General features: G+C 65.1%; 47 protein-coding genes (1 of these 47 cut by a window edge). 20 read left to right on the top strand and 27 right to left on the bottom strand.

Annotation, left to right across the window (positions count from 1 at the left end; translation table 11 throughout):
* Positions 1-214: 214 nt before the first annotated feature.
* Genes A3840_RS15805 through A3840_RS15795 form a run of 3 tightly spaced genes read left to right on the top strand, consistent with a single transcriptional unit; the run spans position 215 to position 3,203 of the window.
* A complete protein-coding gene (locus A3840_RS15805; protein WP_067458968.1) occupies positions 215-1,159 on the top strand; it encodes a Bug family tripartite tricarboxylate transporter substrate binding protein in 945 nt (314 codons plus the stop codon).
* The gene (locus A3840_RS15800; protein ID WP_067458965.1) at positions 1,156-1,656 is read left to right on the top strand and encodes a tripartite tricarboxylate transporter TctB family protein; all 501 of its coding nucleotides are present in this window, start codon (positions 1,156-1,158) and stop codon (positions 1,654-1,656) included. Before A3840_RS15805 ends, A3840_RS15800 begins: the two co-directional genes overlap by 4 nt.
* A complete protein-coding gene (locus A3840_RS15795) occupies positions 1,656-3,203 on the top strand; it encodes a tripartite tricarboxylate transporter permease (protein ID WP_067458962.1) in 1,548 nt (515 codons plus the stop codon). Before A3840_RS15800 ends, A3840_RS15795 begins: the two co-directional genes overlap by 1 nt.
* Positions 3,204-3,315: 112 nt before the next feature.
* Here A3840_RS15795 and A3840_RS19760 read toward each other — a convergent pair whose 3' ends face one another.
* The 24 genes from A3840_RS19760 to A3840_RS15680 all read right to left on the bottom strand — a co-directional run bounded on the left by A3840_RS19760 (position 3,316) and on the right by A3840_RS15680 (position 27,856).
* Positions 3,316-3,489 (bottom strand): hypothetical protein, encoded by a 174-nt coding sequence (locus A3840_RS19760; RefSeq protein WP_165603197.1) that lies wholly within the window; start codon positions 3,487-3,489, stop codon positions 3,316-3,318.
* A gap of 160 nt (positions 3,490-3,649) precedes the next feature.
* The gene (locus tag A3840_RS15790; protein WP_067458958.1) at positions 3,650-6,109 is read right to left on the bottom strand and encodes a sensor histidine kinase; all 2,460 of its coding nucleotides are present in this window, start codon (positions 6,107-6,109) and stop codon (positions 3,650-3,652) included.
* Positions 6,110-6,778 (bottom strand): response regulator transcription factor, encoded by a 669-nt coding sequence (locus tag A3840_RS15785; RefSeq protein ID WP_067458957.1) that lies wholly within the window; start codon positions 6,776-6,778, stop codon positions 6,110-6,112.
* 61 nt (positions 6,779-6,839) lie between these two features.
* Complete coding sequence (locus A3840_RS15780; RefSeq protein WP_067458954.1) at positions 6,840-7,646, bottom strand: inositol monophosphatase family protein; 807 nt, start codon at positions 7,644-7,646, stop codon at positions 6,840-6,842.
* Positions 7,643-8,479 (bottom strand): glycerophosphodiester phosphodiesterase, encoded by an 837-nt coding sequence (locus tag A3840_RS15775; RefSeq protein ID WP_067458951.1) that lies wholly within the window; start codon positions 8,477-8,479, stop codon positions 7,643-7,645. Before A3840_RS15775 ends, A3840_RS15780 begins: the two co-directional genes overlap by 4 nt.
* Positions 8,476-9,519, bottom strand: coding sequence for an ABC transporter ATP-binding protein (locus tag A3840_RS15770; protein WP_067458948.1), 1,044 nt, complete (start codon positions 9,517-9,519; stop codon positions 8,476-8,478). The genes A3840_RS15775 and A3840_RS15770 overlap by 4 nt, the downstream gene beginning before the upstream one ends.
* Before the next feature lie 199 nt (positions 9,520-9,718).
* Entirely contained in the window at positions 9,719-10,543 is an 825-nt protein-coding gene (locus A3840_RS15765; RefSeq protein WP_067458944.1) for an ABC transporter permease, read from the bottom strand.
* 1 nt (position 10,544) lies between these two features.
* A complete protein-coding gene (locus A3840_RS15760) occupies positions 10,545-11,429 on the bottom strand; it encodes an ABC transporter permease (RefSeq protein WP_082903953.1) in 885 nt (294 codons plus the stop codon).
* Positions 11,426-12,577 carry an extracellular solute-binding protein gene (locus A3840_RS15755; RefSeq protein WP_067458940.1) on the bottom strand — a complete coding sequence of 384 codons (1,152 nt, stop codon included), beginning with the start codon at positions 12,575-12,577 and terminating at the stop codon, positions 11,426-11,428. The genes A3840_RS15760 and A3840_RS15755 overlap by 4 nt, the downstream gene beginning before the upstream one ends.
* Positions 12,578-12,906: 329 nt before the next feature.
* Positions 12,907-13,923, bottom strand: coding sequence for a LacI family DNA-binding transcriptional regulator (locus A3840_RS15750; RefSeq protein ID WP_067458937.1), 1,017 nt, complete (start codon positions 13,921-13,923; stop codon positions 12,907-12,909).
* Positions 13,924-13,990: 67 nt separating this feature from the next.
* Positions 13,991-14,344 (bottom strand): monovalent cation/H(+) antiporter subunit G, encoded by a 354-nt coding sequence (gene mnhG, locus A3840_RS15745; RefSeq protein ID WP_067458934.1) that lies wholly within the window; start codon positions 14,342-14,344, stop codon positions 13,991-13,993.
* The gene (locus A3840_RS15740) at positions 14,341-14,622 is read right to left on the bottom strand and encodes a K+/H+ antiporter subunit F (RefSeq protein ID WP_067458931.1); all 282 of its coding nucleotides are present in this window, start codon (positions 14,620-14,622) and stop codon (positions 14,341-14,343) included. The genes mnhG and A3840_RS15740 overlap by 4 nt, the downstream gene beginning before the upstream one ends.
* Positions 14,619-15,104 carry a Na+/H+ antiporter subunit E gene (locus A3840_RS15735; RefSeq protein ID WP_067458928.1) on the bottom strand — a complete coding sequence of 162 codons (486 nt, stop codon included), beginning with the start codon at positions 15,102-15,104 and terminating at the stop codon, positions 14,619-14,621. Before A3840_RS15735 ends, A3840_RS15740 begins: the two co-directional genes overlap by 4 nt.
* Positions 15,101-16,699 carry a monovalent cation/H+ antiporter subunit D gene (locus A3840_RS15730; protein ID WP_342669904.1) on the bottom strand — a complete coding sequence of 533 codons (1,599 nt, stop codon included), beginning with the start codon at positions 16,697-16,699 and terminating at the stop codon, positions 15,101-15,103. The genes A3840_RS15735 and A3840_RS15730 overlap by 4 nt, the downstream gene beginning before the upstream one ends.
* Before the next feature lies 1 nt (position 16,700).
* Entirely contained in the window at positions 16,701-17,036 is a 336-nt protein-coding gene (locus A3840_RS15725) for a Na+/H+ antiporter subunit C (protein WP_067458925.1), read from the bottom strand.
* Complete coding sequence (locus A3840_RS15720) at positions 17,027-19,912, bottom strand: monovalent cation/H+ antiporter subunit A (protein WP_082903952.1); 2,886 nt, start codon at positions 19,910-19,912, stop codon at positions 17,027-17,029. The genes A3840_RS15725 and A3840_RS15720 overlap by 10 nt, the downstream gene beginning before the upstream one ends.
* Before the next feature lie 266 nt (positions 19,913-20,178).
* A complete protein-coding gene (locus A3840_RS15715) occupies positions 20,179-21,141 on the bottom strand; it encodes an ABC transporter substrate-binding protein (RefSeq protein WP_067458919.1) in 963 nt (320 codons plus the stop codon).
* An 18-nt stretch (positions 21,142-21,159) separates the two neighbouring features.
* Positions 21,160-22,080, bottom strand: coding sequence for a sucrase ferredoxin (locus A3840_RS15710; protein WP_067458916.1), 921 nt, complete (start codon positions 22,078-22,080; stop codon positions 21,160-21,162).
* Positions 22,080-23,057: an ABC transporter substrate-binding protein gene (locus tag A3840_RS15705; protein ID WP_067458913.1), complete on the bottom strand. Its 978-nt coding sequence runs from the start codon at positions 23,055-23,057 to the stop codon at positions 22,080-22,082. The genes A3840_RS15710 and A3840_RS15705 overlap by 1 nt, the downstream gene beginning before the upstream one ends.
* A gap of 14 nt (positions 23,058-23,071) precedes the next feature.
* The gene (locus A3840_RS15700) at positions 23,072-24,139 is read right to left on the bottom strand and encodes a FecCD family ABC transporter permease (protein WP_082903951.1); all 1,068 of its coding nucleotides are present in this window, start codon (positions 24,137-24,139) and stop codon (positions 23,072-23,074) included.
* On the bottom strand, positions 24,139-25,161 hold the full coding sequence (locus A3840_RS15695; protein WP_109442344.1) for a FecCD family ABC transporter permease: 1,023 nt from the start codon (positions 25,159-25,161) through the stop codon (positions 24,139-24,141). The genes A3840_RS15700 and A3840_RS15695 overlap by 1 nt, the downstream gene beginning before the upstream one ends.
* Positions 25,158-25,961 carry an ABC transporter ATP-binding protein gene (locus tag A3840_RS15690; RefSeq protein ID WP_067458910.1) on the bottom strand — a complete coding sequence of 268 codons (804 nt, stop codon included), beginning with the start codon at positions 25,959-25,961 and terminating at the stop codon, positions 25,158-25,160. The genes A3840_RS15695 and A3840_RS15690 overlap by 4 nt, the downstream gene beginning before the upstream one ends.
* Positions 25,962-25,974: 13 nt before the next feature.
* Positions 25,975-26,895 (bottom strand): ABC transporter substrate-binding protein, encoded by a 921-nt coding sequence (locus tag A3840_RS15685; protein ID WP_067458907.1) that lies wholly within the window; start codon positions 26,893-26,895, stop codon positions 25,975-25,977.
* A 49-nt stretch (positions 26,896-26,944) separates the two neighbouring features.
* Complete coding sequence (locus A3840_RS15680; RefSeq protein ID WP_067458903.1) at positions 26,945-27,856, bottom strand: ABC transporter substrate-binding protein; 912 nt, start codon at positions 27,854-27,856, stop codon at positions 26,945-26,947.
* Positions 27,857-27,953: 97 nt separating this feature from the next.
* Here A3840_RS15680 and A3840_RS15675 point away from each other — a divergent pair, with 97 nt between their 5' ends.
* The 3 genes from A3840_RS15675 to A3840_RS15665 are packed head-to-tail and all read left to right on the top strand — an operon-like array spanning position 27,954 to position 30,800.
* Complete coding sequence (locus A3840_RS15675; RefSeq protein ID WP_067458900.1) at positions 27,954-28,973, top strand: FecCD family ABC transporter permease; 1,020 nt, start codon at positions 27,954-27,956, stop codon at positions 28,971-28,973.
* Positions 28,970-30,010 (top strand): FecCD family ABC transporter permease, encoded by a 1,041-nt coding sequence (locus A3840_RS15670; RefSeq protein ID WP_067458897.1) that lies wholly within the window; start codon positions 28,970-28,972, stop codon positions 30,008-30,010. Before A3840_RS15675 ends, A3840_RS15670 begins: the two co-directional genes overlap by 4 nt.
* The gene (locus A3840_RS15665) at positions 30,003-30,800 is read left to right on the top strand and encodes an ABC transporter ATP-binding protein (RefSeq protein ID WP_067458894.1); all 798 of its coding nucleotides are present in this window, start codon (positions 30,003-30,005) and stop codon (positions 30,798-30,800) included. The genes A3840_RS15670 and A3840_RS15665 overlap by 8 nt, the downstream gene beginning before the upstream one ends.
* A gap of 8 nt (positions 30,801-30,808) precedes the next feature.
* Here the strand turns inward: A3840_RS15665 and A3840_RS15660 are convergent, their stop codons facing one another.
* Entirely contained in the window at positions 30,809-31,468 is a 660-nt protein-coding gene (locus tag A3840_RS15660) for a GntR family transcriptional regulator (protein WP_245676646.1), read from the bottom strand.
* Positions 31,469-31,587: 119 nt separating this feature from the next.
* On the opposite strand from A3840_RS15660, the gene A3840_RS15655 reads away from it, so the two are divergent.
* Genes A3840_RS15655 through A3840_RS15645 form a run of 3 tightly spaced genes read left to right on the top strand, consistent with a single transcriptional unit; the run spans position 31,588 to position 35,666 of the window.
* On the top strand, positions 31,588-32,955 hold the full coding sequence (locus tag A3840_RS15655; protein ID WP_067458888.1) for a malonyl-CoA decarboxylase: 1,368 nt from the start codon (positions 31,588-31,590) through the stop codon (positions 32,953-32,955).
* Complete coding sequence (locus A3840_RS15650; protein ID WP_067458885.1) at positions 32,952-34,466, top strand: malonate--CoA ligase; 1,515 nt, start codon at positions 32,952-32,954, stop codon at positions 34,464-34,466. Before A3840_RS15655 ends, A3840_RS15650 begins: the two co-directional genes overlap by 4 nt.
* A gap of 24 nt (positions 34,467-34,490) precedes the next feature.
* Positions 34,491-35,666 (top strand): MalY/PatB family protein, encoded by a 1,176-nt coding sequence (locus A3840_RS15645; RefSeq protein ID WP_067458882.1) that lies wholly within the window; start codon positions 34,491-34,493, stop codon positions 35,664-35,666.
* Between the two features lie 25 nt (positions 35,667-35,691).
* Here A3840_RS15645 and A3840_RS15640 read toward each other — a convergent pair whose 3' ends face one another.
* Together A3840_RS15640 and A3840_RS15635 are read right to left on the bottom strand one after the other, a co-directional pair.
* Entirely contained in the window at positions 35,692-37,407 is a 1,716-nt protein-coding gene (locus tag A3840_RS15640) for a SulP family inorganic anion transporter (RefSeq protein ID WP_067458880.1), read from the bottom strand.
* Between the two features lie 24 nt (positions 37,408-37,431).
* The gene (locus A3840_RS15635) at positions 37,432-38,328 is read right to left on the bottom strand and encodes an MBL fold metallo-hydrolase (protein ID WP_067458877.1); all 897 of its coding nucleotides are present in this window, start codon (positions 38,326-38,328) and stop codon (positions 37,432-37,434) included.
* A gap of 128 nt (positions 38,329-38,456) precedes the next feature.
* On the opposite strand from A3840_RS15635, the gene A3840_RS15630 reads away from it, so the two are divergent.
* The 11 genes from A3840_RS15630 to A3840_RS15580 form a co-directional block, all read left to right on the top strand.
* Positions 38,457-39,209, top strand: a complete 753-nt coding sequence (locus A3840_RS15630) for an SDR family NAD(P)-dependent oxidoreductase (protein ID WP_067458875.1) — start codon at positions 38,457-38,459, stop codon at positions 39,207-39,209.
* Positions 39,210-39,218: 9 nt separating this feature from the next.
* Positions 39,219-40,436: an acyl-CoA dehydrogenase family protein gene (locus A3840_RS15625; RefSeq protein WP_067458872.1), complete on the top strand. Its 1,218-nt coding sequence runs from the start codon at positions 39,219-39,221 to the stop codon at positions 40,434-40,436.
* A gap of 17 nt (positions 40,437-40,453) precedes the next feature.
* On the top strand, positions 40,454-41,482 hold the full coding sequence (locus A3840_RS15620; protein ID WP_067458869.1) for a phosphotransferase family protein: 1,029 nt from the start codon (positions 40,454-40,456) through the stop codon (positions 41,480-41,482).
* Between the two features lie 27 nt (positions 41,483-41,509).
* The gene (locus tag A3840_RS15615) at positions 41,510-42,619 is read left to right on the top strand and encodes a thiolase family protein (protein WP_067458866.1); all 1,110 of its coding nucleotides are present in this window, start codon (positions 41,510-41,512) and stop codon (positions 42,617-42,619) included.
* On the top strand, positions 42,616-44,916 hold the full coding sequence (locus tag A3840_RS15610) for a 3-hydroxyacyl-CoA dehydrogenase/enoyl-CoA hydratase family protein (RefSeq protein WP_342669903.1): 2,301 nt from the start codon (positions 42,616-42,618) through the stop codon (positions 44,914-44,916). The genes A3840_RS15615 and A3840_RS15610 overlap by 4 nt, the downstream gene beginning before the upstream one ends.
* Before the next feature lie 43 nt (positions 44,917-44,959).
* Entirely contained in the window at positions 44,960-45,664 is a 705-nt protein-coding gene (locus A3840_RS15605) for a TetR/AcrR family transcriptional regulator (RefSeq protein WP_245676645.1), read from the top strand.
* Positions 45,665-45,880: 216 nt separating this feature from the next.
* A complete protein-coding gene (locus A3840_RS15600) occupies positions 45,881-46,597 on the top strand; it encodes a GntR family transcriptional regulator (RefSeq protein WP_245676644.1) in 717 nt (238 codons plus the stop codon).
* Entirely contained in the window at positions 46,597-47,016 is a 420-nt protein-coding gene (locus A3840_RS15595) for a rhodanese-like domain-containing protein (RefSeq protein ID WP_067458856.1), read from the top strand. The genes A3840_RS15600 and A3840_RS15595 overlap by 1 nt, the downstream gene beginning before the upstream one ends.
* Positions 47,017-47,019: 3 nt before the next feature.
* On the top strand, positions 47,020-47,973 hold the full coding sequence (locus tag A3840_RS15590) for an ABC transporter permease (RefSeq protein ID WP_067458853.1): 954 nt from the start codon (positions 47,020-47,022) through the stop codon (positions 47,971-47,973).
* On the top strand, positions 47,970-48,842 hold the full coding sequence (locus tag A3840_RS15585; RefSeq protein ID WP_067458850.1) for an ABC transporter permease: 873 nt from the start codon (positions 47,970-47,972) through the stop codon (positions 48,840-48,842). The genes A3840_RS15590 and A3840_RS15585 overlap by 4 nt, the downstream gene beginning before the upstream one ends.
* Positions 48,843-48,896: 54 nt before the next feature.
* A protein-coding gene (locus A3840_RS15580; protein ID WP_067458848.1) for an ABC transporter substrate-binding protein crosses the window boundary here: on the top strand, positions 48,897-49,395 show its 5' portion. The gene runs 1,106 nt beyond the window's last position; only the first 499 of its 1,605 coding nucleotides appear in the window; its start codon is at positions 48,897-48,899; its stop codon lies beyond the right edge, outside the window.

Below are 49,395 nucleotides of genomic sequence, written 5' to 3'. Positions count from 1 at the left end.
TCGGGGCTTCCATCGACTAAGCAAACCCGGAGGTTTTTATACCGGCCGGCACTTCGGCACGCGCGAGCGCTGCGGAAGGCTCTTTGAACCCGCCCCGGCAAGGGAAAGGCGTCACATCGGCAAACAAGGTCCTCGTGACAGGACGGTGACAGGGAGCATGCCTAATCTGGCCTCCACGAACGCAACGCCGTTCGCCTTGTTTCTGGGAGGAACTATGAACAAGCTGCTTCTCGCCGCGCTGGCTGCCGGCGCTCTTTCCATGCCCGCTCTTGCCGCGGATTACACCATCCTCGCGCCGGCCGGTCCGGGCGGCGGCTGGGACCAGACCGCCCGCACCATGCAGGAAGCCCTCACTGCCGAGGGAATTTCCGGCAATGTGCAGGTGACCAATGTGCCCGGCGCCGGTGGCACGATCGGTCTCGCCCAGTTCGCCACGCAGGAAAACGGCAATCCCAATGCCCTGATCGTCGGCGGCTATGTCATGGTCGGCGCCATCCTGACCAATGCCTCGCCCGTCACCCTGGACAATGTCACTCCCATCGCCCGCCTGACCGGCGAGGCCGTGGGCATCGTGGTCCCCGCCGCCTCCGATATCCAGTCGGTCGATGATCTGGTGGCCAAGCTCAAGGAAAATACCGGCGCGGTCTCCTGGGCCGGCGGTTCGGCCGGTGGCGTCGATCACATCACGGCGGGCCTCGTGGCCAAGGCCATCGGCGTCGATCCCACCCAGGTCAATTACATCGCCTATTCGGGCGGTGGCGAAGCCCTCGCGGCCATTCTCGGCGGCCAGGTGACCGTAGGTATTTCCGGCATCAGCGAATTCGCCTCGCAGATCGAGGCGGGCGAGCTGCGCCTTCTGGCCGTGTCCACCGATAGCCGCGTTCCCGGCTTCGATGCGCCGACCCTGACGGAGGCCGGCGTCGACGTGGCGGTGCAGAACTGGCGCATGGTCGCCGCTGCGCCCGGCATCACCGATGAGCAGAAGGCCGCCATCACCGCCGATATCAAGGCCATGGCCGAGTCTGCGAGCTGGCAGACCGCGCTGGAAACCAAGGGTTGGGTCGACACCTATCTCGACGGCGATGCTTTCGATGCCCAATTGCAGGCCGATATCGACGCCACCGAGACGATCCTGAAAGAAATCGGCCTCGTTCAATGACGACAGGCTCTTCCAGCCCGCAGCGCCGCCCCGACGGGGCGGCGCTTGTTATCGCGGCCATCCTTGCCGGCATCGCCCTGGTCATTTTCTGGCAGACCAGCCAGATGCGCGTACCTCCGGTCCAGCAGCGCATGGGTCCGACCGTCTTCCCCTATGTGGTCGCCTCCGGGCTGCTGCTGCTGGCGGGCGGCACAATCATATCGGCCCTGCGGAACGGCTTTCCCGCGCGCAGCAAGGATGATTACCGGCCCATCTTCTGGGTTGTCGGCGGCCTTGTCGGACAAATCCTGCTCCTCTCCACTGCCGGTTTCTCGATTGCCACCGGCGTGCTCTTCGCCTTTACGGCCAAGGCGTTCGGGCGTGGACCGCTCTGGAAAACCATTCCGATCGGCGTGGTCTTCGCCTTCATCGTCTGGTTCATCTTCGCCAAGGGGCTGCAGCTTTCCCTGCCGACCGGCGTGCTCGAGCGCCTTCTGACCACCGGGAGCGCCTTCTGATGAGCACATTCGAACTTCTCGCCAATGGCCTCGTCGCCGCCCTGCAATGGCAGAACCTGGTCTATGCGCTGATCGGCGTCACCCTGGGCACCGCCGTCGGCGTGCTGCCGGGCATCGGCCCGGCGCTGACCGTGGCCCTGCTCCTGCCTGTCACCTACAAGCTCGACCCCGCCGGCTCGCTGATCATGTTCGCGGGCATCTATTATGGCGGCATGTATGGCGGCTCGACCACGTCGATCCTGCTCAATACGCCGGGCGAGAGCGCCTCCATCGTCACCGCGCTCGAGGGCAACAAGATGGCCCGCAAGGGCAGGGGCGGTCCCGCCCTGGCCACGGCCGCCATCGGGTCCTTCGTGGCCGGGCTCATCGCCACGCTCGGCCTGGCCTTCATCGCGCCCTTCGTGGTCCGCTTCGCCCTCTCCTTCGGGCCCGCGGATTATTTCGCGCTCATGGTCCTGGCCTTCGTCACCGTCTCGGCCGCCTTCGGCGACAGCGCCCTGCGCGGGCTCACTGCGCTCTTTATCGGCCTTGGCCTGGGCCTGATCGGCATCGATCTGCAATCGGGGCAGACGCGCCTGGCCTTCGGCATCATGGACCTGCTCGACGGCATCGAGGTCACCACCCTGGCGGTGGCGCTCTTCGCCATCGGCGAAACGCTCAAGACCGCTTCGGATCGCGACCAGGTCGCCGCCCAGGTCATGGCGGTCAAGGGCTCGGTCTGGATGACCATCGAGGATTGGAAGCGGAGCTGGGCCTCCTGGCTGCGCGGCACCTTTATCGGTTTCCCCATCGGCGCCATGCCGGCGGGCGGCGCCGATGTCGCCAGCTTCCTCTCCTACAGCGCCGAAAAGAGCTTCGCCAAGAAGCCCGAGGAATTCGGCCATGGCGCCATCGAAGGCGTCGCCGGTCCCGAGGCGGCCAACAATGCCTCGGCGGCGGGCACGCTCGTGCCCTTGCTGACGCTGGGCCTGCCGACCACGGCAACGGCGGCGATCATGCTGGCGGGCTTCCAGCAATTCGGCCTGCAGCCCGGCCCCTTGCTCTTTGCCAACAATGCCAACCTGGTCTGGGCGCTGATCGCCAGCCTCCTGGTCGCCAATTTCATGCTGCTGGTGCTCAACCTGCCGCTGATCGGCCTGTGGGTGAAGCTGCTCACCATTCCCAAGCCCTGGCTTTATGGCGGCATTCTGGTCTTCGCCACGCTCGGCACGCTTGGGGCCAACGGCGCCATGTCCATGGGCATCGGCCCGGTGCGCATCTCGTTCGAACTGGTCTTGCTGCTGGCCTTCGGCGTGCTCGGCTATGTCCTGCGCCGCTTCGGCTATCCCATCGCCCCGGTCGTGGTCGGGCTGATCCTGGGACCCATGGCCGAACAGCAGCTCCGTCGTGCCCTCGCCATCAGCCAGGGCGATCCGGCCATCCTGTTCCATTCGCCGATTTCGCTCGTGCTCTATGCCGTGGCCATTGTCGCGGTCGGGCTGCCCTTCATCCTGCGCATGCGCGGGCAGGGCAAGCTACTCGGCCAATTGGCGACCGACGAGGACTGAAAACAAAAGCCCGGATGCCAGGGAGGGACTGGCATCCGGGCTTGTCATACCGGCAGGACGGGCGCCGGGCTCCGGAGGGAGGGGCCGTGGCCAGCGCCGCGAGCGGGGCTCGTCAGATCTTGCCGATGTTGCGGAATGCGACCGGGTCGATACCCAGGGTCTCAAGGTGCTTGGCCTTGGGCGCCCGGCCGGCATCGACAGCCGCCGACACAGCGGCAGCACTGCCGAACACGGTGGCGAAAGTGTCGAGGGTCGCAAAGAACTTGTTCTTGCGCAGGGAGCTCATGGTTCAATCCTTCCTTGGGGACCCGGATCATCCGGGTCGCTTCCATGCTCCCTAGATGGTCTCGACAAGGCCGGTGCGGTAGAGGCGCTTTGTTCAGCCCAGCCATGCGCTGGGCGTAAATCTTCTCCCCCGGGCATAGGCCCATGATATCCTGCGATGGTCAGGGTTTTGGGGAGACGATTTCCTGCCAGGTATCGAGAAACCGTTGCCGCCTCAGCGTGTCGAGGGCAACCAGCAGGCTCGGTCCGAGCGGAATGGGCTGGATCACCCCGCGCCCGCGCGCGGAAATAGCCTCGCTGGTCCAGTCACCATCGCCGTCGGGCACGACCGAGCCCAAAGCCGTGGGGCCGGCAGCCACGGCCTGGCCGGCCGGGGACAGGGCAAAATCCACGAAAGCCCGCGCCAGCTCCGCGTCCGGCGCATTGCGCGGGATCAGCATGGATCGGGTCAGCACCAGCACGTAATCGTCCGGAACGACGATTTCGATATCGGCGCCTTCCGCCTGCCGCGCAAAGGCATAGGACCCCAGCACATTATAGCCCAGCGCCAGGCTGCCATCGGCAACGCCGTTGAGGATGGCGGGGCTGGAGCCGGAAAATTGCGCATTCACCCGGCCGAACGCATTGGTCAAACGCCAGAATGTGGACGAGATCGTCTGGTCCTGCGCGGCGAGCAGATAACCGACGCCGGACAGCGCGATGTCATAGGTGGCGATCTTGCCGCGAAACCGCTCCGTCTGGGTCTCCAGCAATTCGGCCAGCGTCAGATGCGTGCGCGGCACCTCGGCGGGAGTCAATTGGCGCGGATTGTAGATGATCACCGCCGGCTCGAAGGTGAACCCGAACACTTCGTTGCGCCAATGCGCCCAGTCCGGCAGCGCATCGAGAAACGGGCTGTCATGGGAGAGCGCGTGACCGTCATTGGCCAGCTTCAACTGCAGGTCCGATGCCGAGCTGATCAGCAGGTCCGGCGGGGTATCGAGGTCGCCCGCCAGGAATCCCTCGTAGAGAGGCCGGGAATCCCATTCCTCGTAGATGATGCCGATATCGGGCCGCTGCCGCTGGAAGGCCTCGATGAAATAATCGAAAAGCGGCGTGTCGGTTGTCCCGAAAATATTGAGCACCCGGTCCTGCGAGCCGTCCGGCGCCGGATAGGTCGCGGTCGCCGCCTCCGTCGGGCCGGCCGGCATGAGCAGCGCGCCGGCAAGCAGGAGCGGCGCGGCAAGGCCCAGGACGGGATTGCCGCGTCGGGGCAGGGGCAGGGATATGGCGACCACCAATCCGCCGCCCTCCCGGTCCCTCAGGTCCAGCCGCCCCCGATGCGCGGCCACCACGCGCGAAACGATGGAAAGGCCCAGGCCGGAACCGGCCGTGCCATTGCTGTTCCTGCCGCGCTTGAACCGCTCCAGCACCATGGATTTCTCCGTATTCTCGATGCCCGGCCCCCGATCGGCCACTTCGATCAGGACATGTTCCCCCGCCATCTGCCCGCCAATGTCCACCTGGCCCGGCGAATAGACCAGGGCGTTGTCGACGACATTGCGCATCATCTCCCGCAGGGCGACCCGGTCACCCCTCAGCGGCGCGCCGGCCGCTTCCGGACTCAGCGCGATATGCAGGCGCCTTGCCTGCTCCGGATCGAGCCGCTGGCGGACCTCGTCGATCACCGCTTCCAGGGTCGTGGTCTCGTTTTCCTGGTTTTCCAGGCGATGCGAGACAGTCGCTTCCATGAGCAATTGGCTGACCAATTGGCTGGCCTGCACCGCGCCGGTATGGATGCGCCCGACCCGCCGTCGCAGGGCTTCGGGATCCTGTTCGTCCATGGCCACTTCCGCCTGGGCGCGCAGCGAGGCCAGCGGGGTGCGGACTTCATGGGCCGCCTCGGCCACCAGCCCGCTCACCCGCTCCATGGCATTGCGCAGGCGCGCCATGAAGGCGTTGAGCGCCGAAACCAGGTGCTCGACCTCCGCCGGAACCGGCACGGTAATGGCCGAGAGGTCGTCGGGCGAGCGGGCGCGCAATTCATGTTCCAGCTCGGTCAGCGGCGCGAACATCCGCGAAATGCCGAACCAGACCAGACCGATGGCCAGCAGCGTCAGCGCGATGACGGGCAGCACGGCATTGGAGAGGATTTCGGCGGAGAGCGCCTCCCGCTGGTTCTGCGTTTCGGCCACGTGGATGGTGACCCAGCCCGTATCGCTCGGCGTCGAGATCAACCGGCCCACGCTCACCACGCGCACGGTTTCGTCCCGATAGACCATGTCGGTGAAATGCGGTTCGGCCGAGACGGTTTCGGGCATCTGCGCGGCCAGGTCCTTATAGCCGGTGACCGTGCGCGCATCGGGGTCCTCGACGGCGTAGAACACGCGGTCCTGCCCGGAAAACATGGCGAAGGCCGCAAAGGGGATTTCCACCACCACGGCATCGCTCTCGACCTGCACGGCGCCCGCAATGGTCAGCGCCGAGGCGGCCAGCAGCCGATCGAAGGCGCGGTCGGCAGCCCGCTCGGCATAGTCGCGGATGAAGACGATCAGCACCAGGGCGGCCAGCACCAGGAGCGCGATCGCCAGCGCGAAAATGCGGCGGCGGAGCGAAAAGGATTTCCGCCTCGAACCCGCCACCTATTCGGCCACCCGCATCAGATAGCCGACGCCACGCACCGTGCCGATCTCGACATTGGCGCCATCCAGTTTCTTGCGCAGCCGGGAAATGTGGAGTTCCAGGGCATTGATGGAGACGGCCTCGTCGAAATTGAAGAGCTGGTTCATCAGCCGCTCCTTGGCCACGACCTTGCCGACATGGGTGACGAGAATTTCCAGCAGCCGGAATTCGCGCCGGCCGAGCTCCAGCGCCTTGCCGCCCACCGACGCGTTCAGCGCCGCAAGATCGAGTTCGAGATTGCCGACGCTGATCGTGCTGGAGGCCTGGCCGCCTGTCCGGCGCAGCAAGGCGCGCAATCGCGCCTCCAACTCCCTGAGATCGAAGGGTTTTACCAGGTAATCGTCCGCGCCGAGATCGAGCAGGCTGACCTTGTCGTCGATTTCCGAGCGCGCGGTGATGACCATGATGGGCGCGTTGAACTTGCGCTTCCGCAATTCCGCGATCAGGCCAATGCCATCGCGATTGGGCAGCATCAGGTCCAAAGCCACGGCGTCAAACTGATCGCCCTCGGCGGCCGGCACGACCTGCGCGCCGTCCTTGACCCATTCCACCGAATGCCCCGCGCTGCGCAGGCGCTTTTCTATCGCCTCGCCGAGGTCCTCGTTATCTTCGACCAGCAGAATCCGCATGCTTCCATCCCCGCCCGCAATCCTAGAGCCAGGCCGGGGCGGAGGGAAATGATTTCAGCATCTAGGGATTTTTGGGCGGCACATCCTTCAACTTTTCAAGGAGATAGGCATGCGTAGCCGCATTGGCGACGATCATGGCGCCGGTGGCCTCGTAATGATCGGGACCGCGGCCCCACCAATCGGTCACCACGCCACCGGCCTCCGTCACCATGAGCAGGCCGGCCGCCGTGTCGACGAAGCCGGTTTCCTCGAAATAGCCCGTCAGCCTGCCGCAGGCGACATAGGCGCAGGAATTGGCCGCGCTCCCTACGATGCGCACCGCCCCGATCGGGGCGCGGATGGCGTCGAGCCGCGCGTAAGCGCCTGGATACAAAGACAGATTTGGCGTGGGCAGGCCGGTGCCGACGCACATCATCGCAATGTCGGTGCTGCGGCTGACCTGCAGCCGCTCGCCATTGAGATAGGCTCCGCCGCCCAAAACGGCGGTGAACATCTCGTCGCTGACCGGATTATAGACCAGCCCGCACAGCGTTTCGCGGCCGCGCAGCAGGGCGATGGTGATGGTATAGTGCTGGCCGTTCAAGAAGTTAGTGGTGCCGTCGATAGGATCGACGAGGAAACGATAGTCCTGATTTTCGCCGTCCACCGGCGGGAATTCCTCGCCGGTCAGGCTCCAGCCGGGATAGCGGGTGAGCAGATGTTTGCGGATCATCTGCTCGGATTCCCGGTCGGCGTCGGAAACGAAGTCGCCGGGGCCTTTGACCCCGATCTCGAGATCGCGAAAACGCTTGAAGTGAGAAAGGGTCAGTGCGCCTGCATCGCGTGCTGCGGTAACCATGTCGGCGAGGATTTTGTCGAGGTCTGTCATTGGTCGAAGGCCGCTGCCAGCCCCTCCGGATCGTCGGTTGTTATCTGGTCCACCTTCAGCTCGAGCAGCCGGGTGACCTTGGGAATTGTCGTGGGATTAGCGTTGCCTATGGTCCATGCATCGACCTTGCGGCCGCCATCATGGACCGCTCCGATCATGTCGAAACCGGCCTGGTCGGCTGCAAGGATGATGTCGTGATGCAGATAGATGATCCCGGCGGCCGGCGCGGTGTCCAAGGCCCCCTTGATGAAGGACATATGATCGCCCGTGGCCTTCAGGCGGTCGAGGGAGGCGCCATAGCAGGGATCGTAGCCAATCATGAGCCCAGGGGCGGAATTCGCTAACAGACTGATAGCGTCGAAAGCCCCACCGGAGAGGATAAGGCTATTGGTGAGTGACGATACGGCAAAGGCGAAGTTTTCGACCGTCAGCGGATCGAGCGCGGCCAGGTCTTCCTTGAAGTCGAGCTGCAACAGCGCGTCGGGATGTGGCGGGTTTTTGGCCAGGAGATCGCAGAGGTCGTCGAGCAGCAAGACCCGGTCGGGCAGGGGCGTGCCATCATTGCCGCGCAGGTGGAGCCGGCGCAGCGTCTCGGCACTGGCATCCCGCACAAGACCCGAGCCGGTGGTTTCGCGGTCAAGGCTCTTGTCGTGGAGCACGGCGCAGCCATGGTCGGCATGGATGACCAGGTCGACCTCGACGCTGGCCCCGAGCCGCATGGCTTCGAGAATGCGCTTGGCCGTGAAGACCGGATCGGAGGCCTTGCGGCGGCCGCGATGCCATTTGAGCCAGGTGCGGTGGCCGCCGCGGCCGATATGGAGGGGATCGCTCATGCGGCGCTCTGGTGGATCAGCGCATCGTCGCGATAGGCGGCGATGGCCCTGGGTTTCAGGATGACGCCCTGGCCCGGGCGGAACAGGTCTGGATGGGACACCATGGCCTTGACCCGCAACCCGTCCGGCAGGTCGAGATCGACCAGGCCATGGCTGCCGTAATCGGTGACGCGATGCACCTTGCCTTGTCCCGGCTCGGCCGCTTCGAGATCGAGCGCCTCGGGGCGCACCGCCAGAATGGCCGGACCGTCGGCGACCGGCAGGGCCACCGAGAATCCGTCATGGTTGAAGCGGCCGCTCTGCACATGACCCTCGATCAGGTTCATCGTGCCGATGAAGCCGGCCACGAAAGGCGTCTGGGGCTTGCGATAGACCACGTCCGGGCGGTCGATCTGCTCGGTGCGGCCATCGCGCATGACCACGATGCGGTCGGCCATGGACAGCGCCTCGTCCTGGCCGTGGGTGACGAAGAGCGTGGTGATCTTGAGGCGCTGCTGGATGTCGCGGACTTCTTCGCGCAGCCTTTCGCGCAGGTGCTGGTCGAGGCTGGCAAAGGGCTCGTCCAGCAGCAGGATCTTGGGTTCGAGCACCAGCGACCGGGCCAGGGCCACGCGCTGCTGCTGGCCGCCGGAAAGCTGGCCGACATGCCGATTGCCATAACCGGCCAATCCGACCAGTTCGAGCACGGCCTCGACCTTCTCCCGGATTTCAGCGGACGGCAGGCGGCGAAGCTTGAGCCCGAAGGCGAGGTTCTTGAACACATTCATATGCGTCCAGAGCGCGTGGCTCTGGAACACCATGCCCGTGGGACGCTTCTCGGGCGGCAGATGGGTGATGTCCTCGCCATCGATGGTGATGAGGCCGGAGCTGGGACGCTCGAAACCGCCCACCATGCGCAGCAGCGTGGACTTGCCGGAACCGGACGGCCCCAGCAGGCAGACCAGTTCGCCATCGGCCACATCGAGGGAGAAGGTGTCGACGGCCAGCACATTGCCGTTGGAGAAAACCTTGGTGACGTCTTTGATGTTGAGTACGGACATTTTTAGTTCCTGGTGCCTTCCTTCACCTCTCCCTTGGGGGAGAGGTCGGCGCAACGCGCCGGGTGAGGGGGCCTTGTCGATGGTCTGGTGCAGTATGGAACAGGGGGCAGGGGGAAGGCCCCCTCACCCGGCTTGCTGCGCAATCCGACCTCTCCCCCAAAGGGAGAGGTGGTGCAGGAGCCGATGATCTGGTGTCCCATCACGCCCCGAACCCCCGGGCGAAGGCGCCGCCGCCGATGACGCGGCGGGCGAACATGAGGGCGATGAAGGAGGGGACCCAGAGCATGACCGAGAGCACGGCGCCGAACTGGATGACCATCTGGTTGTTGATGAAGGAGATCATCAGCACCGGCATGGTGCGGATACCCGGCGCGCCGATGAGCCAGGCGCCTTCGGTTTCGTAGAAGGTGCCGACGAAGCTGAGCAGCACGGCGGCGGCAATGGTCGGGCCGGCCTGGGGCAGGGTGACCGACCAGAAGACGCGGAAGGGACCGGCCCCGACATCGCGTGCGGCCTCCTCCATGCGGCGATCCACCGACTGAAAGGCGGCCACCGGAATCCAGATCATGAACAGGAGCGTGCCCACGAGCTGGATCAGCACCACGCCCCAGAAGGTGCCGATGAGATTGAGCTGGAGGAAAATGGCGGCAATGGCGATGAGCAGGCCGAATTTGGGGAAGGCATGCCCGGCCAGGAAGGAGAAAAACAGGAAGGTTCGTCCCGGAAAGTCCATGCGGGCGAAGGCATAGGCGGCCGGCAGGCAGATGGCCGCCGAGAGCAGGGTGACCACGGTGGACAATTGCAGGCTGAGCATCAGCGAGCCCCAGACATCCGGCCGGCCCAGGGTCTGCCCCCAGAAGCGCAGGCCGAATTGCTGCGGGATGACATTGGGGTAGCGCCAGACTTCGGTGAAGGCCCAGGTGCCCACCACCAGAAGCGGGAAGACGATCGCGGCGGACAGCAGGGCGGCAAAGACGATGCCGGTCCAGTCCGTGCGGGGGCGGGAGGGAGCGAGTGTGCTCATGTCACTTCCCCTGGTTGCGCGCGACGGAGCGCACATAGAACAGCCCGAAGGCGATGCAGAAACAGAAGGTGATGACCGCCTGCGTGATGGCATTGAGCGGGTCGTTCACCTCGCGGAAGGTGCGGTTCATGAACGGGCCCATCATTTCCGGCGAAGCCGGGCCCAGGAGATAGGGCAGGGTGAAGGACGAAAAGATGCCGAGAACGGCGAAGGAAATGGCCACCAGCACCGAATTGGAGATGCGCGGCAGGATGATGTACCAGAAGACCTGCAGCCGCCTGGCGCCGACATCGCGCGCCGCTTCGATCGCCTGGTTGGAGACGCTGCCGAGACCGGCGAGCAGGATCAGCACGGTGAGCGGGATATTATCCCAGACCAGGCCGATCACCGGCCCCCAGGGGGTCAGGTAGGGCGTGCGGATTTTCGGCAGTCCGACGGAATTGAGCAGGATATCGACCATGCCGTTCGGGCCCAGCACGCGGATGAAGGCATAGGCCAGGATGATCGAGGGCACGAACATCGGGAAGATGGCCAAGGCCTGCACATAGGCGGGCAGGCGGCCATGGGAAAAGCGCAGATAGATGGCGATCGGCAGGCAGATGACCAGCAGCAGGAGGGCGCACATGCCCGTGGTCCACAGCGTAATGGTCAGATTGTTGATGCTGTACTGATCGGAAAAGAAAAAGACATAGCTCGACAGGTTGAACCCGTAATCGCCATCGGCATCGGGCCGCCAGACAGTGCGCGCGAAGGCGTTGAAGATCGGCCAGATGATCAACCAGGCCATCAGCAGGACAGGCACGGCGACGAGCAGGAGGCCAGTGGGCCTCCTGCTGCCGGTCTTTTCGATAAGGGGGCGTGCTTCCCCCTCGGCCAGCTCGGTCACGAGTTGCGGTCGACGTTGGGAGCGACGTTGCGATACCAGCCATCATTGATGGCGGCTTCCCATGCACCACCGGGGAAGGTGGGAATGGATTGCGGCACGATATCGGCGAAGCGTTCGCGCAGTTCGGGATCGATGTGATCCCAGGACACGCCGGGGAAACCGCCGAGTTCGGTCAGGATGGCGCTCTGGATTTCCTCGGAGAGCATGAAATCGGCGAGCTGCAGGGCTGCGTCGCGATTGGTGCCGGTTTCGAGCACGACCGAGCGGGTGAACCCGCCGACCAGCGCCAGATCCTGCAATTGCACGAGGCCGGTCGTGTCGGGCAGAACGCCCTGGTCGATAGCCTGGAGCACCTGGTCCGACCAGACCGGAACCATGGTCACCACGCCCTGTGAGAGCAGCTGGATGGACTGGGTGTTGCCCGAGGAATAGGCGCCATTGTCATAGAGCGAGGGGGCAATATCCTTGAGCAGTTCCCAGGCCTTGCCCAGGGTCTCGTCGCCGAATTCCTGGGTATAGTTGTCGACCGTGAACATGGACGGATCGAGCCCATTGGCCTGGTGGATGGCGCGGCGCACGAAATTGCCGCCCGAGCCGCCCTTGTCGGGACGATTATAGACGAACTGGCCGGGATTGGCCTTGATCCAGGTGACCAGATCGTCCCAGCTCTTGGGCGCATCGGCCGGATCGAGCTTGGTCGTGTCATAGGCGAGCAGCACCTGGCTGCCGCGATAGGGCAGGGAATAATCGGACTGGATGCCGGCCGGATTGAGCTTGGAATAGTTGGAAAGCCCGGCTTCCTTGATGTTGACGAAAATGCCGGCCTCGATGGCGCCGGCCGGCAGCAGCGGATCGGCGGATTCGAAGAAATCGGCCTGCGGATCGGTATTGGTCTGCTTGGCGGCCATGGCGCGTTCGCTGATGGCGATGATGCCAGCGCCGTCGCCCGCATCGACCAGATTGATCGTGACCCCTGGATGGGCGGCTTCGAAGGCCGGCTTCACGATATTGGTCCAGAAGTCGAGGATATTGCTGTCCGAGCTGGTGTACCAGTCGATGACGCCTTCGGCGGCGAAGGACATGCGGGGCAGGATGGCCATGCCGGCGGCAGCACCGGCGGCGGACATCATGAAAGTGCGGCGTTTCATATCTCAATTCTCCCATTACGTGACCGGAGCCACGGCGCTTCACAGCCGATTGCGGAGGCAGCGCGCGGTCTGACCGCCTGGCGAGCCGGATCGGCACCGGTTCGCCCGCCTCATGGGCCTCCTCCCTATGTGCAGCGATAGGCGGAAGGGGTTCCCAATCTCTGTCGGGTATGCCGCTCCGCGATGTGCTTATCGCTTCGCCAAGACAACACCCATTCTCGAATGCACACAAGTGCATTGGTCAAGAAATTCGGATTTGCTGATAGCGGGCGTGAATAACGCTTTTATGACAGTGATGCCGTTGCGCACGTGTGCAAAACGATGTGCAATTAAACCGGGCCGGGGCGGACGGACTTGCGCCAGCGGGGGGTGGGTTCGAAGAGAATGCGCTCCGAACCGGCGGAATCGGGATCGAGCAGCAAATCCATAACCTGTTCGGCCATGTCCTTGAGCGGCTGGGCGAAGGTGGTGAGCCGGTAGGATTGCCACCCGGCCTGCTCTATATCGTCGAAACCGACCACGCAGAGATCCTCGGGGATGCGAAGGCCGAATTCGTGCATGGCCGCATCCATGAAGCCCAGGGCCAAAAGGTCGGTGACGCAGAACACGCCATCGGGACTGCTGGAGCGGCCGAAGGCGCGGCGGCCGGCTTCGAAGCCGGAGGCATAGCCGGTGGGGCCGGTTTCGAACACGGCAACCTCGATGCCGTCGGCCCGCGCCGCATCGACGAATACGCGCTCGCGCTCCACCAGGCTCGCCGTGCCGGCATCGGAGGTGACGAGGCCCAGCCGCTGGCAGCCGGCGCGCCGGAGCAGGAAATAGGCCTCCCGGCCGGCCATGGCATTGTCGACGCCCAGATTATGGCTGCCCACCAGCTTGTCGTCGCGGTTGATCAGCACCACCTGCTGGCCATTGGCGAGGCAGGTCTCGATCAGCGTGGCGGGCGGCGTGCCGGAGAGCACCACGGTGGCGTCGGCGCGATAATTGAGGGTCTGCCGCAGGGCCTGGGAGACGCTTTCCGTATCGGCCCTTGTATTGATGACCATGGTGATCTTGCCCGAGGCCTGGAGCTCGCGCGTGAGCACGTCCACCATGCCAGCGCGGATCGGCGTGGTCATGTCGGCGACGACCAGGCACACGATATTGCTGCGCTCGCGCAGGCCCCGGGCCAGGTGATTGACGTGGTAGCCGAGGGCGCCGGCGGCATCGAGCACCTTGCGCCGGGTCTCTTCGGACACGCTGGCGCCATGGGTGAAGGTGCGCGAGACGGCCGAGCGCGAGACGCCCGCCTTTTCGGCCACCATGCGGGCGCTCACGAAGGATCGGGGTTTGACGTCGGTGGTCATCTGTTTGTCCCGGCTGAGGCGGCTGCCAATCGTGGCATGGCGGCGGGTTCCGGTCCAGACAATCGCGCTATTGCTGGTCGCCGTTGATCCGCTTGGGTACGCCGTCATTGCCTTCGATGCGGTCGCGGAACAGGGTGGCGCGGGCCAGCAGCATGAGCGTCACCGGCGTGGTCACCGTCACAAAGAGGAAGATGATCATCTCATGCACGATCAGCCGGTCGCGCGTGATGGTGAAATAGATGGCCGAGGCGAGCAGGATCAGCCCGCCGCCCATGCTGGTGCCCATGGTGGGAGCATGGATGCGCAGGTAGAAATTCTGCAGCCGCACCATGCCGAAACAGCCCGCCATGGTCAGCAGCGCGCCGCCGACGACCAGAACCGAGACCAGGATGGACAGCCAGAGCGGCAGATCGTCAATCATTCGATCACCTCCCCGCGCATGAGGAACTTGGCCAAGGCCACCGTGCCCACGAAGCCGAGCAGGCCGATCAGCATGGCGAGCTCGAAATAGACCTGGGAATTGGTGCGGATGCCGAGCGTGATGAGCAGCAGCAGCGCGACGACATAGAGTGCGTCCAGCGCCAGGATGCGGTCCTGGGCGCGCGGGCCGATGACCATGCGATAGAGCGTCGCCAGCATGGCGATGCTGAGCAGGAATTGCGCCGCCAGCAGGCTCCAGTGAAGAATGGCCACACTCATTGGAAAATCTCCATAAGCAGGGATTCGTAGCGGTTCTTGATGGTCTCGACCCATTCATCGGCATCGACCAGGTCGAAGACGTGGATCAGGACCGTGCTGCGCTCCCGGTCATATTCCAGCCAGGCGCTGCCCGGGGTCGCGGTGATGAGGCAGGCCAGAACCGCCAGGCCGAACGTATTGGTCAGCTTCAGCGGCATTTCGATGAAGGCGGCCGTGGGCTGGGGGCGGGGGCTGAACAGGATCAGCATCACCGCGATATTGGAGCGCACGATATCCAGGCCCGCCACGACGATGAGCTGCAGCACCTTGAGCGGCCGGCGCACGATCAGCGGTTCCGGGATGATGAGGCTGGCGGCCAGCGAGGCGAGAATGGCGATGACGCCGCCCAGCAGGATATGTCCCAGCCCGGCCGATTGCTGCAGGATGAGCCAGAGGATCAGCAGGATTACCGCCAGCAGCGGATGGGGGAAGAGCCGTTTCATAGGGCACTCTCCGCCGGCAGGACGATCTGGATATAGGCCTGGGGATCATGGATGAAAGCCGCGGTCTCGGCAAAGAAGCCCATGGCGGGACCCGCGGCGATGGCCAGGACGACGCACAGCGCCAGCAGCACCACGATGGGGCCGATCTCGAGCGGACGCAGGCGCAGCACGCCATCCTCGGGGAGCGAGGTCCAGAAGATGTTGATGCCGTTGCGGACCATGGAGACCAGCACGAACAATCCCGAGACGATGAGCGCGCCGGTGATCCACCAGGTGGCCACATTGGGCGCATTGTCGGCGTTGAGGGCGGACGAGATCATCGCGAACTTGGCGATGAAACCCGAGAGCGGCGGCAATCCGGCCATGACCAGGGCGGCAATGGCGAAGCAGAGGCTGATAAGGGTGGCCGCGGCGGGAATGGTGCGGCTGACTTCCTGGTCCTCGTCCAGGATTTCCTCTTCGTCGCCATAGAGCTCCATGGACACGGCCAGAACCTGCGCCTCGGCGGGCAGGATCTGATCGATGATGTCCTTGAGCAGGAACAGCGCCCCCGCCGCCAATGTGGCGACGACGAAATAATAGAGCGCGCCCGTGGTGACGCCGGGCGAATTATAGCCCACGGCCAGCAGCAGCGTGCCCGCGGAAACCAGGATGAGATAGCTGGCCAGCCGGTCGAGCGCCTTGCTGGAAAGGGCGCCGATGCTGCCATAGGCGACAGTGGCGACGCCCAGGACCAGCAGGGTGGTCTGCCCGAACGTGGCTTCCGGCCCGGACAAATTGGCGAAGACCAGCATCCAGAGGCGCAGGATGGCGTAGAAGCCCACCTTGGTCATCACGGCAAAGAGCGCCGCGACCGGCGGGGCGGCGGCCGAATAGGTATTGGGCAGCCAGAAATGCAGCGGCCAGGAGCCGGCCTTGATGAGGAAGGCGATGCCCAGCACGGCCGCTCCGGCTTCGAACAGTCCCCGATCGTCCGCCGCGATATGGGGCACGGCCCGGGCGATATCGGCCATGTTGAGCGTCCCGGTCGTGCCGTAGATCAGCGCCACGCCGATGAGGAACAGGAACGAGGCCACCAGGTTGATGACGATGTAATGCATCGCCGAGCGGACGCGGTTGCGACCCCCGCCGAACAGCGCCAGGCCATAGGAGGCCGCCAGCAGCAATTCGAAAAAGACGAAGAGGTTGAAGAGGTCGCCGGTGAGGAAGGCGCCGTTGAGCCCCATGGTCAGGGCATGGAAGAGCGGGAAAAAATTGGGGGCCCGGCTATGCCAGCGCGCCGAGGCATAGATCAGCGCCGCCAGCGCCAGGACCGAGGTGGTGAGCACCATGATCGCGGCGAGCCTGTCGGCGACCAGCACGATTCCGAAGGGAATGGGCCAATTGCCCAGAGGATAGACCGCCGCAGCCGTCTGGCCGGACTGGGCCAAAGCCACGAGGAGCAGGATCGAGACGAGCAGCAGCAGGGCGCTGAACCCGATATTGAGCCCGACGACGCGCTTGTCGCTGCGCTGATCGCTGAGCAGCAGATTGGCGATGGCCGCGATCATCGGAACCAGGATCGGCAGGATGGCGAGATGGTTCATATCCGTCATCTCAATTCCCCTTGCCGTCGACGTGGTCATTGCCGGTGAGACCACGGGCGGCCAGCAACACGACGAGGAACAGGGCGGTCATGGCGAAGCCGATGACGATGGCGGTCAACACCAGGGCCTGGGGCACCGGATCGGTATAGTCGGCCGGATTGGCATTGGCGCCGGACAGGATCGGCGCCGCATCCATGCGCAGCCGGCCCATGGCCAGGATGAAGAGATTGACCGCATAGGAGATCAGGGACAGACCGATAATCACCTGGAAGGTGCGGGGGCGCAGGACGAGGTAGACGCCCGAGGCTGTAAGCACGCCGATGGCGAGGGCCAGGGTCAGTTCCATTTGTCGAGGCCCTCCCGCACTTTGGGTTTGGACGAACCGGCCGGCTTGGGTCGGCGGATGGATTGGTGGGCAAGGGCGACGAGCATGAGAACAACCGCGCCGACGACGAGGGCGAATACGCCAAGGTCGAAGATCAGAGCCGTGGCCATCGGCACTTTGCCGATGAACGGAATGTCGGCATAGGCGAAGGCCGAGGTCAGGAACGGCGCGCCCAGCAACATGGCGCCAAGGCCGGTGAGCAGCGCGAGAAGCAGGCCCCAGCCGATCCACAGAACCGGCAGGATGCGCAGCCGCTCTTCCACCCAGCGGGTTCCGCCGGCGAGATATTGCAGGATGAAGGCCAGCGACATGACGATGCCGGCGATGAAGCCGCCGCCCGGCAGGTCGTGTCCGCGCAGGAGCATGTAGATGGCCGCCACGATGACGATGGGGAACATCCAGTTGATGATGAGGGCGGGAATGCGCAGGAAATCATCGGCCACGTGCTGGCCGGCGCCGGCCGCATAATCATCCAGCACACGCTGCTGTTCCGGCCGTTCGGCGCTGTCGGCGGCCGGACGGAAGCGGCGCAGCAACCCGAAGACGACAAGCGCGACGACGCCGAGAACCGTGATCTCGCCCAGGGTATCGAAACCGCGGAAATCCACCAGCATGACATTGACGACATTGGTGCCGCCGCCCTGGCTATAGGCATTGGCGAGGAAGAAGTCGGAAATGCCGTCGGGGGCGGCCCGGGTCATGATGGCATAGCTGGCCAGCGCCGTTGCCAGGCCCGCGACCACGGCCAGGCCGATATCGCGATAGCGGCGGAACTTGACGCCCCAGGTGAGGTCCTCGGCCACCGGCGTGCGCTTGGGCAGCCAGCGCAGGCCCAGCAGGATCAGCACGGTGGTGGCGATTTCGGCCAGGAGCTGGGTCAGCGCCAGGTCGGGCGCGGAGAACCAGGCGAAGGTGAGGCAGGTGGCAAGCCCGGCGCCGCCCATCAGGATCAGCGAGGCCAGGCGATGGAACTTGGCCTGATGCGCTGCGGCCATGGCGCTGATGCCGCCCAGGAGCCAGACGAGTCCCAGAACCGGATCGAAGTTTTCCGGCAGGGGCAGATTGCCCATGCGCGCCCAGCCGGACACGATCCCCGCCGCGAAGGCGAGGAAGATGACCGTGAAGATTTGCGGCTGCAGGCGCTGGGTGCCGAAGGCCTGGACGACGCGGCGCGCCCAGCGATTGGTGGCGGTCACCAGGATGCGCTCGAAGATGCGCTGGCCGCGCAGGCCACGGGTCAGCGGCACGCCGTCGATGTTCCGCAGGCGCCGGTAATAGGGAACGTAGATGATGGCGCCGCCCACCAGCGCGATGATGCTCATGATCAGCGGCAGGTTGAAACCATGCCAGACCGAGAGGCTGTAATAAGGCGTTTCGGCGCCGAGGACCGAATGCACGGCGGCGGCGAGATAGGGGCCGATGGTGATGCCGGGAATAATGCCGACGGCCAGGCAGACCAGAACCAGAAACTCGATGGGGCGGCGCATGAGCGCCGGCGGTTCGTGCGGCACCTTTTCCAGCTCGGTCGGCGGCGGCCCGAAAAAGACGCCGTGAACGAACTTGATGGAATAGGCGACGCTCAGCATGCCCGCCAGGGTGGCGCCGACGGGCAGGGAGAGATTGATGAAGACGTTGGAATCGTAAATCGCCGTCTCGGTGAAGAACATTTCCTTGGAGAGGAAGCCGTTGAGCAGCGGGACGCCGGCCATGGCGGCGCTGGCGATGATGGCCAGGGTGCCGGTAAACGGCATGAACTTGATGAGGCCGCTGAGCTTGCGCACGTCGCGCGTGCCGGTCTCGTGGTCGATGATGCCCACGGCCATGAACAGCGAGGCCTTGAACGTGGCGTGGTTGGCGATGTGGAAGATGGCCGCGACGGCGGCGAGCGGCGACCCCATGCCCAGGAGCGTGGTGATCAGCCCCAGATGGGAAATGGTCGAATAGGCCAAGAGGCCCTTGAGATCGCGCTGGAACAGCGCGGCATAGGCCCCGAAGATGAGTGTCGCGAGCCCCGTATAAGTGACGATCCAGAACCACAGATCGCTGTCGGACATGACCGGCCAGAAACGGGCCAGCAGGAAGACGCCGGCCTTCACCATGGTCGCCGAATGGAGATACGCCGAAACCGGCGTCGGCGCGGTCATGGCGTTGGGCAACCAGAACTGGAAGGGGAATTGCGCGCTCTTGGTGAAGGCGCCCAGCAGAAAGAGGATCAGCGTCAGCGGATAAAGCGGGCTCTCGACCAGGGTGCGGCCGGAGGCCAGGACGACGTCCAGTTCGTAGCTGCCCACGATATGGCCGACCAGCATCATGGCCACGAACAGCGCCAGGCCGCCCGTGCCCGTGATGATCAGCGCCATGCGAGCGCCGTCGCGCGCATCGCCACGGTGATACCAATAGCCGATGAGCAGGAAGGAAACGAGGCTGGTCAGCTCCCAATAGACGGCAAGCTGGATGATGTTGCCGGACAGAACCAGGCCCAGCATGGCGCCCATGAAGGCCAGCAGCAGCGAATAAAAGCGCGCGATCGGGTCCTTGGGGGACATGTAATAGCGGGCGTAGAGCACCACCAGGAAGCCGATCACGGTGATCAGCACCGCGAACAGCCAGGCAAAGCCATCCATGCGCAGCACGATATTCAGGCCGAGCTGGGGGATCCATTCGAGGCGCGTGCTGATGACGCCGCCATCGGCCACCAGAGGAAAAAGCCCGATAGACAGCAGGCTGAGCACGCCCGCCACGACCGCCGCAATCCATACCGCGCCCTTGTTTCCCCTGCCGGGAAGGGCAAGAACCAGCGCGCAGGCCAGGAAGGGCAGCGCAGCGAGCAAGGTCAGCGCAAGGTCGGGCGATATCTGGGGCAGGGGCCGGTCCTCGTTTTAGAATCTCGTCTAAACGTATAGGGTTAGAGAGGCTTCTTGAGAAGACCGGTTTCAAATCTGTTTGGCCGGATCGGCAGGATTTTTTGTCACAGCCATCCGCCGCGCCCGCCCCAGCAGATAGCCCAGCGCCACGGCATAGACCATAGTCTAATGCAGGGCGCCGAACATGACATTGCCGGCACTCAGAACGGCCTGCTCGGGCGATGAGCGGTATTGCCCTCTCAGTCCGCTTTCCGTTCGAAGTTCCGGCCCGAAATATGCGAGATGGTCATATAGGCCAGCGCGCCCAGCCCGTAATAGGAGGCGGCCGAAGCTTCCTCGCGGGGAATGAGGATCATCTGGTTGTTGCGGCAGGCGAAGAGGAAGTCGCAGAAGCCGGGCATGACGGCTTCGAGATGGGCGATGGCGTCGGCGGGCGTCTCCAGCGTGTCGGTGCGATAGGTGACGAAGATGAAATCGGCATCCATTTCCGGCAGCGCCTCGGCGCTCAGCCGCTCGAACTGGCCCTCCTCGATGGCATCGACTCGTGCGGGGAAGGTGAAGCCGGCATCGCGCAGCACCTTGCCCAGAGCGCCATAAGTGCGCCAGACGGCGAGTTGGCCGTCCACACCCTGAATGACGTTGACGCGGATGTCGCCCGTATCGATCAGTCGCTTGATCTGGGCAATCTGGCCATCGTAGCGGGTCTTGAGAATGGCGAGGCGATCCTGGGTGCCGGTGATGTCGGCCAGCACGTCATGCATGGCGAATTCGTTGCGGACGGCGCTGTCGAGCACGATGGTCGGCGCGATCGTCGCCAATTGATCGACCGGCGCGGTTTGCCAGGGCGTCGTGAGGATGAGGTCGGGTTCGAGCGCGGCGATTGCCTCCACGTCGGCGGGCAGGTTACCGACGAACTCGATGGTCGAATTGTTGAAGTCGATGCCGGTCAGGACGGCGCTGGAGCGGATGAACGGCTCGCCCTGGGCGGTGGTGCGCCCATGACTCCCCACCGGAATGACGCCCAGTTCGAGCAAGGGCAGGGTAAGCGAGACATCGTGCAGCGATACGATGCGCTGCGGGTCGGCGGGGATATCGACTACGCGACCGGAATCATCGGTATAGGAGCGCGTTTCCTGCGCCAGGGCGGGCAGGCCGAGGGCGGCGATGAGCAGAGCGGTGACCAGCGATTTGTAACCTGGCATAGGAGCCTCCGGGGTGGATTAGTTGGGGGGTGCGGGGGAAGGCAGCACGACGACTTCGTCGAGGCACCAGCGCAGGGTGTGCTCGCCGCCGCCGTCTGCGACGATTCCGCAATTGCCCTGCATGAAGAAGGTCTGGGCATGCAGGCGAATGGCGAGCTGGGCATCGGGCAAAACCGCCTCTACCGTCAGCGTGCTTCCTTCGCCGGCCGTTTCGGGGATTGCCCCGCACAGGGTGACGGCGCCGAGGGGGCGGCCGTTTTCGGCGGCCCATTGCAGCGCCGCCAGTTCGGCGACCTGCACGGGCTCCGGTTGATCGGAGCGTCCCTTATAGGTGGGCAGATAGATCTCGCCCTTTTCGAGGGCAGCGAGAAAGCCCGGTGCGTGTTCGGCATTCATGCGGCCATAGCGCTGGCGCTGCGGCATGACCACCAGCGAGGCGGCGAAGCGGCAGCCGCCGATATGGGTGGCCTGCACGATATTGAAGCGGGCCGGGTCGGCGATGGCGACCAGGGCCTTGTAGGTGGAAAAGCCATAGCGCGCGCAGCAGGCGTCGCGGCGGCTGTCGGTGCAGCAGAGGATCGTGGTCCGCTCGTCCGGCGTGCCGGAAAAGACCCGGCCCGCGATATAGTCGTGGATGGCGGTAATGAGGTCGGCTTCGTCGGTGAAGTCGGCACGGATGTTTTCGGGCAGGGCATGCAGGGTGGGCAGGGGATTTTCGGCCTCGACCTTGTCCACCAGGGCCACGTGCAGCCCCGCCTTGGCGGCGGCATGGAGCGCGGCGCTGAGGTCCGGCGACATGTCCACCGATTCCCAGCGCGGCACCCGCCATTTGCCGCGCGGCCAGGCCAGCATGAGGACGCGTGCGGGAGCGTCGCCCGTGCCCACCATGGGTTCGCCCCGCTCATGGCAGAGATCGGTGCAGAAGACGTGCTTGCCCATCACTCGGCTTCGGCGAACGGCGTGAAGGGACGGGCGGCGATATTGCTCTCGATCAGTTCGAGCGCCAGGTCGAGCCCGGCCATGGTGGGGCCGAACGTGGGGCCCGGCAGCAGGATGAACTGACCGTTCCGGCAGGCCGTCAGCGCTTGGCACCAGCCGGGCGCGAACTTTTCGTAGGCGGCGCGGATATTGGCCGGGGTGGCGTCGGGCTGCTGGCGATAGAAGCCGAAGATGAAATCGGCATCGAGATCCTGGATCAGCTCGGCGCTGTAATTGGTTTCGTTGGTGGACAGGGCCGTGATCGCGGCGGGCTCGCGGAAGCCGAGATCGGTGACGACCTGGGCGATGGCGCCAAGATTGCCGCTGTGCTTGTAGACCCACATTTCGGCGCCCTCGGGGAACATGAAGGTGAGGCCGACCGAAATGTCCTCCGGATCGCCGAGATAGTCGCGCAGGCGCGCGACATTGTCCCGGTAGCGCTGCAGCCGGGCTTCGAAATTGCCGGTCTTGCCGGTGATGTCGGCAAAGGCCCGCATGGTCTCGATGATGCCGAGCTCGTTATTGTTGATGAGCAATGTCGGGGCGATCTTCTGCAATTGCTCGGCCACGCCTGGATCGGTATAGGGCCCGCCGATGATGAGGTCGGGTTGCAGCGCCGCTATAGCCTCCACGTCCAGGCCATTGAATCCACCGACATATTCGATGCCGGTATTGGCATAGTCGATACCCAGCGTATCCATGCCCCCACGCAGGAAATGATTGCCATCCGCATCGGTGCGGCCGGCGCTGCCGACCACAGGCGCGCCGAGTTCGTAGAGCGGCAGGGCGACGATCTGGTCATTGAGCGCCACGATGCGCTGCGGCGTCACGGGAATCTCGAACGTGCCATTGGCGGCGGTGTAGGAGCGGGTGTCCTGCCCCAAAGCAGGCAAAGCCATGGCCGTGAGGGCGGCGACGAGGATGAAAACGCGGCTCATGGTGTTCTCCGGGTTCAGGATGCATTGGCCGGCCGGCTGCGGATCAGCAGCACGACGAAAACGGGGACGCCGACCACGGCCGTGATGAGGCCGGCCGGAATTTGTACGGGCGCGAAGGCGGCGCGGCCGACAAGATCGGCAAAGAGAACCAGCAGGGCGCCCAGGGCCCCGGTCAGCAGCAGGTGCAGCCCCATTCCCGCAGGCGCGAGACGCCGCGCCGCATGCGGGGCGATGAGGCCGACAAAGCCCAGCGGGCCGACGACAGAAGTCGCAATGGCCGCAAAGCCGACGGCGATGGCCAATTGCAGGTTTCGCGTCAGGGCGACCGGCGCGCCCAGGCCCAGCGCGGTTGCATCGCCGAACTGCATGGCGCTCATGGCGCGGCTGGTGAGCAGCAGCGAGGGCAGCAGCACCGCGGTCCAGCCCGCCAAGGTGCGGACATCGGTCCAGCTCGCGGCATTGATCGACCCGGCCAGCCAGGACAGGGCGGTCATGGCCCGGTCGATCTCGCCATAGGTGAGCAGGGCCGAGGTGATGGAGGAGATGAAGGCGGAAAGCCCGATGCCCATCAGGATGAAGCGGATGGCGCTGCCGCCCTGGCTGGTATGGGACAGGCTCCGCACGGCCAGGGCGACGAGGATGGAGCCGGCAAAGGCGATCCAGGGACGCAGGCCGCCGGAAAAAGCGGGGAACAGCACGGTCATGGTGACGACGGCGAGTGCCGCGCCCTGGCTGACGCCGACCAGGGAGGGGTCGGCAAGGCTGTTGCGGGTGGCGTTCTGGAGCACGGCGCCGGATAGCGCCATCATCGCCCCGACCAGGGCGGCGGCGAGCGTGCGGGGAAAGCGGAATTCCCAGACCACATTGTCGATGGCGCGGGAAACGGTCATGCCGCGCAGCGTCTCCCAGACTTCGCCCGGTGCGACGCCATAGCTGCCGGTGGCGAGGCTGAGTACCGTGAGCACAATGAGGGCTGTGGTCAACAGGGCCAAGATGACAAGCGCCCGCAGCGGCAGGCGCAGGGCCACGCGCTGCGCGGGGCTGCGCAGCACCAGGTGTCGCGGCGGAACCATGGCCGTCATTAGCGTGTCCTCCGGCGCACGAGATGCACGAAGAGCGGCGCCCCGATCATGGCGGTGATGATGCCGGTGGAAATTTCGCGCGGCGGAATGGCGATACGGGCCACGATATCGACCGAGACCAGATAGGCGGCGCCGGCAAGGGCGGCATAGGGGACGATCCAGCGATAATCCGAGCCGACATAGAGCCGCACGACATGCGGAATGACGAGGCCGATAAAGCCCAATGGGCCCGCCAGGGCGACGGAGCCAGCCGAGAGGACGACCACCACGGCGAGCAATTGCGCCTTGAGCAGGCCGGTGCGGATGCCCAGGCCCTGCGCCACCTCGTCGCCCATGGCCAGCAGCGTGACGCGCGCGGCCAGGACAATGCCGGCAAGCAGGGCCAGCGCCATCCAGGGGCCGACATAGGCGAGCAGGGCAATGTCGCGCCCGGCCAGTCCGCCGGTGAGCCAGACGCGCAGATTTTCGAACGTGTCCTGGTTCAGCAGGTGGATGACCGAGATGACGGCGCCCAGAAAGGCGCTGATCGCGGCTCCGGCCAGGGTCAGGCTGAGCGGCGTGGCGCCGCCGGGCACCAGCCGGGCGATGAGATAGACGATGGCCGCGGCGCCGAGTGCGCCCGCCATGGCGATCCATGGGATGAGCGCCAGGCTGGCCGCGCCGAACAACGCCGTGCTGACCATGACGGCGAAGGCGGCCCCGGATGTGAGGCCGAGAAGCGAGGGATCGGCGAGGGGATTGCGGGTGACGCCCTGCATCAATGCGCCGGCCAGCGACAGGCTGGCGCCCACCACGATGGCGTGGACGGCGCGCGGCAGGCGGAGATTGCGGATGATGACGTGGTCGAAATTGGTGCTGTCGAACCCGGTCAGTGCCTCGATGACGGTCTGGATGGGCAAGGGCTTGGCGCCGACCGCGATATGAAGCAGGAAGACCGCCAGCAAGGCGAGCAGCAGCGCCGGCACCCCGGACCAGGCGCGGAGTTTGTGACTGACGATGGCCGGCGCTCTCATCTGGTTCATTGCGCGGCTTCGACCCGACGGCGGGCGCTGAACGGGACGCAGACCAGCCGGCCGCTGGCCGGATCGCGCAGGATATTGGCGTCGAGCCCGAAGACATCCTTGAGGCGCCGGGCGGTGAAGATGTCGTCGGGCCGGCCCGAGGCGACGATGCGGCCGGCTTTCATCATCACCAGGTGATCGGCATAGGCGGCGGCGAGGCTGAGCTCGTGCAGGACGATGACCAGGGTATGGCCACGATCATGCGCGAGGCCGGTGAACAGCTCCATGAGATCGACCTGCACCTTGAGGTCGAGGAAGGTCGTGGGTTCATCGAGCAGGATCAGCCCAGTGTCCTGCGCCAGGACCATGGCTACCCAGCAGCGCTGGCGCTGGCCGCCGGACAGCGTATCCACGGCGCGATCGGCGAAATCGGTGATGCCGGCGGTCCGCATGGCCGTGTTGACGGCGTCCTCGTCGGCGCGGCTCCATTGGCGCAGCAGCGATTGATGCGGGTAGCGACCCTGGGCCACGAGTTCACGGACCGTGAGCCCTTCCGGCGCTATCGGGCCCTGCGGCAGCAGGCCCAGTTGCGCCGCCACGGCGCGGGTATTGAGAGTGTGAATGTCCTTGCCGTCGAGCAGGACATTGCCGCGGCTCGGCTTCAGGATGCGGGCCATGTTCTTGAGCAGCGTGGACTTGCCGCAGCCATTGGGTCCGATCAGGATGGTGACCTGGCCATCGGGAATGACCAGGTCGATTTCGTCCAGGATGGTGACATCCGCATAGCCGGCACGCAGACCGATCGTTTCGAGCCGGCTCATCGGCGCCTCCCGGTCAGCGGGTGGAGGCGAGACCGTAGATGGTCTCGATATCGTCGAGCATCAGGTGGGCGGCGTAGATGCCGCCCGCATTGTTCCAGATCACCTCGCTGACGCGCTGCGCCTTGCCGGCCTTTACGGCGTTAAGGTTCAACCACAGCGGATCGTTGAGCCATTCGTCCAGATTGGCGCTGGCCTCGTCGCCATCGAGATCGTCGGAGAAGTAGAAGATGCGGTCGCCTTCCATTTCGGGAATGCGTTCCTTGGTCACCTCGGTAGCGAATTCGTCCCTGTCCTGCGCGGCGGGGCGCTGGAAACCGATCTGGTTGAGCGCCAGGCCGCTGAACGTGTCCTTGTAATAGATGCGCGTGCGATTGGGCGAGAAGCGGACCATGGAGATCTGCTCGTTGACCGCATCGCCCAGCGCGTCATGCAGCTTCTCCGTGCGTTCGGCGAACCCGGTAATGGCGGCCTCGCCTTCGGCGCTCCTGCCGATGGCGTCGGCATAGAAGCGCAGATTGTCCTGCCATTCGCCGCCGATGGTCTCGGTCATGATCGTGGGCGCGATGGCGGAAAGCTGGGGGTAGATGGCTTCCTGGCGCACCTTGGTGCCCAGGATGAGATCGGGCTCCAGCGTTGCGAGGATTTCCAGATTGACCGCCAGCTCGGTGCCCAGGGGCACGGTGTCGGCCAGGGGCGCGGCGATATGGTCGTACCACGGATCGCCGCCCCAGCTCTGGGCGGCGCCCACCGGCACCACGCCCAGATAGAGCAAGGCCTCGGTGCCTTCATTGGTGAGGATGACCACGCGCTGCGGATCGTCCGGCACCTCGGTGACGCCCATGGCGTGCGTGATCTCGCGCGCCATGGCGGGGCTGGCGAGCAGAATTGCGGTGGCGAAAGTGGCAATGCCGGTGCCGATGAGACGCTTGAACATGTCGTTTCCAGTCGGGGGAGAGGGCCGGCACCAGCGCCGGCCGCGGGATTCAACGCGTGGCGGCGAGGCCGTAGATGGCTTCGATGTCGTCGAGCAGCAGGTTGCCGGCGATGATGCCGCCCGCCGTGTTCCAGACGGCGTCGGACACGGCGTGGACCATGCCCGCCTTGACCACGTCCAGGTTCTGCCAGAGCGGATCGGCCTGCCAGTCCTCGGCCTGGCTATTGGCCTCGCCATTGCCGGTCTCGTAGGTGAAGGTGATCAGCCGGTCGCCCTCGAATTCGGGGATGCGCTCCTTGGTGATCTCCTCGGCAAATTCGTCCTTGTCCTGGCTGGCGGGGCGGTGGAAGCCCAGTTCATCGAGGATGAGGCCGGAAAAGCTGTCCTTGAACATGATGCGCGTCTGCCCGGCCATGAAGCGGGCAATGGAGATTTCCTCGTCCAGCGAGGCGCCCAGGGCATCGTGCAGCGTGGCAATGCGTGCATCGAAGGCTTCGAGCGCGGCCTTGCCCTCTTCGCCCTTGCCGACGGCATCGGTATAGAGCGCCATATTGATCTTCCAGTCGCCGCGCAGGCGCTCGGAAACCACCGTCGGCGCAATAGCCGATAGCTGCTCGTAAATCTTCTCGTGGCGCATCTTGTTGCCCAGGATCAGATCGGGCTCGAGCGAAACCAGCACTTCGAGGTTTAGCGCCGATTCTTCGCCCAGCACGGTGACGTCGGCCATCTGGCCGGCAATGTGGTCATACCAGGGATCGCCCAGCCAGGATTTGACCGCGCCGACCGGCGTGATGCCCACTTCCAGCAGCGCCTCGGTGCCTTCATTGGTCAGCACCACGATGCGCTGCGGATTGTCGGGGACTTCGGTGACGCCCATGGCATGGGTGATTTCCCGTGCCGTGGACGGCCCGGTCAGCAGGGTGGCGGACATCAGGGCAATTGCCAGCATGCGCAAGGGCATAAAGCTCCCCATGAAACTTGACTTCTGAATTCAGAAATTGGATGGCTTCATCGGGTAATTTAATCTGACTGTCAATATCATGATTGGAGCGCGCAGGATGAGTATCGCCGCAACGGCGCCGCGCTATCGCAGCATCGTCCTGTCGCGTAGCGCCATCTATGGGCTGCTGCTGGCGCTGCTGGCTCTGGCCTGGCTGACCAGCATGACACTGGGCTATCGCCTCTATACGCCCGGGCAGGTCTGGGCGGCCTTGTTCGCCAATGATGGCACGGAAGCGGCGACGGTGATCGCCGGGCTGCGGCTGCCGCGCGCCTTGATCGCGCCTCTGGCCGGGGCGGCGCTGGGCATGGCGGGAACCATGGTGCAGACCTTGTCGCGCAACCGCATCGCCTCGCCGGACACGCTGGGTCTGAACGCGGGCGCATCGCTGGCGGTGGTCGTGGCGACGATCATCTTCGGGGTGCAATCCCTGGTCGGGCTGTCGCTGGCGGCGGCGTTCGGGGCATTGGCCACCGCTATCGTGGTGTTCGGCGTGGCGGCGGGGGCAGGGGGATTATCACCGCTCAAGATCGTGCTGGTCGGGGTGACCTTTGCCAGCCTCGCCCACGCGGCGGTGGAAATCCTGCTCACCAGCAATGAAGCCCAATTGCAGCAATTGCTGTTCTGGCTTTCGGGCGCCTTTGTCGACCGGCCGATCAGCCTGTTCTTCAACGGACTTCCGGTGGTGCTCGTCGGCGCGGCCATCGGCTTCGCGCTGGCCTCGTCGCTCGATGCGGCGCAGGCCGATGATTCGACCGCTGCCGGACTGGGCGTGCCGCTGGCCGCCGTGCGCGGCGCGGCGTTCGTGGCGGTGTCGCTGCTGACCGGCGCGGCGGTTTCCATGGCCGGGCCGGTGGCCTTTGTCGGCCTGGTCGTGCCGCATGTGGCGCGGCGGCTTGTCGGCCTCCAGCATCGCCACCAATTGACTGCGGCCGCCCTAACCGGGGCCATCTACACGACTCTCGCCGATGTGGCGGCGCGCTTCGTCATCTATCCGGTCGAGGCCCCGGTGGGCGCGATCACCGCCGTGGTGGGGGCTATCGCCCTTCTGGTGCTGCTGAGGCGGAGGCTTGCATGACCGACATGACCTATAGGCCGGCCCGCGCCGGTATCGGGCCGATCGGCGTGACCACTCTGGTCGCCGCTATCTTCGTGCTGCTGTTCCTGGCGGGAATCGGCTTCGGCTCGACCTGGATTCCCCTGGAGCATGTCGCCCATGTGCTGTTCGGCGGGGGCGACAAGACGGAGCGCCTGGTGGTGCTGCAATTGCGCCTGCCGCGTGTCGCCGCCGCCGCCATTGCCGGGGGCGCCATCGCCTTTGCCGGCTACCTGTTGCAGCGCATCACCCGCAACGAGCTGGCTTCGCCCGGCGTGCTGGGCGTGGTCGATGGCGCGGCGCTCGGGGTGGTGTTGTTCATGGCCATTTTTTCCAGCGAGACCAATTCGCTCATCGTTTCTGTCGCCTGGCAGCCGCTCGCCGCCGCCCTGGGCGCCATTGCGGCGATCGGCCTGGTCTTCCTTTTGTCCGGGCAACAGGCCTCCACCGCGATCCGCCTGCTGCTGTTCGGTATTGCCGTGGCGGCCGTCTGCAAGGCGCTGACCACCATTTTCATGCTGGTCGGCCCGATCTACCAGGCCTCACAGGCAGCGCGCTGGCTGGCCGGGGCGGTGAACACGATCAACGTCACCGAAATCCAGCTCATGCTGCTGGTGCTGGTGCCCACGGGGATTGCCGCCGCCATCGCAGCGCGCCATTTGCCGCCGGCCGATCTCGACGACACCTCCTCGCGGAGCATCGGGCTCAACCTGCCGGCCTATCGCATCTTGATCTTTTTTCTCGCCGCCCTGCTCACCGCCGGGGCGGTGGCCTTTGCGGGCGGGGTGAGCTTCATCGGCCTGCTGGCGCCGCACATGGCGCGGCTGCTGGTCGGGCGGGCCCGGGCGGCGGGCATCGCCGTCTCCATCCTGCTGGGCGCCATCATCCTGATCGGCGCGGACCTGTTGATCCGCGTCGCCTTCGCGCCCACCGAAGTGCCGGCCGGCACGGTGACGGCCTTGATCGGCGCCCCCTATTTCCTCTACCTGCTCATGCGCAAGGACAAGAACAATGGATGACCTGGCGGCCAACCGCATCGAGGTGAAGGGCCTGACCATGGCCTATGGCGGCGATGTCGTGCTCGACGCGCTGAACCTGCCCATCCCGGCCGGACGGATCACCGTGCTGGCCGGGCCCAATGGCTGCGGCAAGTCCACGCTGTTGCGCGCCATAAGGCGGCTGCACGCGCCGCAGTCGGGGCAGATCCTGCTCGATACCGAGGATATCACCCGGCTGGGCAGCAAGGCGCTGGGGCGTCGGATCGGCCTCTTGCCGCAAAGCCCCAGCGCGCCGCTGGACATGAATGTCGAGGAATTGGTGCGGCTGGGCCGTTATCCGCACCAGGCCATGCTGCAACCCTGGAGCCCGCAGGACGACGAGGCGGTGTCCCGCGCCATGGCGGGAACCGGCGTCGAAGCAATGCGCCGCCGGCGGATCGGTTCGCTGTCGGGCGGACAATTGCAACGCGCCTGGATCGCCATGGTGTTGGCGCAGGATACCGACGTCATCTGCCTCGACGAGCCGGTCAACCATCTCGACATGGCGCACCAGCTCGATTGCCTGGAACTGGTCGCACGGCTCAACCGCGACGAGGGCAAGACCATCGTGCTGGTGCTGCACGATCTCAACCTGGCGGCGCGCTATGCCGATAACCTGGTCTTCGTCGCCAATGGCCGCATCCGCGAGGCCGGCAATCCCGAATTGCTGATGCGCGCTGACCTCATCGCGGAAGTGTTCAACACCGACGCCCATATCATCACCGACCCCATCCATGGCCGGCCCATGTGCATCCCGTTCCGCAAGGGATAGGGGCGGGCCTATGCCTTGGGCGTGCCGGAGACGCGCATGGCGGCGACGAGGTCGTGGAACCGGTCGCCCTGCACGATGATATGGGCATGGGTGGCCCGGGCGGCGGCCTCGGCATCGCCACTGGCTATGGCGTCGAGAATAGCCTGGTGCTCGGCCAGTGAATTGACCAGGCGGTGGCGGCTGCGCAATTGCATGCGGCGATAGGGCTGCAGCATAGTGTGCAGCCGCGCGGCTTCCTGGGCGAGAAAGCCATTATGGGTGGCCCGGTAGAGGCAGCGGTGGAATTCGGTATTCACCAGGTAATAGGCTTCCGCATCGCCTGCCGCCGCCGCTTCTGAACATGCGGCGTGGGCCTGGCGCATTTCGGTAAGCTCGGCTTCGGTGATGCGCCGGGCCGCGAGCCGCGCGCAGGCCGCCTCGATTTCCGCCATCACCTCGAAGCGCTCGGTCAGTTCCTCGAAGCTCCATTGGGTGACGAAGGTGCCGCGCTTGGGCTGCACCTGGACCAGGCCGGAGGCTTCCAGTTGCTGGAGCACATCGCGGATCGGCGTGCGCGAACAATCGAATTGCCGCGCCAGTTCCTCGGGATCCAGCCGCGCGCCGGGGAGATGTTCCCCGTTGAGAATGGCGTTCTCCAATGCCTGCCTGATCCGGCCAGTCGTGGACAATAATGGGCTCCCTGCCTTTGCGGTGCGATTCATAGCAAGCACTGGTCAAATGTGAAAGAATGGACATGATAAATATATCAGGATAGGATTTTGATATAAGTGGCGCGGAGGAGATTGCCATGATCAAGGTCTTCGGGGCGGAGCGCCCGGCTTTTCTGGCCGATCTGATCGATGCCATGACCGAGCGCGGCCGCGCCCTGATGGGCTGGCGGCCGGCGGCGGGGCCGGTCACCGCCCCCGATATTGCCCAACTCAGCGAATTGTTGTTGTCCCGGCGCGGCGAAGCCTCCGGCGTGGCGCTGGCGCGCTCCCTAGTCGAAGGATATTCCGCCGCGTCGCCGGAAGAACGGCTGGCTTTCCTGCAAATGCTGGCCGAGCGCTTCCGTCCCGACGAGGCCGCGGTCGATGCCGCGTTCCGGGCCTGGAAGGCGGGGGAGCCAGGCGCCATCGAAGCGCTGCACAATGCCGCTGAACCGCGCCGGCAGGAATTGTTCCGGCGGATCAACATGGCCCCGGGCGGCACCAGTACGCTGGTGGAGATGCGCCGGGACCTGCTGGACGCGCTGCGCGCGCATCCCGAATTGCGGGGCGTCAACGCCGATTTCCATCATCTGTTCAGTTCCTGGTTCAATCGCGGCTTCCTGAGCCTGCGCCAGATTGACTGGAATACACCGGCCAGCATCCTCGAAAAGGTCATCCGCTATGAGGCGGTGCACCAGATCCGCAACTGGGACGATCTGCGCAACCGCCTGCAACCGACCGACCGGCGCTGCTACGCTTTCTTCCATCCCCAATTGGTGGACGAGCCGCTGATCTTCGTGGAGGTGGCGCTGACGCGTGACATTCCTGACGCCATTGCGCCCCTGCTCGATCTGGAGCGGGCGCCCATCGCCGCCGGGGACGCCAATACGGCGGTGTTCTACTCGATTTCCAACACCCAGCGCGGATTGGCAGGGGTGTCCTTCGGCAATTTCCTGATCAAGCAGGTGGTGGAACTGCTCAAGGCCGAATTGCCGTCCATCCAGACCTTCGTGACGCTGTCGCCGGTCCCCGGCTTTGCCGCATGGCTCAAGACGCGGCGGGCCGAGGATACATTGGACGCCGAGCTGGCGGAGGCGCTTGCCATGCTCGATGATGCGGATTGGCACGAGGATACCGAGCGGGCGGCGGCGGTTTCGGCGGTGTTGCTGCCGGTAGCGGCGGAATATTTCCTGCAAGCGCGGGACAAATCCGACCGGCCGGTCGATCCGGTGGCGCGCTTTCACCTGGGCAATGGTGCCCGGCTGGAGCGCCTTAATCCGCTGGGCGACCTCTCCGCCGCCGGGCTGCGCCAATCGCATGGGCTGATGGTCAATTACCTCTATGCGCTGGACGAAATCGAGCGCAACCACGAGGCCTTTGCCGAGAGCGGCGTCATTGCCGCCTCGGATGCGATCCGGCGGGCCTTGCCCAACCAGAACATTAATCCGCTACGGAAAATTTCATGAGCGACAATATTTTCGATGTCCTTTCCGGCTCCATTGCCGACGAAGCGGCAATGGCCATTGAGACCGATGCGGGGCAGCGTCTGAGCTATGGCGACCTTCTGGCGCTGAGCGGGCAGATGGCCAATGCCCTGGTGGAGCTGGGCCTGCGCCCCGGCGACCGGCTGGCCGCGCAGGTCGAAAAATCCACCGAGGCCATTATCCTCTATCTCGCCACCGTGCGGGCAGGGGGCGTGTTCCTGCCGCTCAATACCGCCTATACGGCGGCGGAGATGCAATATTTCCTGACCGATGCGGAGCCGGCGATCTTCGTCTGCGACCCCACCCGGCAGGGTGAGCTGGGCGCCGCTGCCAAGGCGGCCGGCGCCCGGATTTTGACGCTCGACGCCAATGGCGGTGGCAGCCTCGCCGTGGCGGCGGCCCGGACCGGGACGGATTTCGCAACCATTGCGCGGGAGCGGGACGACCTGGCGGCGTTGCTTTATACGTCCGGCACGACGGGCCGTTCCAAGGGCGCGATGCTGACTCATGGCAATCTGGTGTCCAACGCGCTGACCCTGCGCGAAGCCTGGCATTATGGGCCGTCCGATATTCTCATCCATGCATTGCCGATCTTTCACACCCACGGCCTTTTCGTCGCCACCAATGTGACGCTGCTCTCCGGGGCCTCGATGATCCTGCTGCGCAAGTTCGACCCGGCGCGCATTCTCGCGCTCATGCCGCGCACCAGCGTGCTCATGGGCGTGCCCACCTTCTATGTACGCCTGCTCGATGAAGCGGGGCTGACGCGGGAGGCGGCGGCGTCGATGCGGCTTTTCATCTCTGGTTCGGCGCCGCTTCTGGAGGACACCCATCGCCGCTGGCAGGAGCGCACCGGCCATGCCATCCTCGAACGCTATGGCATGACCGAAACGAACATGAATGTCTCCAACCCCTATATCGGCGAGCGGATCGCCGGCACGGTGGGTCAGCCGCTGCCGGGCGTGGACCTGCGCATCACCGATCCCGCCACCGGCGAGGACGTCCCGGCCGGCGAAATCGGTATGATCGAGGTGCGCGGACCCAATGTGTTCAAGGGCTATTGGCGCATGCCAGAAAAGACCGCCGAGGAATTGCGGGCCAATGGCTTCTTCATCACCGGCGACCTGGGCCGGATCGACGAGCGCGGCTACGTGCAGATCGTCGGGCGCGGCAAGGACCTGATCATTTCGGGCGGCTTCAACGTCTATCCCAAGGAAGTTGAGGCCGAGATCGACGCAATCCCCGGCGTGGTGGAATCGGCGGTGATCGGCCTGCCGCATCACGATTTCGGCGAGGCGGTGACCGCCGTGGTGGTGGCCGAGGCCGGCGCGGCGCGGGACGATGCGGCCATCATCGCCATGCTCCAGCAGCGGCTGGCGCGCTTCAAGCTGCCCAAGCAGGTTTTGTTCGTGGAGAGCCTGCCGCGCAATACGATGGGCAAGGTGCAGAAGAACCTGCTGCGCGACCGCTTTGCCGGCCTTTACGCCGATTGAGCCATTCCACCTGATGAGGACGATATGAACACGCTTGCCGCCCAATGGGATGCCCTGACTGCCGAGGAACTGGTGCGGCGGGGCAGCACGAAGTGGACCCTGTTTCCAGGCACGATCGGGGCCTGGGTCGCCGAAATGGATTTCGGCATCGCGCCTCCGGTTGCCCTGGCTATCCGCGCGACGGCGGATAGCCTCGAAACCGGCTATATGCCCAAGGCGCTGGCGCGGGAGCTCGGTGAGGCCAGCGCGGATTTTTTGCAGCGCCGTTTCGGCTGGAGCGTCGAGCCGGCTCATGTGGGCCTTTTGGGCGACGTGCTGCGCGCCTATGAGCTGGCCTTCACTTACTGGCTGGAGCCCGGCCAGCCCATAATCCTGCCCACGCCGGCCTATCCGCCCTTCATGTCGCTGCCGGCGCGGCAGGGGATCGAAGTGATCCAGGTGCCGTGCAAGCGCGATGCGGACGGAATCTGGCGGCTCGACGAGGAAGGGATCGAGGCGGCCCTGGCCGAAAGGGGCGGGTTATTGGTGCTGTGCTCGCCGCATAATCCGCTGGGACGGCTCTATTCCCGCGCTGAGCTGGAGCGCGTGGCCGCCATCGCCACGCGAACCGGCGCGCGCGTCTTTGCCGACGAAATCCATGCGCCGCTGAGTTATGGCGAGGCCCGCCATATTCCCTATGCCTCGCTGAGCGACGCGACCGCCGCGCATACGCTCACGGCGATTTCCGCATCCAAGAGCTGGAATATTCCGGGCCTGGCCTGCGCGCAGATGGTGTTTTCCAATGCGGCGGATGCGGAAAAATTCGAAGCCCTGGGCCACCACGTCACCCGTGGGGCGTCCAATGTCGGCACCCGGGCCAGCATCGCCGCCTATCGAGAGGGCGATGCCTGGTTGGACGAAGTTCTGGTCTATCTCGACGGCAATCGGCGACATCTGTCGGCGCGCCTGGCGCGGGATTTGCCCGGCGCCATGCATGCCATGCCCGAAGCCACCTATCTCGCCTGGATCGATGTCAGCCAATTGACAAACAGGCGCGACCTTGCCCCGCTCCTGCGCGAGGAGGCCAAGGTGGCGGTGACGGGCGGCGAGGATTGCGGCCTGGGCGGGGCCGGATCGTTCCGGCTGAACCTGGCGACCCCGCGGCCTATACTCGATGAGGCCCTGGACCGTATTTTCGGCGTGCTGCAAAAGAACCGGTGATGCAGACTCGCGCCGCCGGATGAGATCAGGCGGCGCGGCTTGCCACGATGGCGCATATGGCCTGGTGCTGGCTGAGATGGACCCCGGCCAGGCGCGCGAGAAACCCGGTCCGCTCCAGCTTGTCCATCACCGGGCCCTTGACCTCGGAGAGATGCAGGGCAACGCCGAGATCGCGCAGACGATGCTCGATGGCCTCGAGGCTTTCGAGCGCCGACATGTCGATGGCGTTGACGGCCGAACACATCAGCACCACGTCGCTCAGGCCGGGATTGGTGGTGACCTCCCTGGTCACCAGGTCCTCGAGATAGCGCGCATTGGCGAAATAGAGGCTTTCATCGACCCGGATGGAGAGCACGCCCGGCACGGTCTCCACCTTGTGGCGCTTGACGTTGCGATAATGTTCGGTGCCCGGAACCTGGCCGACAATGGCGGCATGCGGCGTCGAGGACCGGTAGAGAAACACCAGGATCGAGGTGCCGACGCCCAGCGAAATGCCGGTCTCGACGCCGAAGAGCAGCGTGCCGAGCAGGGTGACGGCCACGGCGGCGAAATCGGCGCGGGAATAGGTCCAGGCCCGCCGGAGTATGGAGAAATCCACCAGGGTCAGCACGGCGATGACGATGGTGGCGGAAAGGGTCGCCTTGGGCAGTATGGCGAGGAAGGGCGTCAGCAGGATTGTCGCCAGCGCGATGCCGATGGCGGTGAAGGCGCCCGCGGCCGGGCTTGCGGCGCCGGCATCGAAATTGACCACTGAACGGGCAAAGCCGCCGGTAACCGGATAGCCGCCGCCCATGGCTGCCGCGATATTGGCGGCGCCGAGCCCGATCAGTTCCTGATTGGGTGCGATGCGTTCGCGGCGCTTGGCAGCCAGGGTCTGGGCGACCGAAACCGATTCCACGAAACCGACCACCGAAATGATCAGCGCCGGCAGCGCCAACTGCTGGATCACGCCGAGATCGAAGCCCGGCAGCGATAAGACGGGCAGGCCCTGCGGCACCGCTCCGACCAGGGCAACGCCCTTGCCGCCAAGATCCAGCAGGGCCGACCAGGCCATGGTGAGGAAAATCACCAGGACCGGGCCGGCGCGCACGATAATCGTCGCCGGTCCCGCGGGCAGGCCCAGAGCGACGAGGCGGTTCTTGAGGTCGAACCTGATCCAGAGCAGCAGCGCCAGAGCCACCGCGCCGATGGCGGCGGTATGGCCGTTTACGGCGCCGATATTGTGAAGGATCGATCCGATCAGCTCGGGCATGGCATGGCCATGGGTATCGATGCCGAGCAGGCCCCCGATCTGGCTGGTGGCGATGATGATGCCCGAAGCGGTGATGAAGCCCGAGATCACGGGATGGGACAGGAAATTGGCGATGAAACCGAGCCGGAACAGCCCCATCAACAACAGCATCAATCCCGAAAGCATGGCGAGCATGATGGCGGCGCTGGCATAGCCGGCCGTGCCTTCGGCCGCGATCCGGCCGATGGCGGCTGCGCTCATCAGCGAGACGACGGCCACCGGGCCGACGGCGAGTGCCGACGAGGTGCCGAAGATCGCATAGGCGACGAGTGGAAGGATGGAGGCGTAGAGCCCCATTTCCGGCGGCAGCCCGGCCAGCAGGGCATAGGCCAGCGATTGGGGGATCAGCATGATGGTGACGATGAGCGCGGCGACGAGGTCGCTGGCCAGCGTCTGGCGGTCATAGCGTCGACCCCAGTCGAGAATGGGAAAATAGCTCTGCAAGCGCACGACGTGCTCCGGGTGGTGCGGCGGTCAGAGACCGTTGACGGGCACCTTGAGGAAGGTTTTGCCGCTCTCGTCCTTAGGCGGCAGCTTGCCGGCGCGCATATTGACCTGCAGCGACGGGATGATCAGGCGGGGCATGGGCAGGGTCGCGTCGCGCGCCTCGCGCATGCGCACGAAATCGTCTTCGCTGGTGCCGTGTCCCACATGGATATTGTGGTCGATCTCGTCGCCGACGCTGGTTTCCCACTGGATGTCGCGGCCATTGGGGCCGTAATCGTGGCACATGAACAGGCGCATCTCGCGGGGCAGGGCGAGCACACGCTGGATTGAACGGTAGAGCGTGCGGGCATCGCCGCCGGGGAAATCGGCGCGAGCCGAGCCGCCATCGGGCATGAACAGGGTATCGCCGACGAAAGCGGCATTGCCGATCACATGCGTCATGCAGGCCGGCGTATGCCCCGGCGTGTGCAGGACATGCGCCTCCATCGTGCCGATGCGATAGGTATCGCCATCCTTGAACAGCCTGTCGAACTGGCTGCCGTCGCGCTGGAATTCGGTGCCTTCGTTGAAAATCTTGCCGAAGGTTTCCTGCACCAGGGTGATGTTCTCGCCGATCCCAAGCTTGCCGCCCAGTTTGGACTGGATATAGGGCGCGGCCGACAAATGGTCCGCATGGACATGCGTTTCGATCAGCCAGTCCAGATTTAGCCGGTTCTCGGCGATGAAGGCGATGATCCGATCGGCCCCCTCATAGGTGATGCGGCCGGCCGCGTAGTCGATGTCCATGACGGAGTCGATCACCGCGCAGGCGGCCGAATGCGGGTCCTTGACCACGTAGGAAATCGTGTTCGTGGGCGCATCGAAAAAGGCCGTCACCTCCGGCGCGAGCGAGAGGTCGGTAGCGAATGGTATCTGGGCCGTCATATGCTTCTCCCGCAAACGCTTGTTTCCGCGATGACGCTGTTGTCGGAATGAACGAGGGCACTTGTCAAGGGCCGGGCTGCACGTTAGTAAATCGAGCGCTCGTTCGAAAAATATGGGAGGACGGGAGAATGTTCGAGGATATTTCCGGCAGGACCGCGCTGGTAACCGGCGCTTCCGGCGGGCTGGGCCTGCATTTCGCCCGGCTGCTGGCGCGGCAGGGCGCCAATGTGCTGCTGGCGGCGCGGCGTGGCGATGTGCTGGAGCGGGCCTGCGCCGAAATCGCGGCGGCGGGCGGCAAGGCTGCGCCTGTCATCCTCGATGTCGCGGATGCGCATTCGGTCGCCGAGGTGGTAGGCAATCTCGCCTCGGACGTCGACATTCTCGTCAACAATGCCGGCATCAGCGTTGCGAAGCGGGCGCTGGATTTGAGCGAGGCCGATTGGGACGATGTGATCGACACCAATCTCAAGGGCGGTTTCCTGATGGCGCAGGCCGTCGCGCGGCGCATGCAGGCCGCTGGCCTCGAGGGCGCCATCGTCAATATCGCGTCCATCCTGGGCCTGCGCGTGGCGGGCAATCTCGCCGCCTATGCCGCTTCCAAGGCCGGCACGGTGCAGATGACCAAGGCGCTGGCGCTCGAATGGGCGCGCCACGGCATTCGCGTCAACGCGCTATGCCCCGGCTATATCGAGACCGATCTCAATCGCGATTTCTTCGCCGGCGAGGATGGCCAGGCGCTGATCCGCCGCATTCCGCAGCGCCGGCTGGGCCAGCCGACCGATCTGGACGGCGCCCTGTTGCTGCTGTGCTCGGATGCCGGCCGCTACATCACCGGTGCCGCCCTGGCCGTCGACGGCGGCCACCTCGTCTCGTCATTGTAAGGACCCATCATGGATTTTAAGATTTCGCCCCGGATCGAGGATTACCGGCGGCGTATCGGCCATTTCGTCGATAGCGAAATCCTGCCGCTCGAAAGCGAGCGCGCCTCCTTTGATGCGCATGGCAATATCAGGCTGGATCTGCTGGCGGCCTTGCGCGCCAAGGCTCGATCCGAGGGCCTGTGGTGCCTGCAGCTCAAGCCGGAAACGGGCGGGGCGGGGCTCGGCAAGGTCGGCATGGCTGTGTTCTACGAGGAGATGAACCGCTCCATTTTCGGGCCTGTCGTGTTCAATTCCGCCGCGCCTGACGACGGCAACATGATGATGCTGGAAGCGCTGGGCACTCCGGCACAGCGCGAGAAATGGCTGAAGCCCATCGTCGACGGCTCGGTCCGCTCGGCTTTTGCCATGACGGAGCCGGCGCCGGGCGGTGGTTCGGACCCTTCCATGATCCGTACCCGCGCAGAAAAGCGCGGCGATAAATATGTCATCACCGGCCGGAAGTGGTTCATCACCGGCGCGGCCGAGGCCAGCCATTTCACCGTGATCGCGCGCACCTCCGACGATCCGCGCCATGGCCTCACCGCCTTCATGTTCCACAAGGATCAGCCCGGCTGGGAGATCGTACGCCGCATCGAGATCATGGGCCCCGAAGAACATGGCGGCCATTGCGAGATCGCGTTCGACGGGCTGGAAGTGTCGGAGGACGATATCCTCTTGGGCGAGGGGCGCGGCATGAAGGTGACCCAGGCGCGGCTCGGCCCGGCCCGCCTTACCCATTGCATGCGCTGGCTCGGTCTCTCCAAGCGCTGCCTCGAAATCGCCCAGGCCTATGCCGTCGAGCGCCATGGCTTCGGCATGCGCCTGGCCGATCGCGAAAGCATCCAGTTGATGCTGGGCGACCTGGCGATGCGTATTGAGGTCGGGCGGCTCCTGGTGATGAAGGCGGCCTGGGAACTCGATCGGGGCGGCTTTGCCCGCAAGGAAGTGTCGATGGCCAAGGTCCAGGTGGCCAATGTGCTGCACGATGCGGCGGATCGGGCCATCCAGATCAACGGCGCGCGCGGCTATTCCGCCGATACGGTGCTGGAATGGATTTACCGCTATGCCCGCCAGGCTCGGCTCGTGGACGGCGCGGACGAGGTGCACAAAATGGTGCTCAACCGCTTCCTGGCCGGTGAGGGGCGCCAGTTCTGGACCTGGCCCGTGGCCGAGGCCGAGGCCGGCTGAAACCAGGTCCGGGGAGGATGAGCGTGACCGAAGAGCAATTGCAGGCACTGCACGATTTTCTGGCCGGCCGCTTCGGCGCCGCCGATGCGCCGCACTGCCAGAAGATTTCCGGCGGGCAATCGAACCCCACCTTCTTCGTCGATTATGCGGGGCAGCGCATGGTGCTGCGCAAGCAGCCATCCGGCCCGATCCTGCGCGGCGCCCACGCGATCGATCGTGAGTTCCGCGTGCTCCAGGCTCTGGCGCCGACTGACGTGCCGGTGCCGCGTCCCATTCTGTTCCACAGCGAGACCGACGTGCTCGATACGCCGTTCTACCTCATGGAACGGCTGGAGGGCCGGGTTTTCGACGATTGTGCCCTGCCGGGCATGGCGCCGGACGAACGGCGCGGCATCTATTTCGCCATGGCGGAAGCCCTGGCTAAGCTGCATTCGGTGGTGCCCGAAACGGTCGGCCTGGGCGATTATGGCCGCCCGGGCAATTATTTCGAGCGGCAGATTTCCCGCTGGAGCCGGCAATATAAAGAGTCCACCGGCGAGCCGATTGCGGCGCTGGACCAATTGGTGGCGCTCCTGCCGGGCCTGATGCCGCCCGATGACGGCAAAATCACCATAGCCCATGGCGATTTCCGGCTGGGCAATATGCTGTTTCATCCCACCGAGCCGCGCGTTATCGGCATCCTGGACTGGGAATTGTCCACGCTAGGCCATCCCTATGCCGACCTCGGCTTCTGCTGCATGCCCTGGCACACGGCGCCGGACGAATATGGCGGCATCCTGGGGCTGGGCACCGGTCTCGGTATTCCCGGGCAGGCCGAGTTCTGCGCGCATTATTACCGGCATGTGGGCTCAGACACGCCGCTCCTGCCTTTCCATGTCGCTTTTGCCCTGTTCCGCTTCGCGGTGATTTTCGTGGGCATTGCCGATCGCGTGCGCGGCGGCAATGCGGTTGCCACCAATGCCGAAGCCGTGGGGCCACTGGCGGGCCGCTTCGCCGCCCGCGCGCTCGAAGTGATCGAGGGCGCTGAAAGCCATGGCCGTTTCTGACCTCGAACCTCGCCCGGAGCCGCGTCGATGAGCCAAGCCTATATCGTGGATTATGCACGGTCCCCTTTTACGCCGGCCAGGCGCGGCGCGCTCGCCATGGTGCGGCCCGACGATCTCCTGGCCACGATCCTGCGGGCGATTGTCGAGCGCAACGCCATCGATGCCGAGGCCATCGAAGACGTCGTTGTCGGCTGCGCCTTTCCCGAAGGCGAGCAGGGCCTCAATATAGGGCGTTGCGCCGCGCGCATTGCCGGCCTGCCCGATAGCGTGGGGGGCTGTGTGGTCAATCGCTGGTGCGGTTCGTCCATGCAGGCGGTGCAAATGGCCGGCGGCGCCATCGCCATGGGGGCAGGGGATCTGTTTCTTGCCGGCGGCGTGGAATCGATGTCGCGCGTGCCGATGATGGGGTTCAATCCCATGCCCAATCCAGCCTGGCCCGATCCAATTCGAGCGGCCTTTCTCAATATGGGGTTGACCGCGGAAAACCTGGCGGAACGCTATGGCATTTCACGGCAGGAACAGGATGCCTATGCCCTGGAAAGCCAGCGCCGCGCCGCGGCCGCACCGTCGGCCGATATCGTCGCCGTCGGCGAAGTCGCGGTCGATGGCTGTCTTCGTCCCGATACCAGCCTCGAAAAACTCGCGACGCTGAAGACCGTTTTCAAGGAAGACGGATCGGTGAGTGCCGGCAATGCATCTCCGCTTACCGACGGCGCCACGGCTCTCCTGATCGCTTCGGCAGATGCGGTGGCGCGTTTCGGCCTCACGCCTATGGCGCGCATCGCCGGCTACGCCGTCTCCGGCTGCGATCCGGAAATCATGGGGATCGGGCCGGTGGCCGCGACCCGCAAGGCGCTGAACCGGGCCGGCATCGGCGCCGATGATCTCGATGTCGTCGAAATGAACGAGGCCTTCGCCGTGCAGGTTTTGGCCTGCTGCCGGGATCTCGATATCGATCCGGCCCGCCTCAACCGCGACGGCGGGGCCATTGCCCTGGGCCATCCGCTTGGCGCCACCGGCGGCCGGCTGGTCGGCGCGGCGACGCGGCAATTGGTGGAAACCGGCGGTCGCTATGCGCTCGCCACCCAATGCATCGGCGGCGGCCAGGGCATTGCCATGGTGCTGGAGCGCGTATGATGAACGCCATTAACAGAGCGGCGGTCATAGGGGCGGGAACCATGGGGGCGGGCATCGCGGCTCATCTCGCCAATGCGGGGCTGGACGTGGTCCTGCTCGATGTCAGCGCCGACCTGGCCGCGGCGGGGCTCGAGCGACAGAAAAAGACCGGGCTCATGCATCCGTCCCTGGCCAGCAGGATCATCACCGGTTCGGTGGGCGATGACCTGGAACTGCTGGCCGACGCCGACTGGATCGTGGAGGCCGTTGCCGAGCGTGTCGAGGTCAAGCGCCAGCTCTATGCGGCCATCGAGACGGTGCGAAAGCCGGGCGCCATCGTCTCCTCGAACACGTCGAGCCTTCCGCTGGCGCAGTTGACCGAGACGGTTTCCGCCGGTTTCGCCGAACATTTCCTCGTGACGCATTTCTTCAATCCGCCACGACAGATGCAATTGCTGGAACTGGTTTCGGGTCCCGCGACCCGTTCGGATGTGGCCGAGACGATACGCCGCTTCGCCGATATCCACCTGGGCAAGGGCGTGATCGACTGCAAGGACCGGCCGGGTTTCATCGCCAACCGCATCGGCTGTTTCTGGCTCGCGGCGGCGCAGAACGAAGCGCTGGCCCTCGGCCTGTCGGTGGAAGAAGCGGACGCGGTTCTGGGCGCGCCCTTCGGCATTCCCCGAACAGCCGCTTTCGGGCTGCTCGACCTGATCGGCATCGATCTGGTGCCGCAAATCCTGGAGAGCCTGCAAAAGGCGCTGCCTGCGGGCGATCCGATCCAGGCCTATGAGGCCGGGCCCGCCATCATTGGCGGCATGATCGCGGCCGGCCGGACGGGGCGAAAGGGCGGCGGCGGCTTTTACCGCATGGGCGCAGACCGGAAGACGCTGGAGGTCTTCGACCTGGCGACCGGCGCTTATCACCCCGCCGCGCGGCCGGTGCCGGACAGCCTTGCCGCCAGTGGGGGGGACCCGGCTGCGCTGATGGCGCATCCGGCCAGGGCAGGGCGCTACGCGGCGCGCGTCATGCTGAAGACCATGGCCTATGCGGCCCACCTGGTGCCCGAAATCGCCGACGATCCGGCCGCTGTCGATGCGGCCATGCGGCTGGGATATGCGTGGAAACAGGGGCCATTCGAATTGATCGACCGCTGCGGCGCCCAATGGGTGGCCGAAGCGCTCCGCGAGATCGGTGAGCCGGTGCCCGCCCTTTTGTCCCTGGCGATCGAGCGGAGTGGCTTCTACCGGCTGGACGCGGGCGAACTGGCCGTCTTGCAGCCGAATGGCCCTTACACGCCCATGCCGGAGCCCTCGGGCGTCCTGACCATTGCCGGCCTGGCCCGGCGCGGCGAACCCGTCCGGATGAGCGGCGACCATGCGGCGCTGTGGGATTTCGGGGACGGGGTCGGGGGCATCGAATTGCGCACCAAGATGAACGTGCTCAATGCCGGGGCCCTGGATGCCCTCGATGAACTCGTCGCCATCGCCGCAGAGCGTTTTGCGGGTCTGGTCATCGGATCGGATGGCGCCAACTTCTCCGTGGGCGCCGATCTCGGCCATATTCTGGCGCTCGCCGAGGCCGGCAATTGGTCGGCGGCGGGGTATCTGATCGCGCGGGGCCAATCGGTGATGTCGGCCATAAAATATGCGCCCATTCCCATTGTCGGGGCGGTGGCAGGCTTTGCCCTGGGCGGGGGCTGCGAACTGCTCCTGCATTGCGCCGCCATTCAGGCCCATGCGGAAAGCCAGATCGGATTGGTCGAGCCGCGCGTGGGCCTCGTTCCGGGCTGGGGTGGGTGCAAGGAAATGCTGCTGCGTGCGGCCAGCGCGCGTCAGATCATGCGCGGGCCGAGCGCCCCCGCGATTGCCGTGTTCGACCTGATCGGCTCCGCCACGCAGTCGCGCAGTGCGCATGACGCCAGAAATATTGGTTTCCTGCGGCCGGATGACGGGATCACGATGAACCGGACGCGGCTGCTGGCGGACGCCAAGGCGCGGGCGCTGTCGCTGGCAGAAGGCTATAGGCCGCCTCAGGCGCCGGCCCTGGCGCTGTCGGGGCCCTCGGGCGCCTCGGCCCTGCGCAACATGCTGGAGGCGGCGCAGGCGGCCGGAACGGCGTCGCCCCATGATCGGCTGATCGGCGACGAACTGATAAAGGTGCTGACCGGCGGCGCCGATGGCGACCCATTGCGGGAAATGAGCGAGGAAACAGTGATGAATCTCGAACGGGAGGCGTTCATTGCGCTGCTCTCGACCAGAGAAAGCCAGGACCGCATCCGCCACATGATCGGGACCGGCAAGCCACTTCGCAATTGACTCGGTCCCGGCTTTTGCGCATGCGGTCAGTGGAGCCGGGCCGATGCGCGCTATTGGATGGATGGATTTGACGCCAAGGCAATTGCAGCAGGATTATTCCACCGAGGCCATTTGCGAGCGGCTGCTGCAACGCCATCGTAAGGCCGTTTCGGTGCAGAAGCCGCATCTGGCCGTGGCCAATCTGTCGCGCATCATACAATCGACGCTGAAACTGTCGAACCGGCAGGGCTTTCACGCCATGTCCCTGCGCGAGCTGGCCGGTGCGGCCGGCCTCAGCATGGGCGGGATGTATTCCTACTTCGACAATAAGCAGACCCTGCTGCTGATGATCCTGGACGCGGTCTCGTCATCCGCCAACGAGGTGCTGGGCACGCCCCCGCCCGAAATGGCGGCGGATCCTGCATTGCACCTGGACTGGCTGATCGCCACTCATATCCAGCTTACCGAAGTGATGCAGCCCTGGTTCGTCTTCGTGTTCATGGAAGCCAAGGCCTTCCCCGAGCCGGCCAAGCGCATCGCCATCGAAAGTGAGGCGGCGACCGAGGCGATCTTCGCCGATGCGCTGCGCCGTGGCGTGGCGTCCGGTGGCTTCGCTATAGACGATGTTCCACTGACCGCGGCGATCATCAAGCCGCTGCTGCAGGACTGGTACGTCAAGCGCGCCAAATATCGCAAGGCGGGCATTTCGGCCGGTCAATATGCCGAGCGTGTCACCAGTTTCGTCAGAGCCGCAATCGCACCACGATAGCGAGCGCTCGTTCGAAAAAATTCCCCGTTGAACGGAAAGACTTGGCGCTTACCTGCCGGAACACGGCATTTACGTTCCTGCTATCGCTTTGAATTAACAATCCTATTTCTTGCCGCGAAGGGCGGGTGTCCCCATGCTTATGAGGGCACAACAAGACCCCTTGCGGAGACCTTCATCTTGTATATTAATGTTGCATACAAGACATGGAGGGATGTTTTGACCGTTGCAGCCAGCATCAGCAACAAGATCGTCGAGGCGATCTTGAGCCAGCAATTGGCGCCGGAGGCGCGGCTGGGGGAATCCGAGCTCGCCACGCTGTTCAATTGCAGCCGCACCATCGTGCGCGAAGCCATGCTCGATCTCGCTGCCCGCGGCATCGTGACGGTCATCCCGCGGCGCGGCTGGTTCCTTACCCAGGTCGATGCCGAAATGGCGCGCGAGCTCTATGACGCGCGCCAGATCATCGAAACCGGCCTGCTTCGCCATTTCGCGCAGAAGGGGCGCCCGCTGGAGCCGCATCTGGTGCAGCGGCTGCAATCGCATCTGGCCGAGCAGCAGCTGGCGCTGGAAGCGGGCCATGTCGGCCGCCGCTCCTATCTGCTGGGCAATTTTCACGTCTGCCTCGCTGAATGCCTGGGCAATCGGCTGCTGGCCGAGAAGCTGCGCGATTTCACCGTGCTCACCACGCTCTTCACCATGCGGCACCAGACGCCCGGCGACGCGCGGATGTCCTATGAGGAGCACGTCGCCATCGTCGAGGCGCTGGCCTCCGGCCGCCTGGCCGATGCGGGCGAATGCATGCGCGAGCATCTCGGGACCTGGGATTCCAAGGTCCACATGGTGCGCGAGGTCGATCCGCTGGACGGCCTGCGTCGCGCGCTGGCGCCAATGCCATCTGACGTCAAGGGCGTCGCGGCGGGAGGAAAGAAATAATGGCCATCCGCAATACCCTTGCCTGGGTTGATAGCCTGCGCCCGCAAGTGCCGACGCTGACTGCCGCAGAATTGGCGCAGCGCCTCGCCGCCGGCGAAGAGCTGACGCTGATCGATATCCGCGAATTGCAGGAGCGGATCGACAAGGGCGCCATCCCCGGGGCGCATCATGTGCCGCGCGGCATGCTCGAATTCTGGGCCGATCCGGCCATGGGCTATTACCGCGACTATTTCGTCGAGGATGGCCGCTACGTGCTCTATTGCGCCGGCGGCGGGCGTTCGGTGCTGGCCGCGCTCGCGCTGATGGAGATGGGTTACAAGTCCGTCTGGCATCTCGATGGCGGCTTCGGCGGCTGGGCCGCTGCCGGGCAGCCGGTCGAGGATGTCGCCGCCACCTCGCGCTGGCAGCGGAAGCCCTGAGCCATGATCGTCTTTGCAATCCGCCGCGCTGTTCTGGGTGTGCTGGTGCTGGTGGCGGTGGCGCTGATGGTCTTCGTCGCCATTCGCCTTATTCCCGGTGACATCGTCAACCAGCAATTGGCCGAAGCCGGGGCCGTGACCCCCGAGCTTCTGCAGGAAAAGCGCGCTGCCATGGGGCTGGACAAACCCATTGCCGAGCAATTCCTGGTCTGGGCCGGCGGCATCGTCAGTGGCGATCTCGGCCACTCGCTGTGGACCGGCCGCCCTGTCTCCGCTCAGATCGGCGCCGCTCTGTTGCCGACGCTGCAATTGTCCATCATGGCCATAGCCCTGGGCGCCTTGTTCGGCATCGGGGCGGGCGTCCTGGCGGCGCTCTGGCGCGGCACTGCCGGCGACATGGTGCTGCGCATGCTCTCCACCGTGTTCCTCGCCATCCCGCAACTCTGGCTGGGCCTGCTGACGCTGACCGGGCTCGCCTTGATCGGCTATTACATTCCGCTGCCCTATCGCAGCTTCGCCACTGATCCCTGGGCCAACTTCCAGCAGGTGATCTTTCCCGCCCTGGCCTTGTCGCTGGGCGTGGCGGCGGCGCTCTCCCGCCTGACGCGTTCGGCCATGCTGGAAGTCACCGGCGCCGATTTCATCCGCGCTGCGCGGGCAAGAGGCGTGTCGTCGTCCGGGCTCTATCTCGGCCACGCGCTCAAGAACGCGCTGATCCCGGTGATCACGCTCCTGGGCACCCAGTTCGGCAATCTGCTCTCCGGCACCGTGATCATCGAACGCATCTTCAACGTGCCCGGGCTCGGCAATCTGCTGTTCGAGGCCGTCGCCTATCGCGACTACACCGTCATCCAGGCCGCCGTGCTCACCTATGGGCTGATCACCATCATCGTCAATCTGATGGTCGATCTCTCCTATGGGCTCGTCGATCCGCGCATCCGGGAGGCACGCTCGTGACCACGATCCTCCAGGAAAATGCACCGCGCCGGGGCAGTCGCACGCTGGCCATTTTCAAGGCCTTGCTCAGCGATCCCATCGGTTGCACGGCGCTGGTCATTCTGACGCTGGTTCTGGCGCTGGCCATTTTCGCGCCCATCATCGCCCAGTTCGATCCGCTGGTGCAGAACCGCCGCGCCATCCTCCAGCCGCCATCGCTGGTGCATTGGTTCGGCACCGACGATATCGGCCGCGACGTGTTCTCGCGCGTCCTCTACGGCACCCAGATTTCGCTGCTCGTCGGTCTGATGGTGGTGATCATCACCATGGTCATCGGCGGCCTGATCGGCATGATCTCGGGCTATTTCGGCGGCTGGGTCGATATGATCATCCAGCGCATCGTCGAAGCGCTCGATACCTTGCCTTCGCTGGTGCTGTCGCTGTTCATCGCCGCCATGCTGGGGCCCAGCGTCCGCAACGTAATCATCGCGGTGACATTGGCCCAAATTCCGCGCTTCGTTCGCGTGGTGCGCTCGGAAACCATGAAAATCCGCGGGCATGATTTCATCTCCGCCTCGCGCGTCATCGGCGCCTCGCCGCTGCGGATCATGCTGACCCATGGCGTGCCCAATCTTATGCCGACCATGCTGGTGCTGGGCTCGCTCGCTTTCGGCATCGCCATCATGACCGAGGCTGCGCTCAGCTTTCTGGGCGTCGGCACCCCGCCGCCCAACCCATCCCTGGGCACCATGCTGTCTCAGGGCACACGGTTCATCGGCCAGGCGCCCTGGCTGATCGTTTTTCCCGGGCTGATGCTGACCATCAGCGTCCTTGCCCTCAACCTCATCGGTGACGCCTTGCGCGACGTCCTCGATCCTCGAAACCGCTAGCGGAAGAACTGCGGGTCGAACTCCAACGCCATGATAATAAGGGAACGCACTGAAATGCTAAAAGGACTACTCGCCCGCCATCGCTTCGTCACCGCGCTGCCCGCGCTTGCCATCGCCGCGGCGATGGTCGTGGCGGCGCCCGCAATGGCCCAGGACAAGCACGGTGGCAAGGTCGTCATCAACGTCCATGCCGATGCACCCAATTTCGATCCCCTGGCCAGCACCGAATTCGGCGTTCACTCCCGCCTCGGCCTCGCCATGAACCGGCTGGTCGAATGGAAGACCGGCCCCGATATCGGCTATGGCCAATTCGTGCCGAAGCCCGGCCTGGCCGAAAGCTGGGAGATTTCGGAAGACGGCCTGACCTATACGTTCAAGCTGCGCCCGGATGCGGTGTGGCAGGATATCGCCCCGGTTTCCGGGCGTCCCGTCACCTCCGCCGACGTGGTGGCCACCTATGAGGCCATGAAGGAATCCGGCGTGCAGAAGGGCCTGCTCGCGGCCGTCGATACCATCACGGCGCCCGACGACCAGACCGTGGTGCTCACGCTCA

Source organism: Devosia elaeis (assembly GCF_001650025.1).
In the GTDB taxonomy this organism is placed as follows: domain Bacteria; phylum Pseudomonadota; class Alphaproteobacteria; order Rhizobiales; family Devosiaceae; genus Devosia; species Devosia elaeis.
Note: the sequence above shows the minus strand (reverse complement) of the source record. Positions and strands in the feature narration are given on the sequence as shown.

Bases quoted from the DNA above. Each gene is read 5' to 3' on its own strand.
- A3840_RS15700 (WP_082903951.1), bottom strand. From the start codon at position 24,139: ATGACGGCCATGGTTCCGCCGCGACACCTGGTGCTGCGCAGCCCCGCG.
- A3840_RS15645 (WP_067458882.1), top strand. From the start codon at position 34,491: ATGAACACGCTTGCCGCCCAATGGGATGCCCTGACTGCCGAGGAACTG.
- A3840_RS15695 (WP_109442344.1), bottom strand. From the start codon at position 25,161: ATGAACCAGATGAGAGCGCCGGCCATCGTCAGTCACAAACTCCGCGCC.
- A3840_RS15630 (WP_067458875.1), top strand. From the start codon at position 38,457: ATGTTCGAGGATATTTCCGGCAGGACCGCGCTGGTAACCGGCGCTTCC.
- A3840_RS15590 (WP_067458853.1), top strand. From the start codon at position 47,020: ATGATCGTCTTTGCAATCCGCCGCGCTGTTCTGGGTGTGCTGGTGCTG.
- A3840_RS15685 (WP_067458907.1), bottom strand. From the start codon at position 26,895: ATGTTCAAGCGTCTCATCGGCACCGGCATTGCCACTTTCGCCACCGCA.
- A3840_RS15800 (WP_067458965.1), top strand. From the start codon at position 1,156: ATGACGACAGGCTCTTCCAGCCCGCAGCGCCGCCCCGACGGGGCGGCG.
- A3840_RS15740 (WP_067458931.1), bottom strand. From the start codon at position 14,622: ATGAGTGTGGCCATTCTTCACTGGAGCCTGCTGGCGGCGCAATTCCTG.
- A3840_RS15715 (WP_067458919.1), bottom strand. From the start codon at position 21,141: ATGCCAGGTTACAAATCGCTGGTCACCGCTCTGCTCATCGCCGCCCTC.
- A3840_RS15680 (WP_067458903.1), bottom strand. From the start codon at position 27,856: ATGCCCTTGCGCATGCTGGCAATTGCCCTGATGTCCGCCACCCTGCTG.
- A3840_RS15710 (WP_067458916.1), bottom strand. From the start codon at position 22,080: ATGGGCAAGCACGTCTTCTGCACCGATCTCTGCCATGAGCGGGGCGAA.
- mnhG (WP_067458934.1), bottom strand. From the start codon at position 14,344: ATGATTGACGATCTGCCGCTCTGGCTGTCCATCCTGGTCTCGGTTCTG.
- A3840_RS15730 (WP_342669904.1), bottom strand. From the start codon at position 16,699: ATGACGGATATGAACCATCTCGCCATCCTGCCGATCCTGGTTCCGATG.
- A3840_RS15755 (WP_067458940.1), bottom strand. From the start codon at position 12,577: ATGAAACGCCGCACTTTCATGATGTCCGCCGCCGGTGCTGCCGCCGGC.
- A3840_RS15615 (WP_067458866.1), top strand. From the start codon at position 41,510: ATGAGCCAAGCCTATATCGTGGATTATGCACGGTCCCCTTTTACGCCG.
- A3840_RS15770 (WP_067458948.1), bottom strand. From the start codon at position 9,519: ATGTCCGTACTCAACATCAAAGACGTCACCAAGGTTTTCTCCAACGGC.
- A3840_RS15650 (WP_067458885.1), top strand. From the start codon at position 32,952: ATGAGCGACAATATTTTCGATGTCCTTTCCGGCTCCATTGCCGACGAA.
- A3840_RS15780 (WP_067458954.1), bottom strand. From the start codon at position 7,646: ATGACAGACCTCGACAAAATCCTCGCCGACATGGTTACCGCAGCACGC.
- A3840_RS15785 (WP_067458957.1), bottom strand. From the start codon at position 6,778: ATGCGGATTCTGCTGGTCGAAGATAACGAGGACCTCGGCGAGGCGATA.
- A3840_RS15655 (WP_067458888.1), top strand. From the start codon at position 31,588: ATGATCAAGGTCTTCGGGGCGGAGCGCCCGGCTTTTCTGGCCGATCTG.
- A3840_RS15735 (WP_067458928.1), bottom strand. From the start codon at position 15,104: ATGAAACGGCTCTTCCCCCATCCGCTGCTGGCGGTAATCCTGCTGATC.
- A3840_RS15625 (WP_067458872.1), top strand. From the start codon at position 39,219: ATGGATTTTAAGATTTCGCCCCGGATCGAGGATTACCGGCGGCGTATC.
- A3840_RS15775 (WP_067458951.1), bottom strand. From the start codon at position 8,479: ATGAGCGATCCCCTCCATATCGGCCGCGGCGGCCACCGCACCTGGCTC.
- A3840_RS15675 (WP_067458900.1), top strand. From the start codon at position 27,954: ATGAGTATCGCCGCAACGGCGCCGCGCTATCGCAGCATCGTCCTGTCG.
- A3840_RS15690 (WP_067458910.1), bottom strand. From the start codon at position 25,961: ATGAGCCGGCTCGAAACGATCGGTCTGCGTGCCGGCTATGCGGATGTC.
- A3840_RS15750 (WP_067458937.1), bottom strand. From the start codon at position 13,923: ATGACCACCGACGTCAAACCCCGATCCTTCGTGAGCGCCCGCATGGTG.
- A3840_RS15725 (WP_067458925.1), bottom strand. From the start codon at position 17,036: ATGGAACTGACCCTGGCCCTCGCCATCGGCGTGCTTACAGCCTCGGGC.
- A3840_RS15620 (WP_067458869.1), top strand. From the start codon at position 40,454: ATGAGCGTGACCGAAGAGCAATTGCAGGCACTGCACGATTTTCTGGCC.
- A3840_RS15595 (WP_067458856.1), top strand. From the start codon at position 46,597: ATGGCCATCCGCAATACCCTTGCCTGGGTTGATAGCCTGCGCCCGCAA.
- A3840_RS15765 (WP_067458944.1), bottom strand. From the start codon at position 10,543: ATGAGCACACTCGCTCCCTCCCGCCCCCGCACGGACTGGACCGGCATC.
- A3840_RS15795 (WP_067458962.1), top strand. From the start codon at position 1,656: ATGAGCACATTCGAACTTCTCGCCAATGGCCTCGTCGCCGCCCTGCAA.
- A3840_RS15705 (WP_067458913.1), bottom strand. From the start codon at position 23,057: ATGAGCCGCGTTTTCATCCTCGTCGCCGCCCTCACGGCCATGGCTTTG.
- A3840_RS15610 (WP_342669903.1), top strand. From the start codon at position 42,616: ATGATGAACGCCATTAACAGAGCGGCGGTCATAGGGGCGGGAACCATG.
- A3840_RS15805 (WP_067458968.1), top strand. From the start codon at position 215: ATGAACAAGCTGCTTCTCGCCGCGCTGGCTGCCGGCGCTCTTTCCATG.
- A3840_RS15670 (WP_067458897.1), top strand. From the start codon at position 28,970: ATGACCGACATGACCTATAGGCCGGCCCGCGCCGGTATCGGGCCGATC.
- A3840_RS15635 (WP_067458877.1), bottom strand. From the start codon at position 38,328: ATGACGGCCCAGATACCATTCGCTACCGACCTCTCGCTCGCGCCGGAG.
- A3840_RS19760 (WP_165603197.1), bottom strand. From the start codon at position 3,489: ATGAGCTCCCTGCGCAAGAACAAGTTCTTTGCGACCCTCGACACTTTC.
- A3840_RS15605 (WP_245676645.1), top strand. From the start codon at position 44,960: ATGCGCGCTATTGGATGGATGGATTTGACGCCAAGGCAATTGCAGCAG.
- A3840_RS15665 (WP_067458894.1), top strand. From the start codon at position 30,003: ATGGATGACCTGGCGGCCAACCGCATCGAGGTGAAGGGCCTGACCATG.